Origin of the sequence: Pseudomonas psychrophila, from assembly GCF_001043005.1 — a bacterium.
Taxonomy (GTDB): Bacteria; Pseudomonadota; Gammaproteobacteria; order Pseudomonadales; family Pseudomonadaceae; genus Aquipseudomonas; species Aquipseudomonas psychrophila.
This window is the reverse complement of record NZ_JYKZ01000013.1, coordinates 1-57,671: the sequence shown is the minus strand read 5'-3', so window position 1 is coordinate 57,671 and position 57,671 is coordinate 1. Positions and strand designations below refer to the sequence as shown.

Annotated in this window: 52 protein-coding genes and 1 pseudogene (1 of these 53 running past the window's edge); 30 read left to right on the top strand and 23 right to left on the bottom strand. The window is 57.3% G+C overall.

The features are described from left to right. The 4 genes in view from dnaA to gyrB are tightly spaced (at most 38 nt apart) and all read left to right on the top strand, a layout consistent with a single transcriptional unit that may run on beyond the window. Positions 1-311, top strand: the final stretch of a protein-coding gene (dnaA, locus tag TU76_RS21000) for a chromosomal replication initiator protein DnaA (RefSeq protein ID WP_046809504.1). Its footprint begins 1,195 nt before the window's first position; the window shows 311 of its 1,506 coding nt (coding positions 1,196-1,506); its start codon lies beyond the left edge, outside the window; its stop codon occupies positions 309-311. Between the two features lie 38 nt (positions 312-349). Beyond that, on the top strand, positions 350-1,453 hold the full coding sequence (gene dnaN / locus TU76_RS20995; protein WP_019828643.1) for a DNA polymerase III subunit beta: 1,104 nt from the start codon (positions 350-352) through the stop codon (positions 1,451-1,453). Between the two features lie 20 nt (positions 1,454-1,473). Continuing rightward, a complete protein-coding gene (gene recF, locus TU76_RS20990) occupies positions 1,474-2,577 on the top strand; it encodes a DNA replication/repair protein RecF (protein WP_046809505.1) in 1,104 nt (367 codons plus the stop codon). A 5-nt stretch (positions 2,578-2,582) separates the two neighbouring features. Next, complete coding sequence (gyrB, locus tag TU76_RS20985; RefSeq protein WP_019828641.1) at positions 2,583-5,000, top strand: DNA topoisomerase (ATP-hydrolyzing) subunit B; 2,418 nt, start codon at positions 2,583-2,585, stop codon at positions 4,998-5,000. Positions 5,001-5,066: 66 nt separating this feature from the next. Here gyrB and TU76_RS20980 read toward each other — a convergent pair whose 3' ends face one another. Beyond that, positions 5,067-5,954, bottom strand: coding sequence for a LysR family transcriptional regulator (locus TU76_RS20980; RefSeq protein WP_019828640.1), 888 nt, complete (start codon positions 5,952-5,954; stop codon positions 5,067-5,069). A 130-nt stretch (positions 5,955-6,084) separates the two neighbouring features. On the opposite strand from TU76_RS20980, the gene TU76_RS20975 reads away from it, so the two are divergent. Both TU76_RS20975 and TU76_RS20970 read left to right on the top strand, forming a co-directional pair. Continuing rightward, positions 6,085-7,746, top strand: coding sequence for a GMC family oxidoreductase (locus tag TU76_RS20975; protein WP_019828639.1), 1,662 nt, complete (start codon positions 6,085-6,087; stop codon positions 7,744-7,746). A 91-nt stretch (positions 7,747-7,837) separates the two neighbouring features. Further along, on the top strand, positions 7,838-9,460 hold the full coding sequence (locus tag TU76_RS20970) for an MFS transporter (protein ID WP_019828638.1): 1,623 nt from the start codon (positions 7,838-7,840) through the stop codon (positions 9,458-9,460). A gap of 252 nt (positions 9,461-9,712) precedes the next feature. Here TU76_RS20970 and TU76_RS20965 read toward each other — a convergent pair whose 3' ends face one another. From TU76_RS20965 to glyQ, 4 genes are all read right to left on the bottom strand, one after another. Beyond that, entirely contained in the window at positions 9,713-10,486 is a 774-nt protein-coding gene (locus TU76_RS20965; protein WP_019828637.1) for a lysophospholipid acyltransferase family protein, read from the bottom strand. Between the two features lie 77 nt (positions 10,487-10,563). Then, on the bottom strand, positions 10,564-11,097 hold the full coding sequence (gmhB, locus tag TU76_RS20960) for a D-glycero-beta-D-manno-heptose 1,7-bisphosphate 7-phosphatase (RefSeq protein WP_046809506.1): 534 nt from the start codon (positions 11,095-11,097) through the stop codon (positions 10,564-10,566). A gap of 10 nt (positions 11,098-11,107) precedes the next feature. Beyond that, positions 11,108-13,162 carry a glycine--tRNA ligase subunit beta gene (gene glyS / locus TU76_RS20955; RefSeq protein WP_046809507.1) on the bottom strand — a complete coding sequence of 685 codons (2,055 nt, stop codon included), beginning with the start codon at positions 13,160-13,162 and terminating at the stop codon, positions 11,108-11,110. After that, complete coding sequence (glyQ, locus tag TU76_RS20950; protein ID WP_019828634.1) at positions 13,159-14,112, bottom strand: glycine--tRNA ligase subunit alpha; 954 nt, start codon at positions 14,110-14,112, stop codon at positions 13,159-13,161. Before glyQ ends, glyS begins: the two co-directional genes overlap by 4 nt. Before the next feature lie 81 nt (positions 14,113-14,193). Here glyQ and TU76_RS20945 point away from each other — a divergent pair, with 81 nt between their 5' ends. Together TU76_RS20945 and TU76_RS20940 are read left to right on the top strand one after the other, a co-directional pair. Next, positions 14,194-14,751: a DNA-3-methyladenine glycosylase I gene (locus TU76_RS20945; protein WP_019828633.1), complete on the top strand. Its 558-nt coding sequence runs from the start codon at positions 14,194-14,196 to the stop codon at positions 14,749-14,751. A gap of 153 nt (positions 14,752-14,904) precedes the next feature. Next, entirely contained in the window at positions 14,905-15,792 is an 888-nt protein-coding gene (locus tag TU76_RS20940) for a lysophospholipid acyltransferase (protein ID WP_016782851.1), read from the top strand. A 110-nt stretch (positions 15,793-15,902) separates the two neighbouring features. Here the strand turns inward: TU76_RS20940 and TU76_RS20935 are convergent, their stop codons facing one another. The 5 genes from TU76_RS20935 to def form a co-directional block, all read right to left on the bottom strand. Then, positions 15,903-16,214 carry a tetratricopeptide repeat protein gene (locus TU76_RS20935; protein WP_019828632.1) on the bottom strand — a complete coding sequence of 104 codons (312 nt, stop codon included), beginning with the start codon at positions 16,212-16,214 and terminating at the stop codon, positions 15,903-15,905. Positions 16,215-16,224: 10 nt separating this feature from the next. Continuing rightward, the gene (trkA, locus tag TU76_RS20930) at positions 16,225-17,601 is read right to left on the bottom strand and encodes a Trk system potassium transporter TrkA (RefSeq protein ID WP_019828631.1); all 1,377 of its coding nucleotides are present in this window, start codon (positions 17,599-17,601) and stop codon (positions 16,225-16,227) included. A gap of 19 nt (positions 17,602-17,620) precedes the next feature. Continuing rightward, entirely contained in the window at positions 17,621-18,931 is a 1,311-nt protein-coding gene (gene rsmB / locus TU76_RS20925) for a 16S rRNA (cytosine(967)-C(5))-methyltransferase RsmB (RefSeq protein ID WP_048352448.1), read from the bottom strand. Then, entirely contained in the window at positions 18,928-19,887 is a 960-nt protein-coding gene (fmt, locus tag TU76_RS20920; protein WP_046809510.1) for a methionyl-tRNA formyltransferase, read from the bottom strand. The genes rsmB and fmt overlap by 4 nt, the downstream gene beginning before the upstream one ends. Positions 19,888-20,103: 216 nt before the next feature. Next, the gene (gene def, locus TU76_RS20915) at positions 20,104-20,610 is read right to left on the bottom strand and encodes a peptide deformylase (protein ID WP_019828628.1); all 507 of its coding nucleotides are present in this window, start codon (positions 20,608-20,610) and stop codon (positions 20,104-20,106) included. A 392-nt stretch (positions 20,611-21,002) separates the two neighbouring features. On the opposite strand from def, the gene dprA reads away from it, so the two are divergent. Together dprA and tsaC are read left to right on the top strand one after the other, a co-directional pair. Further along, positions 21,003-22,100, top strand: a complete 1,098-nt coding sequence (dprA, locus tag TU76_RS20910) for a DNA-processing protein DprA (RefSeq protein ID WP_019828627.1) — start codon at positions 21,003-21,005, stop codon at positions 22,098-22,100. A 35-nt stretch (positions 22,101-22,135) separates the two neighbouring features. Next, entirely contained in the window at positions 22,136-22,693 is a 558-nt protein-coding gene (tsaC, locus tag TU76_RS20905) for an L-threonylcarbamoyladenylate synthase type 1 TsaC (protein WP_048352447.1), read from the top strand. Positions 22,694-22,834: 141 nt separating this feature from the next. Here the strand turns inward: tsaC and TU76_RS20900 are convergent, their stop codons facing one another. After that, positions 22,835-23,812, bottom strand: coding sequence for an NADPH:quinone reductase (locus TU76_RS20900; RefSeq protein WP_019828624.1), 978 nt, complete (start codon positions 23,810-23,812; stop codon positions 22,835-22,837). Positions 23,813-23,974: 162 nt separating this feature from the next. Here TU76_RS20900 and hemF point away from each other — a divergent pair, with 162 nt between their 5' ends. Further along, entirely contained in the window at positions 23,975-24,889 is a 915-nt protein-coding gene (hemF, locus tag TU76_RS20895) for an oxygen-dependent coproporphyrinogen oxidase (protein WP_019828623.1), read from the top strand. 22 nt (positions 24,890-24,911) lie between these two features. Continuing rightward, positions 24,912-25,733 carry a shikimate dehydrogenase gene (gene aroE / locus TU76_RS20890; protein ID WP_019828620.1) on the top strand — a complete coding sequence of 274 codons (822 nt, stop codon included), beginning with the start codon at positions 24,912-24,914 and terminating at the stop codon, positions 25,731-25,733. A gap of 51 nt (positions 25,734-25,784) precedes the next feature. On the opposite strand, the gene TU76_RS20885 is transcribed toward aroE, so the two are convergent. Then, positions 25,785-27,353: a SulP family inorganic anion transporter gene (locus tag TU76_RS20885; RefSeq protein ID WP_048352446.1), complete on the bottom strand. Its 1,569-nt coding sequence runs from the start codon at positions 27,351-27,353 to the stop codon at positions 25,785-25,787. Between the two features lie 10 nt (positions 27,354-27,363). Next, positions 27,364-28,917: a choline-sulfatase gene (gene betC / locus TU76_RS20880; RefSeq protein ID WP_048352445.1), complete on the bottom strand. Its 1,554-nt coding sequence runs from the start codon at positions 28,915-28,917 to the stop codon at positions 27,364-27,366. 109 nt (positions 28,918-29,026) lie between these two features. On the opposite strand from betC, the gene TU76_RS20875 reads away from it, so the two are divergent. The 7 genes from TU76_RS20875 (at position 29,027) to TU76_RS20850 (ending at position 36,000) form a co-directional block, all read left to right on the top strand. Further along, a complete protein-coding gene (locus TU76_RS20875) occupies positions 29,027-29,944 on the top strand; it encodes a choline sulfate utilization transcriptional regulator (RefSeq protein WP_046809513.1) in 918 nt (305 codons plus the stop codon). A 35-nt stretch (positions 29,945-29,979) separates the two neighbouring features. Continuing rightward, on the top strand, positions 29,980-30,306 hold the full coding sequence (locus TU76_RS20870) for a DOPA 4,5-dioxygenase family protein (RefSeq protein WP_019828610.1): 327 nt from the start codon (positions 29,980-29,982) through the stop codon (positions 30,304-30,306). 286 nt (positions 30,307-30,592) lie between these two features. After that, complete coding sequence (locus TU76_RS20865; protein ID WP_048352444.1) at positions 30,593-31,129, top strand: hypothetical protein; 537 nt, start codon at positions 30,593-30,595, stop codon at positions 31,127-31,129. A 12-nt stretch (positions 31,130-31,141) separates the two neighbouring features. After that, on the top strand, positions 31,142-32,203 hold the full coding sequence (locus TU76_RS20860; RefSeq protein ID WP_231984136.1) for a hypothetical protein: 1,062 nt from the start codon (positions 31,142-31,144) through the stop codon (positions 32,201-32,203). After that, positions 32,187-32,639: a hypothetical protein gene (locus tag TU76_RS25680; RefSeq protein WP_231984138.1), complete on the top strand. Its 453-nt coding sequence runs from the start codon at positions 32,187-32,189 to the stop codon at positions 32,637-32,639. Before TU76_RS20860 ends, TU76_RS25680 begins: the two co-directional genes overlap by 17 nt. Before the next feature lie 674 nt (positions 32,640-33,313). Beyond that, a complete protein-coding gene (betT, locus tag TU76_RS20855; RefSeq protein WP_162207969.1) occupies positions 33,314-35,272 on the top strand; it encodes a choline transporter BetT in 1,959 nt (652 codons plus the stop codon). 518 nt (positions 35,273-35,790) lie between these two features. Continuing rightward, complete coding sequence (locus tag TU76_RS20850) at positions 35,791-36,000, top strand: hypothetical protein (RefSeq protein WP_231984139.1); 210 nt, start codon at positions 35,791-35,793, stop codon at positions 35,998-36,000. Between the two features lie 71 nt (positions 36,001-36,071). Here TU76_RS20850 and TU76_RS20845 read toward each other — a convergent pair whose 3' ends face one another. The 8 genes from TU76_RS20845 to TU76_RS20810 form a co-directional block, all read right to left on the bottom strand. Next, positions 36,072-36,287: a TOBE domain-containing protein gene (locus TU76_RS20845; RefSeq protein ID WP_003444581.1), complete on the bottom strand. Its 216-nt coding sequence runs from the start codon at positions 36,285-36,287 to the stop codon at positions 36,072-36,074. 34 nt (positions 36,288-36,321) lie between these two features. Continuing rightward, a complete protein-coding gene (gene ssuB, locus TU76_RS20840) occupies positions 36,322-37,128 on the bottom strand; it encodes an aliphatic sulfonates ABC transporter ATP-binding protein (protein WP_048352442.1) in 807 nt (268 codons plus the stop codon). After that, the gene (gene ssuC, locus TU76_RS20835) at positions 37,125-37,931 is read right to left on the bottom strand and encodes an aliphatic sulfonate ABC transporter permease SsuC (protein ID WP_019828603.1); all 807 of its coding nucleotides are present in this window, start codon (positions 37,929-37,931) and stop codon (positions 37,125-37,127) included. The genes ssuB and ssuC overlap by 4 nt, the downstream gene beginning before the upstream one ends. A 7-nt stretch (positions 37,932-37,938) precedes the next feature. Next, a complete protein-coding gene (gene ssuD, locus TU76_RS20830) occupies positions 37,939-39,087 on the bottom strand; it encodes an FMNH2-dependent alkanesulfonate monooxygenase (protein WP_019828602.1) in 1,149 nt (382 codons plus the stop codon). 31 nt (positions 39,088-39,118) lie between these two features. Next, entirely contained in the window at positions 39,119-40,084 is a 966-nt protein-coding gene (locus tag TU76_RS20825) for a sulfonate ABC transporter substrate-binding protein (RefSeq protein ID WP_048352441.1), read from the bottom strand. Between the two features lie 188 nt (positions 40,085-40,272). Beyond that, positions 40,273-40,866 carry an NADPH-dependent FMN reductase gene (ssuE, locus tag TU76_RS20820; protein WP_019828600.1) on the bottom strand — a complete coding sequence of 198 codons (594 nt, stop codon included), beginning with the start codon at positions 40,864-40,866 and terminating at the stop codon, positions 40,273-40,275. A 304-nt stretch (positions 40,867-41,170) separates the two neighbouring features. Then, positions 41,171-41,809, bottom strand: coding sequence for a peroxiredoxin (locus tag TU76_RS20815; RefSeq protein ID WP_019828599.1), 639 nt, complete (start codon positions 41,807-41,809; stop codon positions 41,171-41,173). A gap of 295 nt (positions 41,810-42,104) precedes the next feature. Further along, complete coding sequence (locus TU76_RS20810; protein WP_048352440.1) at positions 42,105-43,463, bottom strand: OprD family porin; 1,359 nt, start codon at positions 43,461-43,463, stop codon at positions 42,105-42,107. 499 nt (positions 43,464-43,962) lie between these two features. On the opposite strand from TU76_RS20810, the gene tauA reads away from it, so the two are divergent. From tauA to tauD, 4 genes are read left to right on the top strand one after another with little or no spacing between them, the layout of a single operon-like run. Further along, positions 43,963-44,946 carry a taurine ABC transporter substrate-binding protein gene (gene tauA / locus TU76_RS20805; protein ID WP_019828597.1) on the top strand — a complete coding sequence of 328 codons (984 nt, stop codon included), beginning with the start codon at positions 43,963-43,965 and terminating at the stop codon, positions 44,944-44,946. A gap of 26 nt (positions 44,947-44,972) precedes the next feature. Further along, positions 44,973-45,767, top strand: a complete 795-nt coding sequence (tauB, locus tag TU76_RS20800) for a taurine ABC transporter ATP-binding subunit (protein ID WP_019828596.1) — start codon at positions 44,973-44,975, stop codon at positions 45,765-45,767. Further along, positions 45,764-46,600, top strand: a complete 837-nt coding sequence (gene tauC, locus TU76_RS20795; RefSeq protein ID WP_046808796.1) for a taurine ABC transporter permease TauC — start codon at positions 45,764-45,766, stop codon at positions 46,598-46,600. Before tauB ends, tauC begins: the two co-directional genes overlap by 4 nt. A gap of 50 nt (positions 46,601-46,650) precedes the next feature. Further along, entirely contained in the window at positions 46,651-47,484 is an 834-nt protein-coding gene (tauD, locus tag TU76_RS20790; protein ID WP_019828594.1) for a taurine dioxygenase, read from the top strand. Positions 47,485-47,621: 137 nt separating this feature from the next. Here the strand turns inward: tauD and TU76_RS20785 are convergent, their stop codons facing one another. Then, a complete protein-coding gene (locus TU76_RS20785; protein ID WP_019828593.1) occupies positions 47,622-48,266 on the bottom strand; it encodes a TetR/AcrR family transcriptional regulator in 645 nt (214 codons plus the stop codon). A 100-nt stretch (positions 48,267-48,366) separates the two neighbouring features. Further along, positions 48,367-49,743 carry a glutamine synthetase family protein gene (locus tag TU76_RS20780; RefSeq protein ID WP_019828592.1) on the bottom strand — a complete coding sequence of 459 codons (1,377 nt, stop codon included), beginning with the start codon at positions 49,741-49,743 and terminating at the stop codon, positions 48,367-48,369. A 278-nt stretch (positions 49,744-50,021) separates the two neighbouring features. Here TU76_RS20780 and TU76_RS20775 point away from each other — a divergent pair, with 278 nt between their 5' ends. The 7 genes and pseudogenes from TU76_RS20775 to TU76_RS20745 all read left to right on the top strand — a co-directional run. Beyond that, positions 50,022-50,798, top strand: a complete 777-nt coding sequence (locus TU76_RS20775) for a gamma-glutamyl-gamma-aminobutyrate hydrolase family protein (RefSeq protein WP_046808799.1) — start codon at positions 50,022-50,024, stop codon at positions 50,796-50,798. A gap of 36 nt (positions 50,799-50,834) precedes the next feature. Continuing rightward, the gene (locus TU76_RS20770; RefSeq protein WP_019828590.1) at positions 50,835-52,193 is read left to right on the top strand and encodes a glutamine synthetase family protein; all 1,359 of its coding nucleotides are present in this window, start codon (positions 50,835-50,837) and stop codon (positions 52,191-52,193) included. Positions 52,194-52,254: 61 nt separating this feature from the next. Beyond that, complete coding sequence (locus TU76_RS20765) at positions 52,255-53,619, top strand: aspartate aminotransferase family protein (protein WP_048352439.1); 1,365 nt, start codon at positions 52,255-52,257, stop codon at positions 53,617-53,619. Between the two features lie 184 nt (positions 53,620-53,803). Continuing rightward, positions 53,804-54,916: a polyamine ABC transporter substrate-binding protein gene (locus TU76_RS20760; RefSeq protein WP_019828588.1), complete on the top strand. Its 1,113-nt coding sequence runs from the start codon at positions 53,804-53,806 to the stop codon at positions 54,914-54,916. Positions 54,917-55,183: 267 nt separating this feature from the next. After that, positions 55,184-56,278, top strand: coding sequence for a polyamine ABC transporter substrate-binding protein (locus TU76_RS20755; protein WP_048352438.1), 1,095 nt, complete (start codon positions 55,184-55,186; stop codon positions 56,276-56,278). A 69-nt stretch (positions 56,279-56,347) separates the two neighbouring features. Further along, positions 56,348-57,490 (top strand): polyamine ABC transporter ATP-binding protein, encoded by a 1,143-nt coding sequence (gene potA / locus TU76_RS20750; protein ID WP_046808802.1) that lies wholly within the window; start codon positions 56,348-56,350, stop codon positions 57,488-57,490. Then, positions 57,487-57,671, top strand: a pseudogene (locus TU76_RS20745) (putrescine ABC transporter permease PotH); the annotation flags it as partial. The gene potA and the pseudogene TU76_RS20745, both read left to right, overlap by 4 nt.

The following is a 57,671-nucleotide window of genomic DNA, read 5'->3' as shown; positions in this document are numbered from 1 at the left end:
ACTTGCTGGCGCTACAAGACAAGCTCGTCTCTGTGGATAACATCCAGCGCACAGTGGCTGAGTACTACAAGATCAAGATCTCGGACCTGCTGTCCAAGCGTCGCTCGCGCTCGGTTGCGCGACCACGCCAGGTGGCGATGGCATTGTCCAAAGAACTGACCAATCACAGCCTGCCGGAAATCGGCGATGTGTTTGGCGGTCGCGATCACACCACGGTCTTGCACGCATGCCGCAAGATCAACGAACTTAAGGAATCCGACGCGGACATCCGCGAGGACTACAAGAACCTGCTGCGTACACTGACAACCTGATGACACCAGCGCAGCTTAATAAGGCAAGGGACTAGACCATGCATTTCACCATTCAACGCGAAGCCCTGTTGAAACCCCTGCAACTGGTCGCAGGCGTCGTTGAACGCCGCCAGACCTTGCCGGTATTGTCCAACGTGCTGTTGGTTGTCGAAGGCCAGCAACTGTCGCTGACCGGTACCGACCTTGAAGTCGAACTGGTTGGTCGAGTGCAACTTGAAGAGCCGGCCGAACCAGGCGAAATCACCGTGCCTGCGCGCAAGCTGATGGATATCTGCAAAAGCCTGCCCAACGATGCATTGATCGACATCAAACTCGATGACAACAAGCTGGTGGTCAAGGCAGGCCGTAGCCGTTTTACCCTGTCCACCTTGCCAGCCAACGATTTCCCGTCGGTTGAAGAAGGCCCGGGCTCGCTGACGTGCAGCTTGCAGCAGAGCAAACTGCGGCGCCTGATCGAACGTACCAGCTTTGCCATGGCGCAGCAGGATGTTCGTTACTACCTCAACGGCATGCTGCTGGAAGTGTCGGCCGGCATCATCCGCGCGGTGGCAACCGACGGTCACCGTCTGGCCATGTGCTCGATGAAAGCTGATATCGGCCAGCCAGACCGTCATCAAGTGATTGTGCCGCGCAAGGGTATTCTTGAACTGGCGCGCTTGCTGACCGAGCCGGACGGCGAAGTGAGCATCGTTCTGGGGGCACACCACATCCGTGCCACTACCGGCGAGTTCACCTTCACCTCCAAGCTGGTTGACGGCAAGTTCCCCGACTACGAGCGTGTGCTGCCTAAAGGTGGTGACAAGGTTGTTATCGGTGACCGTCAGGCACTGCGTGAAGCGTTCAGCCGGACCGCGATTCTGTCCAACGAAAAGTACCGTGGTATCCGTCTGCAATTGGCCAATGGTCAACTGAAAATCCAGGCCAACAACCCGGAACAGGAAGAAGCAGAAGAGGAAGTAGGCGTCGAGTACAACGGCGGCTCGCTGGAAATTGGCTTCAACGTGAGCTACCTGCTGGATGTGCTGGGTGTGATGACCACTGAGCAAGTGCGTCTGATCCTGTCGGACTCCAACAGCAGCGCCCTGGTGCAGGAGTCGGACAACGACGATTCGGCCTACGTTGTTATGCCGATGCGCCTGTAACCATGCACAGCCCACGCTAGATGTCCCTCAGTCGTGTCACAGTCACCGCGGTGCGTAACCTGCACCCGGTGACCTTCTCCCCCTCTCCCCGCATCAATATCCTGTACGGCGCCAACGGCAGCGGAAAAACCAGCGTGCTGGAAGCCATCCACTTGCTGGGGCTGGCACGTTCGTTTCGCAGTGTGCGGCTCAATCCCGTGATCCAGCACGAGCAGCAAAGCTGTACGGTTTTTGGTCAGGTTGAATTGGCCGAAGGCGGGCACAGCGCGCTCGGTATCTCACGGGACCGGCAGGGGGAGTTCCAGATTCGTATCGACGGTCAAAATGCGCGCAGTGCAGCGCAGTTGGCTGAGATCCTGCCGTTGCAATTGATTAACCCTGATAGCTTCCGCCTGCTGGAAGGTGCCCCAAAGATCCGTAGGCAGTTTCTCGATTGGGGCGTGTTCCATGTCGAACCTCGCTTCATGTCGACCTGGCAGCGGCTACAGAAGGCCCTGCGGCAGCGGAACTCATGGCTGCGGCATGGTACACTCGACGCCGTTTCACAAGCGGCCTGGGACCGGGAACTGTGCCTGGCCAGTGCTGAAATTGATGAATACCGCCGCGCCTACATCAAAGCCTTGAAACCAGTCTTTGAGCAGACCTTGAGTGAGCTACTTGATCTCGAAGGGTTAACGCTGAGCTATTACCGTGGTTGGGACAAAGACCGGGAGTTGAGTGCAGTACTCGCTGCGTCTGTCCACCGGGACCAGCAAATGGGGCATACCCAGGCCGGACCACAACGTGCTGATTTGCGCCTTAAGCTGGGCGTGAATAACGCGGCAGATATCTTGTCGCGGGGGCAGCAGAAGTTGGTGGTTTGCGCGCTGCGTATCGCTCAAGGGCACTTGGTCAGCCAAGCCCGGCGTGGCCAATGTATTTATCTGGTAGATGACTTGCCCTCCGAACTGGATGAGCAGCATCGCAACGCACTGTGTCGCTTGTTGGAAGACTTACGCTGCCAGGTATTCATTACCTGTGTAGACCACGAATTATTGAGGGAAGGCTGGCAGACGGAAACGCCAGTTGCCCTGTTCCACGTGGAACAGGGCTGTATCACCCAGACCCACGACCATCGGGAGTGAAGGCATTGAGCGAAGAAAACACGTACGACTCAACGAGCATTAAAGTGCTGAAAGGCCTTGATGCCGTACGCAAACGTCCCGGTATGTACATTGGTGATACTGACGATGGCAGCGGTCTGCACCACATGGTGTTCGAAGTAGTCGACAACTCTATCGACGAAGCGCTGGCTGGCCATTGCGACGACATCACCATCACGATCCACCCGGACGAATCCATCACGGTGCGCGACAACGGCCGCGGTATTCCGGTGGATGTGCATAAAGAAGAAGGCGTCTCTGCAGCCGAGGTCATCATGACCGTACTGCACGCCGGCGGTAAGTTCGATGACAACTCCTACAAAGTATCCGGCGGATTGCACGGTGTAGGTGTTTCGGTGGTAAACGCCCTGTCCGAACTGCTGGTCCTGACGGTACGTCGCAGCGGCAAGATCTGGGAACAGACCTACGTCCACGGTGTTCCTCAGGCGCCGATGGCCATCGTTGGCGAGAGCGAAACCACCGGCACTCAGATCCATTTCAAACCGTCTGACCAGACGTTCAAGAATATCCACTTCAGCTGGGACATCCTGGCCAAGCGTATTCGTGAGCTGTCCTTCCTGAACTCCGGTGTGGGTATCGTCCTCAAGGACGAGCGCAGCGGCAAGGAAGAGTTGTTCAAGTACGAAGGTGGTCTGCGTGCATTCGTTGACTACCTGAACACCAACAAGACGCCGGTCAACCAGGTGTTCCACTTCAGTGTTCAGCGTGAAGACGGGATTGGCGTAGAAATCGCCTTGCAGTGGAACGACAGCTTCAACGAGAACCTGTTGTGCTTTACCAACAACATTCCGCAGCGTGATGGCGGTACGCACTTGGTGGGCTTCCGCTCTGCCCTGACGCGTAACCTCAATACCTACATTGAAGCTGAAGGCCTGGCCAAAAAACACAAAGTCGCCACCACCGGTGATGACGCTCGTGAAGGTTTGACCGCAATCATCTCGGTGAAAGTGCCGGATCCGAAGTTCAGCTCCCAGACCAAAGACAAGCTGGTTTCTTCCGAAGTGAAGACCGCTGTTGAACAGGAAATGGGCCGGTTCTTCTCCGACTTCCTGCTGGAAAACCCGAACGAAGCCAAGCTGATTGTCGGCAAGATGATCGACGCCGCCCGTGCCCGTGAGGCCGCGCGCAAAGCCCGTGAGATGACCCGTCGTAAAGGCGCGCTGGACATCGCAGGCTTGCCCGGCAAACTGGCCGACTGCCAGGAAAAAGACCCGGCGCTGTCCGAACTGTATCTCGTCGAAGGTGACTCTGCTGGCGGTTCCGCCAAGCAGGGTCGTAACCGTCGTACCCAGGCCATCCTGCCGTTGAAGGGTAAAATCCTCAACGTTGAGAAAGCCCGCTTCGACAAGATGATCTCTTCGCAAGAAGTAGGCACCTTGATCACCGCTCTGGGCTGTGGCATTGGCCGCGATGAGTACAACATCGACAAACTGCGCTATCACAACATCATCATCATGACCGATGCTGACGTCGACGGTTCGCACATCCGTACCCTGCTGTTGACCTTCTTCTTCCGTCAGTTGCCGGAGTTGATCGAGCGTGGCTATATCTATATCGCTCAGCCGCCGTTGTACAAAGTGAAAAAAGGCAAGCAAGAGCAATACATCAAAGACGACGAGGCCATGGAAGAGTACATGACCCAGTCGGCTCTTGAAGATGCCAGCCTGCACTTGAACGATGAAGCCCCTGGCATCTCGGGTGAGGCGCTGGAGCGCCTGGTGTACGACTTCCGCATGGTAATGAAGACCCTCAAGCGTTTGTCGCGCCTGTACCCTCAGGAGTTGACCGAGCACTTCATCTACCTGCCGGCCGTTACCCTTGAGCAGTTGGGCGACCACACTGCCATGCAAGAGTGGATGGCCAAGTATGAAGAGCGTTTGCGCCTGGTTGAAAAATCGGGTCTGGTCTACAAAGCCAGCTTGCGCGAAGACCGTGAGCGTAATGTCTGGTTGCCAGAGGTCGAATTGATCTCCCACGGCCACTCGACCTTTATCACGTTCAACCGCGACTTCTTCGGCAGCAACGACTACAAAACCGTAGTCACCCTGGGCGCTCAATTGAGCACTCTGCTGGACGAAGGCGCGTACATCCAGCGTGGTGAGCGCAAAAAAGCTGTCACGGAGTTCAAAGAAGCACTGGACTGGTTGATGGCCGAAAGCACCAAGCGTCACACCATCCAGCGCTACAAAGGTCTGGGTGAAATGAACCCGGATCAGCTCTGGGAAACCACGATGGACCCAAGCGTGCGCCGCATGCTGAAAGTCACCATCGAAGACGCGATCGGCGCCGATCAGATCTTCAACACCTTGATGGGCGACGCCGTAGAACCGCGCCGTGAGTTCATTGAGAACAACGCACTGGCAGTGTCCAATTTGGACTTCTGATGGTGGTGTAGTGCAGTCAAAAAAGGCCAACGCTTAGCGTTGGCCTTTTTTTGGTTTAAAAATTCTCTATGGCGCCAGCAAAACCCCCTGCTCTTCTTGGCACAACTCCAGCAAGAAATCCCAAACAACCCTCAACCTTACCGACTTGTGCAGCTCACGGCGGGTGCTGATCCAGTAGCTGCGTTGCACTGATTCCTCGGGCAATACACGCACCAGCTCCGGGTCGTTACTGGCCATGTAGTTGGGCAGTACGGCGATACCGAGCCCTGCTCGGGCCGCTTGTTGCTGGGCAATGACGCTTGTGCTGCGAAAGGTCACGGTCGGGGTGCGGCAAAAGTTGTTGAGAAACAGCAGCTCCTGGCTGAACAGCAGATCGTCGACGTAGCCGATCCAGTAGTGATTGGCCAGGTCATCACGGTTGTTCAAGGGCGGCGCCTTGTCGAGGTAAACGCGGCTGGCATAGAGCGCCAGGCGGTAGTCGGTGAGTTTGCGGGTTATCAACAGGTCAGCGTTGGGTCGATCCAGGTGGATGCTGATTTCTGCCTCGCGGTTGAGGATGCTGACAAAGCGTGGCACCGCCACCAGTTCCACTTCCAGCCCTGGGTAGCGTTCAAACAACCCGCGTAACCGCGACGTGATGAACATGATCCCTATTCCTTCAGTGACCCCCAGGCGGATCTTTCCCATGGGGGCGATGGCCTGGGTAATTTCCTCTTGCGCCAGCAATGCGACGTTTTCCATGGCTTCTGCGTGTTTGAGCAGCGCTTGGCCTGCGGGCGTCAGTTCGTAACCTTGTGCATGTTGCACAAACAGCGCCGCGCCCAGGTGCTGCTCGATGCTCTCGATATGCCGTGCGACAGTGCTGTGGGTCGTGTTCAGGCGTTTGGCGGCGGTGAGCAAGCGACCACTGCGTTGCAGCTCAAGAAAATATCGCATGTCATTCCAGTCGAACATGTCAGCCCCCAAGCACTATTGATATTGAGCTGTGCAAAAACGCACAAGCCATGGGTGAAATCACGCGTTTCAAACTCGAAATTAATCAATAGGATGGTGTAGGACAAGAACAATAAAGGCGAGGTGATCAATGCCATCAGCCAGTAAGGTGTACGACTACATCATTGTGGGCGCCGGACCTGCGGGTTCAGTGCTGGCCAATCGGCTGTCTGCCGATCCACGTCACAACGTGTTGCTACTCGAAGCGGGTGGGCAAGATAACTACCCGTGGATCCATATCCCCGTGGGTTACCTGTATTGCATCGGTAACCCACGCACCGACTGGTGTTTCAAAACCGAGGCGCAGATCGGCTTGCAAGGCCGTAGCCTGAGCTATCCGCGTGGCAAGGTGTTGGGCGGCAGTTCGTCGATCAACGGCATGATCTATATGCGTGGCCAAGCAGGTGATTACGACCGCTGGGCCGAGCAAGGCAATGCGGGCTGGTCCTGGAAAGACGTCCTGCCTCTGTTCAAGCGCAGTGAAAAACACTTTTCCGGCAACTCCGATCTGCATGGCAGCGATGGCGAATGGCGAGTGGAGCAACAGCGTTATACTTGGCCGATTCTCGATGCCTTTCGAAGCGCAGCCGCCGAAAGCGGAGTTGCCAGCGTCAGCGACTTCAACGGTGGTGATAACCAGGGCTGTGGATACTTTCAGGTTAATCAGAAGTCCGGTGTGCGCTGGAATGCCTCCAAGGCTTTTTTACGGCCGGTGCTTAAACGTCCGAACCTGACTGTTCTGACCGATGTTCAGGTCGATAAAGTGCTGCTTGAGAATGGCCGTGCGACGCAGGTCAGCGCACGCTGGCAAGGCACTGAACATGCCTTTGCGGCGAGTCGCGAGATTATCTTGTGTGCGGGCTCCATTGGCTCTCCGGGTATCTTGCAGCGCTCGGGTATTGGCCCACGGCCCCTGCTTGAAAGCCTGGGGATAACGGTGCTGCACGAATTACCCGGTGTTGGCGGCAATCTGCAGGACCACCTGCAATTGCGCCTGATATTCAAACTGACCAAGGCGCGCACCCTTAATCAGGTGGCCAACAGCCTATGGGGCAAGGTCGGCATGGGCCTGCGATATGCCTACGACCGCAGCGGCCCATTGGCCATGGCACCCAGTCAGTTAGGCGCGTTCGTAAAGTCCGATCCCGATCAACCCTCGGCCAACTTGCAGTATCACGTTCAACCGTTGTCCCTTGAGCGCTTTGGCGAGCCGCTGCACACCTTCCCCGCTTTCACGGCTTCAGTGTGCAACGTGCGGCCAAAGAGTCGTGGCCGGGTCGATATCCGCTCTGCCAATCCCGATGATGCGCCGCTGATTGATCCCAATTACCTGAGTCATCCTGACGATTTAAAGGTCGCAGCGGATGCGATTCGCCTGACCCGGCGCATCGTGGCCAGTGCTGCCTTGCAGGCGTTTACGCCAGAGGAGTACCTGCCTGGTAAGGACCTGCAAACCGAGCAAGAGCTGTACGAAGCTGCCGCCCGCATCGGTACGACTATTTTTCACCCTGTAGGCACTTGTCGCATGGGCCAGGACGCCGAAGCAGTGGTCGATGCTCAGTTGTGCGTCCATGGCGTATCGGGGTTGAGGGTGGCCGACGCTTCAATCATGCCTAACATCGTGTCGGGTAATACGTGTTCTCCGACCTTGATGATTGGCGAAAAAGCCGCGCAGTTAATCCTGCAGGCGTCGCTTGACTCACTGGAGCACGCAACAGACGTTAATCGCGCGGTAGCAACACCGGTCGCCTGAGTGCGATCGTGGTTTCGGGCGCAGTCATCCGGAACCGGCAGTGGACAAAAACAATAATCACTGTGGCCCAACAGGGCTGAGGACACTGAACATGTCAGACGCAATTGCAGAACAAGCGGCTCCCGCCAAGGGAACAACCGGTCGTGAAGAACGAAAGATCATATTTGCGTCATCCCTCGGGACGGTTTTCGAGTGGTATGACTTTTTCTTGTATGGCGCTTTGGCAACCGTGCTCAGCAAGCAGTTCTTTGCGGGTGTAAACGACACCACGGCGTTCATTTTTGCCTTGATGGCCTTCGCCGCCGGCTTTTTGGTCAGACCCTTCGGAGCACTGGTTTTTGGCCGATTAGGCGACATGATCGGGCGTAAATACACCTTCCTCATGACCATCATTCTGATGGGCTTATCGACCTTTGCCGTCGGCCTGTTACCGACCTACACCAGTATCGGCATTGCGGCCCCGATCATGCTCGTGTTGTTGCGCATGCTCCAAGGGCTGGCGCTGGGGGGTGAGTATGGCGGTGCGGCCACCTACGTGGCAGAGCACGCAGCTCCCGGCAAACGCGGCTTTAACACCAGCTGGATTCAATCCACCGCAACATTGGGCTTATTGCTGTCGCTGGTGGTTGTACTGAGCTGCCGTTACCTGACCGGTGATCAGTTTGAAGTGTGGGGCTGGCGCCTGCCGTTCCTGCTGTCCATCGTGCTGCTGGGCATCTCGACCTGGATTCGCATGAGCATGCACGAGTCGCCCGCTTTCGTGAAAATGAAAGCTGAAGGCAAAACCAGTAAATCGCCGATCCGCGAGTCGTTCGGTAAATGGGAAAACCTTAAAATTGTTCTGATTGCGCTGTTCGGCATCAACGCGGGCCAAGCGGTGACCTTCTATACCGCGCAGTTCTATGTGCTGTTCTTCCTCACGCAAATGCTCAGGATTGACCCGGCCCAGGCCAACATGTTGCTGATTATCAGCGTGATCATCGGTGCACCGTTCTTTATCTTCTTCGGATGGCTATCGGACAAGGTGGGGCGCAAGCCGATCCTGATGCTCGGCCTGTTGCTGGCCACAGTGCTGTACTTCCCACTGTTCAAAGCATTGAGCCACTACGCCAACCCGCAGATTGATACGGCCAGCCGTCAGTCACCGATTGTGGTGATGGCCGACCCGGCCACCTGCACCTTCCAGTTTGACCCGGTGGGCAAGGCTCGTTTTGACAGCCCGTGCGACAAGGTCAAAACCTTCCTTGTGAAACAAGGTTTGCCGTACACCTCGCAGTCGGTTGCAGCAGGCACCGAGGTACAGGTTTCGGTGGGCGAGAAGACAATCAGCGGTTTTGACGAAGCTGCCATGCGCGCGGCGGTCACTGAAGCGGGCTACCCGGCCAAGGCGGACCCGAGTTCGGTTAACCAGCCGATGGTCGTGCTGATCATGGTATTGCTGACCCTCATCGCCACCATGACCTATGGCCCGCTGGCTGCAGTGATGGTCGAACTGTTCCCGACCCGTATCCGCTACACCTCCATGTCTCTGCCCTACCACATTGGTAATGGCTGGTTTGGCGGATTTCTGCCAACGGTATCGTTTGCGCTGGTGGTCTTTACCGGGGATATCTTCTATGGGCTGTGGTATCCGGTGGTGATTACCGGGGTCAGCCTGGTGGTGGGTATGATCTTCCTCAAGGAAACCAGGAACGTGAACATCGACAAGGTTTAGCCCATCGCGAGCTAGCCCGCCCCCATAGAATTGATCGGTGGGAGCGGGACTTGTCCGCGATTTCACCACGGCGGTCAGTCAGATGTCAGACACAAAAAAACCGGCTGGAATAAGCCGGTTTTTTTATGCTCCGAGAAAAACTTATGCACGTTTTTCGACAAAAAGTCATAAATAGAAATAACGATTTAAATCATTAACTTACGACTGTTTTTTGGAAATTATCAAAATCTTGTGCACACCTTATCCACAATTTTACTGACCCACAGCGGCGGCGATTGGCGCAGCCACTGGAGGCAGTGAACCCATGTCTCGTTGAGCCTGTTCGTTCCAGGCTTGAACACGGTCGTTCAGCTCGGCGATCGCCCGTGGCCCAGTGCCGTTGGCGTACATCGGTTCGCCAATGACCAGCTCAATCGTACCGGGCTTTTTAGCCCAGCCGGTTTTAGGCCAGTACTTGCCAGCATTGTGGGCAATCGGCAGTACCGGTAACTCGGCGTTGACCGCCAGAGCCGTGCCGCCACGGGAAAACTTGCCCACCTGGCCAAACGGTACGCGGGTCCCTTCCGGAAAGATCAGCACCCAAATATTGTCCTTGAGCAGCTCATCACCTTTTTTGGCGATGTGCTTGAGCGCTGCTTTCGGGTTGTCACGGTCGATGGCAATCGGACGCAGCATCGCCATCGCCCAGCCAAAGAACGGTACATACAGAAGCTCGCGCTTGAGGACCTGGCTCAACGGCTGAAAGTAGGCCGAGAGGAAGAAGGTCTCCCAGGTACTTTGGTGGTTAGCCAGAATCACGCAAGGTCGTTGCGGGATGTTTTCAGCACCCGTCACGTTGACGTGAATGTTCAAAAACACTCGCGTCAGCCACAGAGCGCAGCGGCACCAGTACACATTAATAAACCGATAACGCGCACGGAACGGTAAAAAGGGGGCGACAAAAAAGCTCAGCGAGCACCACAGCAGAGAGCTGGTGCCCAGCAGCAGGTAAAAGAAGAAGGTTCTGATGGCCTGCAGGATCGACATAGCGACTTTTACCGATGCGGATAAAGCACGACTGAACAACCCAACACGTAAAGTGATGGGGCGTGTTCAAACCTGCTCTATTTGTGGATAAGTTCTGCGGCAACTGCCGCCAGATCGTCAAATATTAGGGTATTAACCGGTAGTTCTTTGGCCAAAGTTAGTAGGCCTTTTCCGGTTTTTACCAAAACGGGCTGAGAATCGACGGTTTGCGCAGCCTGCAAGTCACCCAAACTGTCACCGACAAACCAACATTGGGTCAAATCAGCGCCGTAATGCGCGGCAATCGTCTGCAGCATGCCCGGCTTGGGCTTGCGGCAAGCACAGCCTTCGTCGGGACCATGCGGGCAATAAACGATTAACCCGACCTCACCACCCTGCTGCGCCACCAACTCCCGTAAACGGGCGTGCATGGCGTCCAGCGTGGCGACATCGTAATAGCCGCGTGCAATGCCGGACTGGTTGGTCGCGATGGCGACTGTCCAGCCGGCCTTGCTCAACTGCGCAATGGCCTCGATCGAGCCGGGCAGTGGAATCCACTCCTCGACTGACTTGATGTAAGCGTCGGAGTCGACATTGATCACTCCATCCCGATCGAGAATCAGCAGTTTCAACGGTAACCCCTTAGCCCAGCAGTGAAATATCGGCGACGCCCAGGAACAGGCCGCGCAGACGCGCCAGCAATGCGTAGCGGTTAGCCCGCACGCTCGCGTCTTCAGCGTTGATCATCACCGCTTCGAAGAACGCATCCACCGGCTCGCGCAGGGAGGCCAGACGGGTCAGAGCTTCGTTGTACTGACGGGCAGCAGCCATTGGCTGTACCGCTTCGTCGGCCTTCTGGATGGCCGAGAACAACGAGAATTCACTGGCATTGTCGAAATAGCGGGCTTCAACATGAGTCGAAACCGTGCCTTCAACCTTGCTCAGCAGGTTCGATACACGCTTGTTCACGGCGGCCAGTGCAGCGGCTTCCGGCAATTGACGGAACGCCTGCACGGCTTGCACACGTTGATCGAAGTCCAGCGCCGATTTTGGATTCAGTGCACGCACCGACAGGTAAGTGGCTACATCCACGCCTTCGTCTTCATATCGCGCACGCAGGCGGTCGAAGATGAATTCCAGTACCTGCTCAGCCAAACCGGCCGATTTGATCTTGGCACCGAATGCGCTGACAGCGAAGTTCACCGCTTCAGTCAGATCGAGGTCGAGTTTCTTGTCGATCAGAATCCGCAAGATACCCAGGGCAGCACGACGCAGCGCGTACGGGTCTTTGCTGCCGGTCGGCAACATGCCGATGCCGAAAATCCCCACCAGGGTGTCGAGCTTGTCAGCGATGGCCACTGCAGCGCCGGTCAGGGTGCTTGGCAACTCAGCGCCAGCGCCACGGGGCATGTACTGCTCGTTCAACGCCAATGCAACGTCTTCTGGTTCGCCGTCGTTCAGCGCGTAGTAGTAACCGGCAATGCCTTGCATTTCCGGGAACTCACCGACCATTTCAGTGGCCAGGTCGCACTTGGACAGCAAGCCGGCACGGGCTGCGCGCGAAGCATCGCCGCCAATGCGCGGGGCAATGAATGCCGCCAGCTTGGAAACCCGTACAGCCTTGTCGTAAACGCTGCCCAGTTGAGCCTGGAACACCACGTTTTGAAGACGCAGGTTGAAGCTCTCGAGTGTCTGCTTCTTGTCTTGCTTGAAGAAGAACTCGGCGTCAGTCAGACGTGGACGAACCACTTTCTCGTTACCCGAGACGATCTGCTGCGGGTCTTTGCTCTCGATGTTGGCCACGGTAATAAAACGCGGCAGCAACTTGCCATCAACGTCCAGCAGGCAGAAATACTTCTGGTTGTCCTGCATGGTGGTGATCAGGGCTTCTTGCGGCACATCCAGGAAGCGCTCTTCAAACGAGCACACCAGTGGCACCGGCCATTCAACCAGCGCGGTCACTTCGTCGAGCAGGCTTGGCGGCACGATTGCAGTACCTTCCTGCATGGTCGCCAGCTCGGCTACACGCTTGGAAATCAGCTCACGACGCTCATTGAAGTCTGCCAGCACATAGGCTTTGCGCAGATCTTCGAGATAGTTGGCTGGCGCGGTGATGGTGACGTTTTCCGGATGGTGGAAACGATGTCCGCGGGAATCGCGACCCGATTTTTGCGCAAGGATCGTGCAGTCGATCACTTCATCGCCCAGCAGCATGACCAGCCATTGGGTTGGACGCACGAACTCGACCTTGCGTGCTCCCCAGCGCATGCGCTTGGGGATAGGCAGGTCGTTGAGCGAGTCTTCGACGATGGTTGGCAGCAGGCTGGCGGTCGGCTTGCCGACGATGACCTGGCTGAAGCGCAGTTTAGGACCGCTCTGATCAATTTCGCTCAGCTCAACGCCGCACTTCTTGGCGAAGCCGAGGGCTGCCTGAGTCGGGTTGCCTTCAGCATCGAAGGCTGCCTGACGGGGTGGGCCGTCGATGTTGATGCTGCGGTCCGGTTGCTGGGTTTCGAGCTGGGTCAACAGCACGGCCAGGCGACGCGGCGCGGCGTATACCTTTTTCGCGCTGAAGTTCAGACCTGCACCTTGCAAACCTTTTTCAATCCCGGCGAGAAACGCATCAGCCAGGGTATTGAGGGCTTTTGGCGGCAGTTCTTCAGTGCCCAGTTCAACCAGAAAATCTTGAGCACTCATTGTGCAGCCTCCAACTTAGCCAACACTTCATCACGCAAATCAGGTGGAGCCATCGGGAAGCCCAGCTTGGCGCGAGCTTCGAGATAGGCCTGAGCCACGGCACGGGCCAGGGTACGCACACGCAATATGTACTGCTGACGCGCGGTCACGGAAATGGCCCGGCGAGCATCCAGCAAGTTGAAGGTGTGGGACGCCTTGAGCACCATTTCGTAGCTTGGCAACGGCAGCGGCTGGTCCAGCTCGATCAGGCGCTTGGCTTCGCTTTCATAGAAATCGAACAGCTCAAACAGCTTGTCGACGTTGGCGTGTTCGAAGTTGTAGGTCGATTGCTCGACTTCGTTTTGATGGAACACGTCGCCGTAGGTCACTTTACCGAACGGGCCGTCAGTCCAAACCAGGTCATAGACGGAATCCACGCCCTGCAGGTACATCGCCAGGCGCTCAAGGCCGTAGGTGATTTCGCCAGTTACCGGGTAGCACTCAATACCGCCTACTTGCTGGAAGTAGGTGAACTGGGTGACTTCCATACCGTTCAGCCAGATTTCCCAGCCCAGACCCCAGGCGCCCAGTGTTGGCGATTCCCAGTTGTCTTCGACGAAACGAATGTCGTGTACCAGAGGGTCCAGGCCGATATGTTTCAGCGAGCCCAGGTACAGCTCCTGGAAATTTGGCGGATTAGGCTTGAGTACCACCTGAAACTGGTAGTAGTGCTGCAAACGGTTCGGGTTTTCGCCGTAGCGGCCGTCAGTCGGGCGACGACTGGGCTGCACATAAGCGGCGTTCCAGGTTTCCGGGCCCAGAGAGCGCAGAAACGTGGCGGTATGGAATGTGCCGGCGCCCACTTCCATATCGTAGGGCTGAAGCACCACACAACCTTGCTCGGCCCAGTATTGCTGGAGGGCGAGGATCAAGTCTTGGAAGGTACGCACTGCTGGCGTAGGCTGGCTCACAAATTCACCTGTTTCTTGGGCTGCGATTTAAAGAGCGGGAGTATACCCGATTCGGTCGCGCCTCCACCCTTTGGAGCCTATATGGCACGTTGTTTCTGGTGTTCAGAAGACCCGCTGTATGTGGCGTATCACGATCAAGAGTGGGGCGTGCCGTTGCGCGACGCGCATGGGCTGTTCGAGTTGTTATTGCTCGAAGGGTTCCAGGCGGGTTTGTCCTGGATCACGGTTTTAAAGAAGCGCGAGCATTATCGCAAGGTCATGTTCGGCTTCGATGTGCAACGTTTGGCGATCATGAGCGACGCAGAAATAGAAACATTGCTGCAAGATCCGGGGATCATCCGCAACCGTCTCAAGGTGGCTGGCGCACGGCGCAATGCCCAGGCCTGGCTGGCGCTGGAGGACCCGGTGGCGTTCTTGTGGTCGTTCGTGGGGGGCAAGCCGAAGATCAACCACTTCACTGAACGCCATGAATTCCCGGCGGTTACGCCGCAGGCTGAGGCCATGAGCAAAGCCCTGAAAAAAGCCGGGTTTACGTTCGTCGGCCCGACCATCTGCTACGCCTTTATGCAGGCCAGCGGCATGGTCATGGACCACGCCACCTATTGCGACCGTTACGCCGAACTGGCAAACGGCGGTTAGAATGCTGGCCTATTGCATTAAATCCTGTAGTCGCTGCCGAAGGCTGCGATAAGGTCCGAAGGACCTTCAACAATGGGGCTGCTGCGCAACCCATCGCAGCCTCGTACCTCGTCAGCGACTACAAAGCCGTTTTGTTTTGAATGGGAAAACCCTGTGGAAAAGTTTAAAGGCGCCTTGCTGGTCGGGGCTTTGCGATTGTTTGCCATGCTCCCGTGGGGCGCGGTGCAGCGCGTGGGATCGGCCATCGGCTGGTTGATGTGGAAACTGCCCAATCGATCGCGCGATGTCGTGCGTATCAACCTGGCCAAGTGCTTCCCCGAGATGGACCCGGTCGCCCGCGAGCAACTGGTGGGCCAAAGCCTCAAGGACATTGGCAAAAGCCTGACCGAGAGCGCGTGTGCCTGGATCTGGCCAGCCCAGCGCTCCATTGATCTGGTGCGGGAAGTCGAAGGCCTGGACGTCCTTAAGGATGCTTTGGCCTCGGGCAAGGGCGTAGTCGGCATCACCAGCCACCTGGGCAACTGGGAAGTGCTCAACCACTTCTATTGCAGCCAGTGCAAACCGATCATTTTTTATCGCCCGCCCAAGCTCAAGGCCGTCGACGAGTTGTTGCAAAAACAACGGGTGCAGTTGGGCAACCGCGTGGCCGCATCGACCAAAGAAGGCATATTGAGTGTCATCAAGGAAGTGCGCAAAGGCGGTCAGGTCGGTATTCCGGCCGACCCGGAGCCCGCAGAATCCGCCGGTATCTTTGTGCCATTTCTGGGCACCATGGCACTGACCAGCAAGTTTGTCCCCAACATGCTGGCGGGCGGCAAGGCAGTTGGCGTGTTTCTGCACGCACTGCGCCTGCCGGATGGCTCGGGTTTCAAAGTGATTCTGGAAGCGGCGCCCGAAGAGATGTACAGCACCGACACAGCAACCTCGTGCGCGGCCATGAGCAAGGTGGTCGAGAAATATGTGCGGGCGTACCCGAGCCAGTACATGTGGAGCATGAAACGCTTTAAAAAACGTCCGCCGGGTGAGGCGCGCTGGTACTGAAACGGATGAAAAACCTTGTGGGAGCGAGCCTGCTCGCGAAGGTCTTATGAGCGCCGCGAGTATTTAACGATATTCGCGAGCAAGCCCGCTCCCACATTAGATCTGCAGTGTCATGAGGCTTTATCCAGCTTCTTCAAAAACACAGTCATTTCTTTCTCGGCCTGTTTGTCGCCATGGGCCTGGGCTGCTGCAATCCCCTGCTCCCACGCCGTACGCGCGGCAACACGATCACCGGCTGCCAACTGCGCCTTGCCCAGCAGCTTCCAGGCGGCCGAATACGTGGGGTCAAACGCCACACAACGTTGCAGGTGCTCCGCCGCCTTGAGGTTATCCCCAAGGTCGAGATAACCCTTGCCCAGGCCAAAGCGCAGCAATGAGTTATCCACACCCTTGCCCAGCATTTTTTCCAGTGATTCCAGCATCCCTGACTCCTTAGAAAAAACTCAAGCCCACGTGGAACAGCTTCTCTACGTCGCGAATATGCTTTTTATCCACAAGGAACAAGATCACGTGGTCGCCGGCATTGATCACAGTAGAGTCGTGGGCAATCAGTACTTCTTCGTCGCGAATAATCGCGCCAATTGTCGTGCCCGGTGGCAGATTGATTTCGCCGATGCTGCGCCCAATCACCTTGCTCGACCTGGAGTCACCGTGGGCAATCGCCTCGATCGCCTCGGCCGCTCCCCGGCGCAATGAGTGCACGCTGACGATATCGCCACGGCGCACGTGGGCCAGCAAGGTACCGATGGTGGCCAACTGCGGGCTGATAGCGATATCGATTTCGCCACCCTGGATCAGATCCACGTAGGCCGGGTTGTTAATGATGGTCATCACCTTCTTTGCACCCAGACGCTTGGCCAGCAACGAGGACATGATATTGGCCTCGTCATCGTTGGTCAGGGCCAAAAATACGTCGGCGTCCGCAATGTTCTCTTCGAGCATCAAGTCGCGGTCTGAAGCGCTGCCCTGCAGCACCACAGTGCTGTCGAGGGTGTCGGACAAATAGCGGCAACGTGCCGGATTCATCTCGATGATCTTGACCTGATAACGGCTTTCAATCGCCTCGGCCAAACGCTCACCGATTTGTCCGCCTCCGGCGATCACAATGCGTTTGTAGCTTTCGTCGAGACGGCGCATTTCGCTCATTACTGCGCGAATGTTGGCCTTGGCGGCGATGAAGAAGACCTCATCGTCAGCCTCAATGACCGTATCGCCACGGGGAGTGATCGGTCGATCACGTCGGAAAATCGCCGCTACTCGCGTATCCACATTCGGCATGTGCTCGCGTAGCTGGCGTAATTGCTGACCAATCAATGGGCCGCCGTAGTACGCCTTGACCGCCACCAGTTGCGCCTTGCCTTCAGCAAAGTCGATAACCTGCAAGGCACCGGGGTGCTCGATCAGGCGCTTGATGTAATTGGTTACTACCTGCTCAGGGCTGATCAATACGTCGACCGGGATGGCGTCGTTATCGAACAACTCCTGGCCGCGTGTCAGATAAGCCGCCTCGCGTACCCGGGCGATTTTGGTCGGGGTATGAAACAGCGTGTAGGCCACCTGGCACGCGACCATATTGGTCTCGTCGCTGTTGGTGACCGCCACCAGCATGTCGGCGTCATCCGCCCCTGCCTGACGCAGCACGTTGGGCAACGAGGCTCGGCCTTGCACGGTCCGAATATCGAGCCGATCACCGAGGTCGCGCAGGCGCTCACCATCGGTGTCGACCACGGTGATGTCATTGGCTTCGCTGGCCAAATGTTCTGCCAGCGTACCGCCGACCTGGCCTGCGCCGAGGATGATGATTTTCATGCCTGCAATCCCTAATCAGTTAGCCGCGAGCGGCAGCGATTTTGATCAATTTGGCGTAGTAGAAGCCGTCATGCCCGCCCTCTTGCGCCAGCAACTGGCGGCCGTGGGGTTGCTTGATGCCGAACTGCCCGGCGATATCCAGCTCTCGGGCACCCGGGGTACGGGCGAGAAAGGCTTCGATCACGTCGGTGTTTTCAGTCGGCAATGTCGAGCACGTGGCATAGAGCAAGATGCCACCGACTTCCAGCGTTGGCCACATCGCGTCCAGCAGTTCGCCTTGCAAGGTCGCGAGTGCGGCAATGTCGTCCGGTTGGCGGGTCAGCTTGATGTCCGGGTGACGGCGGATAACGCCGGTCGCCGAGCACGGCGCATCGAGCAGGATGCGCTGGAACGGCTTGCCGTCCCACCAAGTGGCGGTGTCGCGGCCATCGGCAGCAATCAGCTCGGCGCTCAGCCCCAGACGCTCAAGGTTCTCGCGCACACGCACCAGACGCTTGGCTTCGAGATCGACCGCCACCACGCCCGCCAGTGCAGGTTCGACTTCCAGGATGTGACAGGTTTTGCCGCCCGGCGCGCAGCAGGCGTCAAGTACGCGCTGGCCCGGCGCCAGGTCCAGCAGGTCAGCGGCCAGTTGCGCAGCTTCGTCCTGCACGCTGATCCAGCCCTCGGCAAAGCCTGGCAGGTTGCGCACATCGCACGCTTGGGCCAGTACGATCCCGTCCTGGCTGTAGACGCACGGTTGGGCTTCGATACCGGCTTCGACCAGCAGTTGCAGATACGCATCGCGGCTGTGATGACGGCGGTTAACCCGAAGAATCATCGGCGGATGGGCGTTGTTGGCCGCGCAAATGGCTTCCCATTGCTCAGGCCAAAAGGCCTTCAGGGATTTTTGCAGCCAGCGTGGGTGGGCGGTACGCACCACCGGATCATGCTCAAGTTCGGCCAACAAGGCTCCGCTCTCGCGCTGGGCGTTGCGCAGTACGGCGTTAAGCAGGGCTTTGGCCCATGGTTTTTTCAGCTTGTCGGCGCAGCCTACGGTTTCGCCGATGGCAGCGTGGGCTGGAATACGGGTGTAGAGCAGTTGATATAAACCCACCAACAGCAGCGCTTCAACATCGGCGTCGGCGGCCTTGAACGGCTTTTGCAGCAATTTGTTGGCCAGCGCCGACAAGCGCGGCTGCCAGCGCGCGGTTCCGAATGCCAGGTCCTGAGTCAGGCCGCGATCGCGAACCTCTACCTTGTCCAGTTGCAGCGGCAAGGAGCTGTTGAGCGATGCTTTGCCGTTCAACACTGCTGTCAGTGCCTTGGCAGCGGCCAGACGAGGGTTCATTGCGCGTTTTCCGTTTGACCGAGGGTGATGCCGACAGCGAATTTCTCACGGCGACTGTTGAAAAAATCACTGAAGTTCAGCGCTTTGCCGCCAGGTAATTGCAGGCGTGTCAGGCACAGCGCGCCTTCACCGCAGCCGACGATCAGGCCGTCTTTGCTCGCCGCAATAATTTGCCCTGGCGCGCCTGTGGCGTCAGCAACCGTCGCGGCCAGCACTTTAAGGGCTTCGCCACTGAGCGTGCTGTGGCAAATTGGCCAAGGGTTGAAGGCGCGAATCAGACGCTCCAGCTCAACAGCCGGGCGGTTCCAGTCGATGCGTGCTTCGTCTTTATTGAGCTTGTGAGCGTAGGTCGCCAGGGTATCGTCCTGCACTTCGCCTTGCAGCGTGCCCGCGGCCAGGCCTGCAATGGCCTGGATGACGGCCGGTGGGCCCAGCTCTGCAAGACGGTCGTGCAGGCTCCCGCCGGTGTCGTCGGCAGTGATCGGGGTGACAGACTTGAGCAGCATGGGGCCGGTGTCCAGACCCGCCTCCATGCGCATCACGGTCACACCGCTTTCACTGTCGCCCGCTTCGATGGCGCGCTGAATCGGCGCCGCCCCACGCCAGCGTGGCAACAGGGACGCGTGGCTGTTAATGCAGCCCAGACGCGGAATATCCAGCACCACTTGAGGCAGGATCAGCCCGTATGCCACCACCACCAGCAAGTCCGGCTTGAGCGCGGCCATTTCGGCTTGAGCTTCTGGGGCGCGCAGGGTTGGCGGCTGCATGACCGGGATGTTGTGCTCCAGGGCAAGCTGCTTGACCGGGCTTGGCATCAGCTTTTGCCCACGCCCGGCCGGGCGATCCGGTTGGGTGTAAACCGCGACGATCTCGTAAGGGGTGCTCAGCAACGCCTTGAGGTGTTCAGCAGCGAATTCTGGGGTGCCAGCAAAGACGATGCGCAGTGGCTCAGTCATGGATTACTCACTTGGAATAGGGGGCGCGGGAACAAGCGGCATTGAGCCCGCGAAGGTCAGGCTGACTCATTTCTAATGTGGGAGCGGGCTTGCTCGCGATGACAGCAACTCGATCTCTGTGAAAATCGCGTCGCCTTAATCGCGAGCAAGCCCGCTCCCACATCGGATCTCTGCATATACGAGAGTGTTGTCCGGGATAGGTCCGCTCGGGGTCGATCAAGCGTTCTGGCGGTGCAGTTTTTCCAGCTTCTTCTTGATCCGGTCACGCTTGAGCGTAGACAGGTAATCGACGAACAGCTTGCCGTTGAGGTGGTCGCACTCGTGCTGAATGCACACGGCCAGCAGGCCTTCGGCAATCATTTCGAAAGGCTTGCCGTCACGGTCCAGCGCTTTGATCTTGACGCGCTGCGGGCGATCAACGTTTTCGTAGTAACCCGGTACCGAGAGGCAGCCTTCCTGATACTGGCCCATCTCGTCGGACAGGATTTCGAACTCAGGGTTGATAAACACCATGGGTTCGCTGCGGTCTTCGCTCAGATCCATGACCACGATGCGTTTGTGCACGTTGATCTGGGTAGCCGCCAGACCGATACCCGGCGCCTCGTACATGGTTTCAAACATGTCATCGATCAACTGACGGACTTCGTCGTCCACAACCGCCACGGGTTTGGCGATGGTACGCAGACGCGAGTCTGGGAATTCGAGGATGTTCAAAATAGCCATAAGTTTGATTGGTGCACTGTGTGAAAGATTCAAAAACGGTTGTCAGGTGGGTCCTGTGGACTCGAGCAACCTGTGCAAAACGTCTCCTTCAGAGAGAACCCGCTCGGGCTCTGGCGTTTCACGCGAGCGCACATAATAAAGGGATTCACCCGCGGATGAAACGACTAGCTGCCGGGCTGCACGCACAGCTGGGCGGTGCATGTCTCAATTTGAAACCTGTGTGATCAGCCTCTTGGCGGCGTTCAACTAATGTTGGGTTTCCACGCACGATTTCAATCCTGAACCGGGTGCTCAATCCTGCCGTTTCCATAGTTTGCTAAACAACTTGTCAACAGACTTATCCACAGCTTGTGCCTTATGTCCAGATGGAATAACCGATCAAGGATGATCCCATGTCGCTGTCAGAAATATCCCCAGCAGAGCTCGAAGCCCGTTTGCGTTTGCACCGCCTGCCCGAGGTTGGGCCACGGCGTTACTACACCCTTTTTAGCGCCTTCGGTTCGGCCAGTTCGGCGCTCAGTGCGCCTGCCAGTGCCTGGCAGGCATTGGGACTGCCCACAGCCTGTGCCCAAGCGCGGCGCAGCCCGCAAGTTCGTGACGGTGCCAGCGCTGCATTGCGCTGGCTTGAGCGCTCCAGCCACCATGTGCTGCTTCATGATCAGGCCGATTACCCTGCGTTATTGAGTGAACTGAGTGATGCGCCACCCCTGTTATTCGTGGCCGGAGATCCTACTATTCTGGAAAAACCGCAGCTGGCGATGGTCGGTAGCCGGCGTGCTTCACGGCCGGGTCTGGACACCACCGCAGCCTTTTCTCGCAGCCTTGCCGCAGCTGGTTTTGTGATTACCAGCGGGCTGGCGCTGGGGGTAGACGGCGCCGCACATCAAGCGGCGCTGGAGGTTGGCGGACAGACGGTGGGTGTATTGGGCACGGGGTTGCAAAAACTTTATCCACAGCGCCATCGCGCCTTGGCAGACGCAATGATTGCCAGCGGCAGCGCGGTGGTTTCGGAGTTCCCTCTGGACGCCGGACCACTACCGGCCAATTTCCCGCGGCGCAACCGCATCATCAGTGGTTTATCCCTTGGCGTGCTGGTGGTCGAGGCCAGTGTGGCCAGCGGCTCGCTGATCACTGCTCGTCTGGCGGCCGAACAAGGTCGCGAGGTGTACGCCATGCCCGGTTCAATCCACCACCCGGGGGCACGGGGTTGTCATCAGTTGATCCGCGATGGCGCCACCTTGGTCGAAACCGTCGAACATATTCTGGAAGGCCTGCGGGGCTGGCGCTCAATGTCGCTATCTACTACAGATTTGTTTACACCAAGCTGTCATCCACTGGTGCAATTGTTGCAGGCAGCGCCTCAAACCAGCGAAGCGCTGGTTAATGCCAGTGGCTGGGATTTACCCCGGTTGCTGGCTGCTATGACCGAACTTGAACTGGCAGGGCATGTGGTGCTGGAGGGCGGGCGTTGGTTTGCGCGCCCCAGCTAAGTACACTGCGCGCAGCACATATCTGGAGACATTCGATGATCAGCACCTGGCGCGTCCAACAAGCTGCAAGAGCCATTCGCGCAGGCGCGGTAATTGCCTATCCGACCGAGGCGGTGTGGGGGTTGGGCTGCGACCCGTGGGATGAGGAAGCGGTCGAGCGGTTGCTGGCGATTAAGTCGCGGCCTGTGGATAAAGGCCTGATTGTGGTGGCAGACAACATTCACCAGTTCGACTTTCTGTTTGAAGACTTCCCCCAGAAATGGATCGACCGCATGGCCAGCACCTGGCCGGGGCCGAACACCTGGCTGGTGCCCCATCAGGGCTTGTTGCCCAAGTGGATCACCGGTGTTCATGACACCGTGGCGCTTCGCGTGAGTGATCACCCACTGGTGCGTGAGCTCTGTGCGTTGGTGGGGCCGATCGTATCGACCTCGGCCAACCCCGCGGGCTTGCCGGCTGCGCGTACTCGGTTAAAAGTTGAGCAGTATTTCCGTGGGCAAATTGATCATGTACTGGGCGGTAACCTGGGCGGGCGTAAAAACCCGAGCCTGATCCGCGACCTGGCCACCGGCAAGGTGGTTCGCCCGTCTTAAAAAGCACTCCCATCCTTGTGGGAGCGAGCCTGCTCGCGAAGGTCCTTAACGATAGCGCGTTCACTGGATAAACGCGGCGCTCTTGAGGCTTTCGCGAGCAGGCTCGCTCCCACGAGGGAGTGATCAATCGAGGTGTTTTTATTAAGGCAACAAAATCGTTGAGCCCGTTGTACGGCGTGCCGATAACTCGGTCTGTGCCCTGGCCGCATCACTCAGCGCAAAACGCTGGCTGATATCAACCTTGATGCTGCCACTGCGAATCATCTCAAACAGCTCATCGGCCATTGTTTGCAGGTTTTCGGCGTTATTGGCGTAAGTGGCCAGTGTCGGCCGGGTGACGTACAGCGAACCTTTCTGCGACAAAATCCCCAGGTTCACCCCCGTCACTGCGCCAGAGGCATTACCAAAGCTGACCATCAGTCCGCGAGGTGCCACGCAGTCCAGCGAGGTTAGCCAGGTGTCTTTGCCTACGCCGTCATACACAACAGGGCACTTCTTGCCGTCGGTCAATTCCAGTACACGCTGGGCCACATCTTCATGGCTGTAGTCGATGGTTTCCCATGCGCCCAGCGCTTTGGCATGTGCAGCTTTTTCGGCTGAACTGACGGTGCCGATCAGCTTCACGCCCAGCGCTTTTGCCCACTGGCAGGCAATCGAACCGACGCCACCGGCGGCGGCATGAAACAAGATAGTTTCGCCACCTTTGAGCTCGTAGGTCTGACGCAGCAAGTACTGCGTAGTCAGGCCTTTCAGCATCACGGCGGCGGCCTGTTCAAACGAAATGTCGTCGGGCAGCTTCACCACGTTCGCGGCGGGCAATACATGCAGCTCGCTGTACGCCCCCAGCGGGCCGGTTCCGTAAGCCACGCGGTCGCCGACCTTAACGGTGTGCACGTCACTGCCCACCGCATCAACGATCCCCGCGCCTTCATTGCCCAGCCCGGATGGCAGTTCAGCCAGTGGGTACAAGCCGCCCCGGTAATAGGTATCGATGAAATTCAGACCGATGGCCTGATTGCGTACCCGCACTTGCTGCGGGCCCGGCTCGGCGGGCTGGTAGTCGACATACTCAAGCACTTCAGGGCCACCGTGGGCCCGAAACTGGATACGTTTAGCCATCTGCATTGTCCTCGCTCATTTCACGAAGCCACCATCCAACGCTTAAGCGTGACCTTCGTCAACAGCGGTGATGCGGGGTGCGGTGTTATGCTAGCGGCCCTTTGCCGCCGGCCCCGCTCAGAACGAAGTGCCGCGTCGCTTTGCCCGATTTAAGGTGATGTCATGACTACTCGCACCGAGGCTGTAAAAGCCTACCTGCTCGACCTTCAAGACCGCATTTGCAACGCACTGCAAACTGAAGACGGCGGCACGCAATTCATTGAAGACGCCTGGCAGCGCCCGGCGGGCGGCGGCGGTCGCACCCGTGTGATCGAAAACGGCCATGTGATTGAAAAAGGCGGGGTTAACTTTTCCCACGTATTTGGCAGCGGCTTGCCGCCATCCGCCAGCGCCCATCGCCCTGAACTCGCGGGCCGTGGGTTTGAAGCCTTGGGTGTGTCGCTGGTGATCCACCCGCACAACCCGCATGTACCCACGTCCCACGCCAACGTGCGTTTTTTCATCGCTGAAAAAGAGGGCGAAGAGCCGGTCTGGTGGTTCGGTGGCGGCTTTGACCTCACGCCTTACTACGGCGTTGAAGAAGACTGCGTGCATTGGCACCGTGTGGCCGAGCAGGCGTGTGCGCCGTTTGGCCCCGACGTGTACCCGCGCTACAAGGCCTGGTGCGACACCTACTTCCACATCAAGCATCGCAATGAGCCGCGCGGCATCGGCGGCCTGTTTTTTGATGACCTGAACGAGTGGGATTTCGACACCTGTTTCGCCTTTATTCGTGCCATTGGCGACGCCTACATCGACGCCTACCTGCCAATCGTCCAGCGTCGCAAAAACGACGAATACACCGCCCAACAGCGTGAATTCCAGGAGTTCCGCCGTGGCCGCTACGTTGAATTCAACCTGGTCTATGACCGTGGCACCCTGTTTGGCCTGCAATCGGGCGGTCGCACCGAGTCGATCCTGATGTCGCTGCCGCCGCAAGTTCGCTGGGGCTACGACTGGAAAGCCGAGCCGGGCAGCCCGGAGGCGCGTCTTACCGACTACTTCTTGCAGGACCGCGACTGGTTAGCCAACGCCTGACATTGCCCGAGGAGTTTGCCTGATGGACCGTTACGTCGTTTTTGGTAACCCGATTGCTCACAGCAAATCCCCGGTACTGCATCGCCTGTTTGCCGAACAAACCGGTCAGGTCATGCAATACGACACCTTGCTCGCGCCACTGGATGATTTTGCTGGCTGCGCGACGGAGTTCTTCCTTCAGGGGCGTGGCGCCAATGTGACGGTGCCCTTCAAAGAAGACGCCTACCGGCTGGCCGATAAACTGACGGCCCGCGCTCACCGTGCAGGTGCCGTCAACACGCTGAGCAAGCAGGCAGATGGCAGCTTGCTGGGGGACAACACCGACGGTGCAGGTCTGGTACGCGACCTCACGGTCAATGCCGGTTTCAGCCTCAAGGGCAAACGCATCCTGGTACTGGGCGCAGGCGGTGCGGTGCGGGGGGCGTTGGAACCCTTGCTGGCCGAGGGGCCGGCTTCTGTGACCATCGCCAATCGCACGGTTGAGAAGGCCGAGTTGCTGGCCGAACTGTTCAGCGACCTGGGCCCGGTAGCGGCCAGCGGTTTTGACTGGTTGCACGAGCCGGTCGACCTGATCATCAACGCCACCTCGGCCAGCTTGAGCGGTGAATTGCCACCCATTGCCAGCAGCCTGATCGAGCCGGGTAAAACCCTGTGCTACGACATGATGTACGGCAAGGAACCCACGCCGTTTTGCGTCTGGGCCGCCGGGCATGGCGCAGGTCAGGTCATGGACGGTCTGGGGATGCTGGCCGAACAGGCGGGCGAAGCGTTCTACCTGTGGCGCGGTGTGCGCCCTGATACGGCTCCGGCGTTGGCCGAGTTGCGCAGGTTGCTGGCGCTGTAAAGCAAGCGCTCAGCCCATCCCTTCGTGAGAGGGTTGGGCTGAGGGCCGACCTTAGGCCTCAAACAGAATCGGGCATTTATCCGCACCTTCCAGTTTTTTCAATTCCTCCACCACCTGCGCCCGCGCCCGGCGCAAGGTCAAACTGCGCCCCAGGCCCTGTAACCTGCGAGCCTCCTGATGCAACATTTCAACCCCTGAATAATCGATAAAGTTGATGTGCTGCGCCTCGATCACCACCCGCCGGCCCTGGGTGCGCTGCAAACGCACTTGCAGGTAATGGGCGGCGCCGAAAAAGATCGAACCGCCAACCCGCAACACCTCTTCGTCGCCCTCGCGCCATTGTTGAATGCGCGGGCGCGAGGTGCGCTTGAGATAGAAAAACAGCGAGGCCAGCACCCCGGCGTAAATTGCTGTTTGCAACTCCAGCAACAGGGTTGCGACGCAGGTCAGCGCCATCACTGCGAACTCGGCGCGGCTTACCCGCCACAGCGCCCGAATACCTCGCGTGTCTACCAGCCCCCAGCAAATCAGCAAAATACTCCCTGCCATCGCCGGGATCGGAATGTGCGCAATCAGCTTGGACCCGGTCACGGCGAACAACGCCACCCACAGCGCTGAAAACACCCCGGCCAGCGGTGAACGGGCTCCTCCTTCGTAGCTCAACCCCGAGCGTGTAAAGGAACCCGACGACAAATACCCCGAGAACAGCGAGCCCACCACGTTGGAAAGGCCTTGTGCGCGCACTTCCTGATTGGCATCGAGCATCTGCTGCGAACGTGTTGCTAACGAGCGGGCAATCGACAAGCTGGTCACCAACCCCAGCATGCCCACCGCCACGGCGCCCGGCAGCAAGCGCAAGAAGGTGTCCACATCCAGGGGGAGCGGGCTGAAGGGCGGCAAGCGGCCCACAAACGATTGCACCCGCTCGACATGCCCGAACACCTGCGGCAACAGCCACACTGCAAGGCTGGCGAGCACCAGGGTGATCAGCAATGTGGGCCAGCGTGGTAGCCAGTGTTTGAGCGCGATACCCAGTGCCAAGGTGCCCGCCCCCAGCCCCAGTGAGGCGGGATCGAATTGGCGAACATGGGCAAGCAGCGTCAACAGGCTGTCCAGAGCGGTAGCCCTGCTCGGTAAGTCCAGGCCCATTAGGTTCGGTAACTGGCCCAGCCCAATCACCACGGCCGCGCCCAGGGTGAAACCGAGCACCACCGAATGCGAGACAAAATTGGCGAGCGCGCCAAACTTCAGCACCCCCAATAGCCACTGAAACACCCCGGCCAGAAACGTCAGCAGCAGGACCAGGCCGATGTAATCCTGAGTGCCGGGCACCGCCAGCGGGCTGACGCTGGCAAACAGCACGATGGAAATTGCCGCCGTAGGGCCGCAAATCAAATGCCACGACGAACCCCACAAGCAAGCGATGATCACCGGCACGATGGCCGCATACAGCCCGTACTCGGGCGGTAAGCCGGCGATCAGGGCGTAGGCGATGGACTGCGGCAACGCCAGAATTGCACCACTGAGCCCCACCACTGCATCGCGGCTGACGCTGGCGCGGGTTTGCTTGGGCAGCCAGCTTAAGAAGGGCAATAAGTGTGTGAGTTTGGGCCAGGCCATGTAGGACTCTTCAGATATCGGTCTTGGGCAGAGTGTCGTTTAACCCTGCCGGGTTCAAGCTGCCGGGTTGTGGATAACGTGCCGTGCGCTCCAGGTCGTCGAGGTCGATGTGGTTGCGCATATATTGCTGGCTGGCGTCGACCCACGGTTGATGATCCCAACTGGTGAGCTTGCCTGTGGCCAGCGCTTGTGTGACCAGTCGTCTGCGACGCTGGCTGGCAAGCACTTGCTGGTGAATCAGGGGGATGTCCCATTTGGCCCGTGCCTGGGCCAAAAATGCGCTGAACAGCGCCTGATGCCCGGGTGACTGACTGAGTTCTTGCTGTTCACGCGGGTCGTTGTGCAGGTCATACAGCAGGCAAGGATCGTCTTCACTGTAGATAAATTTGTAGGCCCCACGGCGGATCATCATCAACGGGCTGATGGTCCCTTCGGCCATGTACTCGCCAAACACTTCGTCATGCCCGCCTTCGCCGCGCAGATGAGGCACCAGCGAACGACCGTCCAGCGCCAGATTGTCCTCCAGCGTGCCACCCGCCAGTTCGACAAAGGTGGGCAGCAGGTCGGCGGTCGATACGGCGGCGCCAATGCGCGCCGCATCAAATTGCCCCGGTGCGTACACCACCAGCGGCACCCGTGCGGCCATCTCGAACCAGTGCATTTTGTACCAAAGCCCGCGCTCGCCCAGCATGTCGCCGTGATCGCCGGAAAACACGATCACCGTGTCATCTGCCAGCCCGGTGTCTTCAAGGGTTTGCAGCAGTCGACCGATGTTGTGGTCGATGTAGCTGCACGCGCCGAAATACGCGCGGCGGGCGTCGCGAATCTTATCCACAGGCAGCGGCTTGTCCCAGAGATCGTAGGCTTTGAGCAGGCGTTGCGAGTGCGGGTCGAGGCTGGCTTGTGGCGGGGTTTCGGGTAGCGGAATCTCTTCGTCGCAGTACATATCCCAGAACGGTTTGGGGATGGTGTACGGGTCGTGTGGATGGGTCATGGACACGGTCAGGCAAAATGGTTGATCGCCGTCCTGACGTATGTGATCGAACAGGTATTGCTGCGCCTTGAACACCACTTCTTCATCGAAATCCAGCTGATTGGTGCGCACACACGGCCCGGCTTGCAGCACCGAGGCCATGTTGTGGTACCAGCTGGGCCGCGCATCCGGCTCATCCCAATTGACCGACCAGCCATAGTCGGCGGGGTAAATATCACTGGTCAGGCGCTCCTCATAGCCATGCAATTGATCGGGCCCGCAAAAGTGCATCTTGCCCGCCAGTGCCGTGCGATAACCCAAACGGCGCAGGTAGTGTGCATAGGTCGGCACATCCGCGGGCAAGTCCGCCGCGTTGTCGTAGGCGCCGATTTTGCTCGGGAGCTGGCCGCTGACTAGGGTGAAGCGCGACGGCGCGCACAGCGGGCTGTTGCAGTACGCCGCGTCGAACACCACGCCTTGAGCCGCCAAACGGCTCAGGTGCGGGAGTTTGATCGGGGACGGGCCGTAAATCGGCAACAACGGGGCGGCCATTTGGTCTGCCATGATGAACAGGATATTTTTGCGCGACATAAGGGGGCGGCCTTTCAATAATTTATGCGAAAGTGCTGACAAGCAGCATGAAGGCCACGTTTGTCGTGGTAAAACCCATGCACCGCAATAACTCGGATAAGCACAGCTAATGTATGAAGCGCTGGGTAATGTGTCCCTCGACCTGCTGCGCACTTTTGAGGCGGCAGCCCGACATCGCAGTTTTACCGCCGCGGCACAGGAACTGGGTACTACCCAGCCAGCCATCAGCCAGCAACTCAAACGGCTGGAACAGCGCTTGGGTGTTCGCTTGTTTGATCGAATCTATCGCGGCATTGCCCTGACCGAGACGGGCCTTGGCCTGTTCTTGCATGTTCAGGCGGGTTTGCAACAAATCGACGCAGGTTTGCAGGCGTTACGTGAACAACCTGCCCGTGAAGTGCTGCAAGTCGCCACCGACTTTGCCTTTGCGGCGTATTGGTTGATGCCGCGTCTGCCGCGTTTTCACGGGCTTTACCCACACATTGATGTAAGTCTGATTACCCGCGAGCGTAGTCATGACGCCCTGCATGGCGATATCGACGTGGCAGTAGTGTTTGGCCAGGGGCGATTTGCTCAGGGTGAGTCCCAGTGGTTGTTCAACGAAGAAGTATTCCCGGTGTGCAGCCCGCACTTGCTGTCCGGCCAGGCGCTGCCGCTAGCGGCTCAGGCCCTGGGCGATTTCCCCTTGCTGCAATTGCGCGGTGAACATGCTCGCCAGTGGTTCGACTGGTATCGGCTATTTGACGCCCTCCAGCTTGGGCAGGCGCCTGCGCCGGGCCAGCTACGGTTCGACAACTACACGCTGCTGATTCAGGCCGCCATCGCCGGGCAAGGCATGGCCATTGGGTGGAAGCACCTTGTGGATAACTTGCTGGAGCAGGGTGTGCTGTGCCGCCCGTTTGCCGAGTCGGCTCAATCGGAATTTGGCTATTACGCGGTGATGCCTGCCCGAAAACGGCGTGGCAGGCTGGTCCAGGTCTTTGTCGACTGGATGCTGGCGGAGCAGAATGCGGGTGCAAGCCAGTGACCCAATTAAATGCATCCTTTAACACGAGGCCCCCTATGCAACGAATTAAGGGCTACCACGCCCACGTCTACTTCGACGCCTCGACCATCGATCAGGCGCGAGCTTTATGCGAAGAGGCCAGGCAACTGTTTGGCGTCACCATGGGCCGCGTCCACCAACGCCCGGTCGGCCCGCATCCGGACTGGAGCTGCCAGCTGGCGTTCGGCCCGGAGCTCATCGGCATCGTCCTGCCGTGGCTGGCGCTCAACCGCAACGGACTGGTGGTGTTCTTGCACCCTGATACCGGCAATGACCTGCGCGACCACACCGACCATGCGATCTGGATGGGCGCGATTCGGCCGCTGGATTTGTCTGTGTTTTAAACGGGGGCGCGCAGTTCAGCGCCCGGTTTAACCCTCTCCTACATACTATTTTTAGTTACGGAAATATCCGACATTAAGTACGGCGGCTTCGCTGTGGTCATATTTTGGTACAAGGCCTAAAGTTTTCAGGGCGATAAGATTTTTAATATTGAATCTTGGATGGTGTATGGAAATAACACGTCCAAAACCATGTTTCGCGCTGTGCTCTGGAGATTAAATGTTTCTGGTGGCTGTATTTAATCCTCCTGTGGATAAGGCGATACATCAGTAATATTGGAGGCTGGTAGTGCGTAGATATCTTCTAGGTGGGCTTATATCACTGGTGTTTGCTTGGGGCTCAATGCCCACCCATGCAGCTTGCACGTTTGTTAATAAAAAAACGAATATCAGTGTTTTTTCCTTTGATGTTTCGGATGAGGATTGTGAGCTTATTGATTTTAACCGTGAAACCGTGGTTACTCTTCGAGTTGAGTATCCGTCCATGAAGTTGGTTGACTATAAAAATAAATCTAACAATGTAATGGTATTAGTTCTATTTCCTATATCCGTTCCTCCGTTTGATATAAATCGAGTCACCCGAACATTAAAAACCATTGCGTCTTTTGATGGGGTTGAACTGTTAGAGGGTAGTGAGAAGATGTATAGAGTCGCGGGCCGTGATGGAAGCAATGCTTACATACATGAGTGGGACCTTATTTATGTGGGAAAAAGAGCGTACAAAAATATTTTTGGGGTTGACTATTTGTTTAATCGTGAGATTTCCGACCTTAAAGATGTCGATAATTTTGTGTTGAGTTTTCTGGATCGTTTTTTAATTAATTAAGGAGGCGCCAATATGGTGCAAATACCTCTGACACCCGCGGATATCAAATACCTGGAACGTAGACTCGCCGTGAAAGACTACCCGGGAGGATACCAGTACTTATATAATGTTGCTCAAAAAGCCATTGCCAACCACGCCGATGGCGAAGTGAGAGACCAGATGTTGATGACGGCTAACTGGCTTATGGCTGCAAAATCTATCAATAATATTGATGGGAGCTTTGTAAGCGAACTGGTTTCCAATTCCATGCGATATGCAGTTGAGCGCTCCGGAAGGAAATTCACTTCGCGTATGTATAAAAATGCTTCTGACAGATTAGCTCACCAAGTTATTGCGGATTTTATTTATGCTAAAGGTATTTTGCCAATTAAAGAGGTGATCAAAAGAGACGTACAAGCCGCAGTTGAAGGCTTGGGCTTGGAACCATGGCAATGGGCCGGGACGCTCGGTGATGAGTTTCCTGTGTGGGGCGGTGGACTAGGGCATAATTACGTTGAGATTCCGGGCCGTAACTTTTTAGAGCAAATGGAAAATTATGCCACGGTATTTATACAAAATGCCGCTGCTATTGGGATGATTTTCGAAAAGTATTTTGGCAATGCCTCAATGATTATACCTATTGTAATAAAGATAGTATTTGAAGATTTATTAGTAAAAGGTGTAGACGTTGATATTTCACTGCCTGTAGTTCCTGGTGGCGGTATAAGTAACGGTACGGCTGGTAGTCTTGACAGTGGCGGAAGTGGGTGGGCAGGTGGCGCTACTTCTGCATCGAACGGCTACAGCACAGGCGGAGGGGTACCTGTGACAAATATCGAAAGGCCAGTTGCTAATGTTGATATTTCCTTGGAAAGTGTTGGAGGTCTCAACTATATAACGCCAGAACAAATTGCAAGAATGAAATGCGCCTTAGAAAACAAAGTAGACCCTTTGATTTTGGATCTGGGTGGGGCCGGAGTAAAACTCACCAACCCTCATACCTCTCCTGTTCATTTCGACATGAACAACGATGGCGAGAAGCTGCAAACGGGGTGGAGCAGTACTGACGAGGGTATGGTTGTTTTGGGACCTTGATGGCAACGGAAAAATTGATAATGTCTCGGAGTTGATGTCAGAGTATTTTGGTGCCGAACAAGGAAGCCGTGATTCTCCGAGTAAAAAAACCTTTGATAATGCATTTGATGCACTGCGCAGCCTGGATAGCAACAAAGACCTTAAGTTTGATAACCAGGATGAACGCTGGGGGGATGTGAGGGTTTGGGTTGATGCCAATCATGATGGCCAAAGCAGCATTGAGTCGACTAGTACAAGCGAGTTACATTCGCTGGACGAGTTAAGTATTTCACAGATTGATCTGAACTATACAAGGCCATTAGCAGATGCTCGAAATGGTAATGATATTGTAGGTGTCAGTGGTTTTACTCAAAAGGGTGAAATTAAAGAAGCAGTGGCCGTTAATTTTTCGACGATAACTCCCGATGAGCCATCGGCAGAGACATTGAAAAGTTAAGTTGATATAAATATCCGTTGAAAGAAAGAATTATTTTTCTATCGATTGATTTTTATCTAGGTTCTAATGTTAATTTCGATGTATGAAATAGAGTGTTTGTAGTCTTAAATTTTCGATAACTGTCATCGGGTAACATTATCAGGTGTTCTTTGTGAATCTCTGTTTGTTCGTATTGGTGCTTGTAGATTGCGGGCGCGAATACGAGATAAGTCTCTGGGACCACTTCAATCAATGGGGTTCCCCCCCTGCTGCAAATTCGTCGGTACTTTCTTCCTGAGGCGCTACTGATCGACGTCTAAATCAGTCTATTTTTTGATCACTGCGCTTCTGCGAGCTTTTTTTGGATTTTTTTTTCAGCGCTCGAAAACCCCGTTTTCTTTTGCCGTCGCCCCCCCCTGACAGCCCCACCCCACAACGGCTGAACGTTGATCATGGCCATGTGTCATACCCAGTCATGAGCTAACGTATGAGACGTGTAGCCGTGGGCAGCGATTAGTGCTGAAAGGCCATCCATGTTTAACTTGAATGCTCGTTCAACTTAAACCGGTGGTCCGCTGCCCGCTCACAACAGGAGGCTAACCCTTGCCGAATCCGCTCTTTTTGATCCCGTTTTATCTCTATAAGGTGCACATCCAATGAGTGTACCGATCACGCCTGAAACGTCTTCGATCCGCATGAACCCACCGGTATTTTACTTTGCCGCCGTGTTTATCCTGATCTTTGGCCTGGTGGTTATCTCCATGCCGCAAGCCGCCGGGGAATGGCTGCTGGCAGCACAAAACTGGGCGGCCAATACGGTCGGCTGGTACTACATGTTAGCGATGACCCTGTATCTGATCTTCGTGGTCGTCACCGCCTTGTCCGGCTACGGCAAGATTAAGCTCGGTGCCGACCACGACGAACCCGAGTTCAGTTACCTGTCCTGGGCGGGCATGCTGTTCGCCGCCGGGATCAGCATCACGCTATTTTTCTTTTGTGTGTCCGAACCCCTGACCCATATGCTCGCCCCGCCTCAAGGCCCGGCCGGCACGTCAGAGGCTGCGCGCCAAGGCATGCAGTTGCTGTTCCTGCACTGGGGCCTGCATGGCTGGGGCGTGTTCGCCTTTGTAGGCATGGCGCTGGCCTACTTCGCCTACCGCCACAACTTACCGCTGGCGCTGCGCTCGGCGCTGTACCCGCTGATCGGCAAGCGCATCAACGGGCCTATCGGCTATGCGGTGGATGGCTTTGGCATCATCGCCACCGTATTTGGTCTGGGCGCCGACATGGGCTTTGGGGTGCTTCACCTCAATTCCGGGCTCGATTACCTGTTCGGCCTGCCTCACACCCAATGGGTACAAGTAGGGCTGATCACGCTGATGATGGGCGCAGCCATTTTGGTGGCCATTGCGGGCGTGGACAAAGGCGTGCGGGTGATGTCCGACATCAACATGCTGCTGGCGTGCGCGCTGCTGCTGTTTGTGCTGTTCGCAGGCCCCACCCAGCATTTGCTCAACACCCTGGTGCAAAACATCGGTGACTATCTGGGCGCGTTGCCGACCAAGAGTTTCGACGTGTACGCCTATGACAAACCAAGCGACTGGCTGGGCGGCTGGACCGTGTTCTATTGGGCCTGGTGGATCGCATGGTCGCCGTTTGTGGGCCTGTTTATTGCGCGTATTTCCCGTGGTCGCACCATCCGCGAATTCGTGTTTGGCGTACTGCTGATTCCACTGGGCTTCACCCTGGCGTGGATGTCGATTTTCGGCAACAGCGCCATTGATCAGGTGCTCAACCACGGCATGGTTGCCCTCGGCCAGTCGGCTATCGACGACCCGTCGCGCACGCTGTACCTGCTGCTGGAGACCTACCCGTGGAGCCGGACCGTGATTGCGGTGACGGTGTTTATCAGCTTTGTGTTCTTCGTGACCTCGGCCGACTCCGGCACCGTGGTGCTGTCCACCCTCTCGGCGCGCGGCAATAACGCTGACGAAGATGGTCCTAAATGGTTGCGGGTGTTCTGGGGTGCGATGACCGCGCTGGTCACCAGTGCGCTGTTGTTCTCGGGCAGTATCGATGCGCTCAAGTCAGCGGTGGTGCTCACGTCGCTGCCGTTCTCGCTGATTTTGCTGCTGATGATGTGGGGCCTGCACAAGGCGTTCTACCTTGAGTCGCAGAAGCAAATCGCGCAGATGCACTCCCTGGCGCCGGTTTCGCACTCGCGTCGCGGTGGTTGGCGTCAGCGCCTGAGTCAGGCCGTGCACTTCCCGTCCCGTGACGAGGTGTATCGCTTTATGGATACCACCGTGCGCCCGGCGATTGAAGAAGTGAGCGCGGTGTTCCTGGAAAAAGGCCTGAATGTCGTCACCCAGCCCGACCCGGCCAACGACAACGTAAGCCTGGAAATCGGCCATGGCGATGAACATCCGTTCATCTACCAGGTGCAGATGCGCGGCTACTTCACGCCGTCCTTTGCCCGTGGTGGTTTTGGCAAAAAAGAGCAACTGCGCAATCGTCGTTACTACCGCGCTGAAGTGCATTTGGCCGAAGGCAGTCAGGATTACGACCTGACGGGCTACACCAAAGAGCAAATCATCAACGACATCCTCGATCAGTACGAACGCCATATGCAGTTTTTGCATTTGGTGCGCTGACAGCCAGGGCCCGCCTGCAATGGGCGGGCCCTGCCCTTGGGTCCACGAAAAAGTGCAGTTTGCACTCGAAAAAACCGAAGGTGTGTGTGGGAGCGATCCTGCTCGCGAATGGCCTTCGCGAGCAGGCTCGCTCCCACAGCTAAGGTCGGTATTTACAGACCCTTCGCGCACTTGTGTGGGATCGGGCTTTCACGCTCTGCACCCCATTGTGATGCCCCAGGCGGGCTGCCTATAGTCCGCCCCGTCGCTGAAAAATCAGCGATCAGGCGTGCAAGCCTGATTATTGGATTTCAACTTTTCATATCGCTTGGTAGGCTCTGCGCCTGCAATCGGCGTTATGGCGGTTGTGCGCGGGAGATCTTCGGGTCTGCCGGGTCCCAATAACCGGTCTTGCACACCCGCGCACAACTGCCACCTTCTTTCTGCGTGCAAGCTGATCGGAGTGGCTCCTCAAATTATTGGAGTTCAACCATGACGCATTACATCCCCAAACCGACAACCCCGTCGGTTCAACCGTTTTGTTAATCGACTCCCTCGCCTCTGTACCTGCCCTGCTGGCCTGTGCCGAGCAGCGCATTCAGGCGGCCAAGAATTTGTTGCGCTGTTTATCGCTGATGAGCGGCCACAGCCATGACCCCCATGATTTAAGCGCGGTGTGCGAGGCGTCGTCTTTGTTGTTGCAGCAAGGCTGTGATGTGTTGGGGGTGCTGGCGCTGCGCGATGCCTGATTGCACGTACCAACTGCCCACAAAAAACCCCGAAGGGCTCACACCTTTCGGGGTTGTGGATAAACCACGGTTTACAGCTTGGCGATGGACACTTCGGTGGATTTTACGAAGGCAATCACTTCGCTGCCGACCACCAGTTCCAGCTCTTTGACCGAGCGGGTGGTGATGACGGAGGTCACGATGCCTGACGCGGTCTGTACGTCGATTTCAGACAGTACGTCGCCCAGTACGATTTCCTTGATGTGGCCTTTGAACTGGTTGCGAACGTTGATGGCTTTAATGGTCATGGTGTCGATTCCTGTCTTGGGATTAAAAGTGGTTTTATTGCGCCCAGCGCAGTTGCGTAGGCAGCGGTGCAACGGGTTCTGGCTCAGGTGGCGAGCCAGGCAGTGCGAGAACACGGTTCAGTACTTCGGTTTCCAGTGCAGCCAGACGGTGCGAGCCGCGTACCCGAGGGCGTTGCAGATCGACGGTGAGGTCCAGCCCCACCTGCCCGTCTTCAATCAAAATCACACGGTCAGCAATCGCGACGGCTTCGCTGACGTCGTGGGTCACCAGCAGCACGGTAAAACCATGCTGGCGCCACAGGCGTTCGATCAGGTCCTGCATTTCAATGCGGGTCAGGGCATCCAGTGCGCCCAGCGGTTCGTCGAGCAGCAGCAAGCGCGGCTGGTGGATCAGGGCGCGGGCCAGGGCCACACGCTGTTTTTGCCCGCCCGACAGTGCTGCTGGCCATTCATTGGCACGTTCGGCCAGGCCCACTTCTTCCAGTGCCTTGAGCGCTTTGGGGCGCCAGTCACCTTTAAGGCCAAGGCCTACGTTATCGATGACTTTTTTCCAGGGCAGCAGGCGCGCCTCCTGAAACATCAGTCGCGTGTCTTCACGGGCCGCTTGCAGCGGGGCGCTACCGGCCAGCAATTGGCCTGCGGTGGGTTGATCGAGCCCGGCCAGCAGGCGCATCAGGGTGCTTTTGCCGCAACCGCTGCGCCCGACGATGGCGACAAATTGCCCCGCCGGGATGTGCAGATTGATATCTCGCAGCACCAGCCGCTCGCCGAAGGCTTTTTGCAGGCCGTTGATGGCCAGCGGGATGCCCTGGCGCAAACGTGGAGGTTGTTGAGCTGTCATGCTGCACCGCCTTTAACGACTTGATACGCCGGGTGCCAGCGCAACCAGATGCGCTCCAGACCACGGGCTGCGGTATCGGCCAGCTTGCCGAGCACGGCGTACAAAACAATTGCCAGCACCACCACGTCGGTTTGCAAGAACTCCCGGGCGTTCATCGCCAGGTAGCCGATGCCGGAGCTGGCGGAGATGGTTTCGGCCACGATCAACGTCAGCCACATAAAGCCCAGGGCAAAGCGCACGCCCACCAGGATCGAAGGCAGCGCCCCCGGCAAGATCACCTGCCAGAACAGGCTGAAACCGGACAACCCGTAGTTGCGCGCCATCTCGACCAGCGCCGGGTCGACGTTGCGGATGCCGTGATAGGTGTTGAGGTAGATCGGGAATAAAGTCCCCAGTGCTACCAGAAATATCTTCGCCGACTCATCGATACCGAACCACAGGATGACCAGCGGAATCAGCGCCAGGTGCGGCACGTTGCGGATCATTTGCACCGAGCTGTCGAGCAGGCGTTCGCCCCACTTCGACAGGCCGGTGATAAAGCCCAGCGCCAGGCCGATGCTGCCGCCGATGGCAAAGCCCAACCCGGCACGCCAGCCGCTGATGGCCAGGTGTTTCCAGATTTCGCCACTGCGAACCAGCTCGATCCCGGCCGCGATCACGGCGCTGGGAGCGGGCAGGATGCGTGTCGACAACCAGCCCGCCGACACGGACAGCTGCCACACCGCCAGCAGCAACACAGGCAAGGCCCAGGGCGCAAGGGTGTGACCGATTTTATTGAGGCCCAAGGCCTTGCCTGAACTCATGGCGACTTCAGCTCTGCGACGCAGCTTTAGGGAGAATGTCATTGGCGACCATTTCGCCAAACGGGCTTACGTAACTTGCGCCTTTTGGCAGTTCCGGACGTTCGATATCCAGGTGCGGAAACAGCAGTTCAGCCACGCGGTACGACTCTTCCAGGTGCGGGTAGCCGGAGAAGATGAACGTGTCGATGCCCAGATCGGCGTATTCCTGAACCCGTGCAGCCACGGTTGGGCCGTCACCGACCAGTGCCGTGCCGGCACCGCCACGCACCAGGCCCACGCCGGCCCACAGGTTGGGGCTGACTTCAAGGTTGTCGCGGCTACCGCCATGCAGGGCGGCCATGCGTTGCTGGCCGACCGAGTCGAAGCGCGACAGCGAGGCTTGAGCGCGGGCGATGGTATCGTCGTCCAGGTGCGAAATTAGCTTGTCGGCGGCTTTCCAAGCCTCTTCGTTGGTTTCACGCACAATCACGTGCAGACGAATGCCGAAGCGTACGGTGCGCCCCAGCTTGGCGGCCTTGGCACGTACCTGTTCGATTTTTTCGGCGACGGCGGCCGGTGGCTCGCCCCAGGTCAGCACCATTTCAACTTGTTCGGCAGCCAGGTCTTGCGCAGCTTCCGACGATCCACCGAAGTACAGCGGCGGGCGCGGTTGCTGGATTGGCGGGTAGAGCAATTTCGCGCCTTTGACGGTGATGTGTTCGCCGTCGTAGTCCACGGTTTCGCCTTCGAGCACACGACGCCAGATGCGGGTGAATTCCACCGAAGCCTGATAGCGCTCTTCGTGGCTGAGGAACAAACCATCACCGGCCAGCTCTTCGGGGTCGCCGCCGGTTACCAGGTTAAACAGCGCGCGGCCACCAGACAGACGGTCCAGGGTCGCGGCCTGACGTGCCGCCACGGTGGGCGAAACAATGCCCGGGCGCAGTGCCACCAAAAATTTCAGACGCTGGGTCACGGGGATCAGCGCTGCCGCTACCAGCCATGAGTCTTCGCACGAACGCCCTGTCGGAATCAGCACCCCGCCAAAGCCCAGGCGGTCTGCGGCCTGTGCGACTTGTTGCAGGTAACCGTAGTCAACGGCACGAGCGCCTTCGGAGGTGCCAAGGTAATGGCCGTCACCGTGGGTAGGCAGGAACCAGAAAATATTGAGGCTCATGGAGTGGTCTCCTAAATGGGGGCAGCAAGCGTTAGTTGGCTTTGGCCAGATTGGCCGGGGGCGTCCAGATCACGTCTTTCACAACGAGCGGCTTGGGAATCAGCTTGAGCTGGTAAAAACTGTCGGCAATTTTTTGCTGGGCGTTGACCACTTCGGGGGTCAAGAACTGCGCGCCGTAGCCTTGGCGTTTGACCGCCGTGAGGGTGATTTCTGGTGACAAGCCCAGCAGCGGCGCGACTTGTTCGGTCACGTCTTCAGGGTGGGCTTTGGCCCATTCGCCAATGTTGCGCACTTCATCGACCAGGGTTTCGATCACCTTGGGATGCTGTTCGGCGTACGGCTTGGTGGCCAGATAGAACTGGTGGTTGTCGGCGATGCCGCTGGCGTCACGCAGGGTGCGCGCTTGCAGCTGTTGTTCGGCCGCGGCCTGGTACGGGTCCCAAATCACCCAGGCATCGACACTGCCACGCTCAAACGCCGCGCGGGCATCGGCAGGTGGCAGGAACACGGTCTGGATATCGGTGTATTTCAGGCCCGCATCCTCAAGGGCTCGCACTAACAGGTAGTGAACGTTGGAGCCTTTGTTGAGTACGACCTTTTTGCCTTTCAGGTCTTTGACCGAGGTGATCGGTGAGTCCTTGGGCACCAGAATCGCTTCACTGGTCGGGGCTGGCGGCTCGTAGGCCACGTAGAGCAGGTCGGCGCCTGCTGCCTGGGCGAAAACAGGCGGGGTTTCACCGGTTACGCCGAAGTCGATGGAGCCTACGTTCAGGCCCTCAAGCAGCTGCGGGCCACCGGGGAATTCAGTCCATTGCACGTCAACGCCCTGCTCGGCCAAACGCTTGTCCAGCGTGCCTTTAGCCTTGAGCAGCATCAGCGTGCCGTATTTTTGGTAACCGATGCGCAAGGTATCGGCTTGAGCCTGGGTAACAGCGCTGAAGGACACAGCCGCAGCTAACAGTGCGACCAGACCACGACGCAAAATGACAGGGCGCATGGCGCTCTCCTTTTGAGGTTCGAGATTCGGGTAGCACCTGCCGAGCCGTTAGCGGATCAGTAAGGTGAAGGGTGATGCTTTATCTGTGGGAGCGAGCCTGCTCGCGATTCAGGCGATGTATTTTTCTAATACACCGCAGCGATCTTTTCGCGAGCAGGCTCGCTCCCACAGTTGAGTAATGTGTTGGCTCAGATACTCCAGCGAGCCGTGACCAGGCGCTCGTTGAGGATGCTGGGGTCCAGTGGCTTGGGGCGGCGTGCCAGAGCGCTGTAAAACTGCTCAAGCGATTCGTTCATACGCTGTTCCAGCACCGGCACCAGTTGCGCGGGTGCGCCGCCTTCGCCGTAAGCAATCTGGCTGTCTTCGGCAAAAATGCCGTGCAGCATTTCCTGGGCCTTGAGCGCCGACAGTACGGGCTTGAGTGCGTAGTCCACGGCCAGCATGTGGGCGATGCTGCCACCGGTGGCGATGGGCAACACCACTTTGTGGCTCAGGGCACGTTCGGGCAGCAGGTCGAGCACGGTTTTCAGTGCGCCGCTGAACGAGGCTTTGTAAACCGGAGTCGCAATCACCAGGCCGTCGGCGTTTTCAATTTGCTGCAGCAGGTCGATAATTTTTGGGCTGTCGAAACGTGCGTGCAACAAGTCCTCGGCCGGAAAATCCCGTACCTGATAACTCACCACTTCGACGCCTTGCTGGTTGAGCCAGCGTTTGGCGTGATCCAGCAACACTCCCGAACGGGATCGTTGGCTTGGGCTTCCTCCGAGTGTCACGACCAGCATCTAGGCGTTTCCTTGAATGAATTTGTGCAATTCGCTGTCAGCGTTTTCGCTTGAGTGAATAGACCTTAACAGGTGATTTATATATCTATAAATCATATTTATTCATTTGTTTATTCTTAAAATGCATATGCGATTGTGTTAAACGAAACGCAAAAAAAAGGCCGTCGAAACGGCCAGAAACCCTGCTGAAGACACTGGTTGTGTGGGAGCGGGCTTGCTCGCGATGGGATCGCTGCGGTGCATCTGAAAAACCGCAGCGCCTTGATCGCGAGCAAGCCCGCTCCCACAAGGGATGACATTCACATTACTTATTGGGCTGCGGCGTGAGGCGCAAGTAGGGCTTCACGGCGCGGTAGCCCTTGGGGAAGCGTTTCTTGATCTCGTCTTCGTCCTTGAGCGAGGGCACGATCACCACGTCGTCGCCGTCCTGCCAGTTGGCCGGGGTCGCTACCTTGTAGTTGTCGGTCAGTTGCAGCGAATCGATCACCCGCAGGATTTCGTTGAAGTTGCGCCCGGTGCTGGCCGGATAGGTGATGGTCAGGCGGATTTTTTTGTTCGGATCAATCACGAACAACGAGCGCACAGTCAGGGTGTCGCTGGCATTGGGGTGGATCAAGTCGTAGAGGTCGGACACTTTACGGTCGGCATCGGCCAGGATCGGGAAGTTGACTACGGTGTTTTGGGTTTCGTTGATGTCTTCGATCCACTTGTGGTGCGAGTCCACCGGGTCTACCGACAGCGCGATGGCTTTGACGCCACGCTTGGCAAACTCATCCTTGAGCTTGGCGGTAAAGCCCAGTTCGGTGGTGCACACCGGTGTGAAGTCGGCCGGGTGCGAGAACAACACCCCCCAGCTGTCGCCCAGCCATTCATGGAAGTGAATCTTGCCAGCGCTGGAATCCTGTTCGAAATCGGGGGCGATATCGCCGAGTCTGAGGCTCATGGTGCAGCTCCTTTTTATAGGGAATGGCAGGGCGTGATGGCTTTACTCTGCCTGCGTCACGAGCTAATTAAAAAGAATAAATATCGATTTAGTTAGGTCATAAAGGAATATTAAAAACTGTTTCATTGGACGCAACAAAGCCCCGGGTCCACTCTGGACTCAGGTTTAGGCAAGGGGAGCGGCAGGGAGCTGCGACATTTGAATGTGTTGCGAATTGACCGTTCAGGTCTTCGGTAAACACCCTGCCCGGCATTGCGCCGGGCAGGATTTTTCTAACCTTTGATCTACAACCGGCTTACAGCAACGGGATCGAGTAGCTGACGATCAGACGGTTTTCGTCCTGGTCGCGCTGGCTGGCAATGTCGTTGCGCCACATGGCGTTTTTCCACATGAAGCCCAGGTTTTTCAGCGTGCCTTCCTGGATAACGTAAGCCACGGTGATATCGCGTTCCCATTCGGAAGCGCCATTGCTGGTCTGCACACGGTTGGCGTTGTAGGTGTCGATGTTATCGCCACGCAGGTAAACCGCGCCCGCCGTCAGGCCAGGAACGCCCACTTTAGCGAAGTCATACGAGTAGCGTGCCTGCCAGGTACGTTCGCCAGCACGGGCAAATTTCGAGATCTGCATGTCGGTCGGGATGTAAGCCGACGCGCCGTCGCCCTGGTTCAGGAACGGGAAGTCGCTGCTGCCGTTGCTGACCTGGTAACCGCCACCGAAGGTATGACCTTCAACGGTGTACAGGAACAGGCCGCTGATCAGGTTGTTATCAACCTTGCCCTTGCCGCTGGCTTGGCTCTGATAACTGCCGGTGGTGTAGTAATCAGGATCGTTACCGTTCTTGCCGTCGTCGGAGCTGTTGAAGTAACGCAGGTCAGATTTCAACACACCCGGGCCGATGGACCAGTTGTGAACCAGACCCAGGAAGTGTTGCTTGTAGAAATCTTCCAGGTTGCCGTAGTAGTACTGCAGCAACAGGTCTTTGCTGAGTTTGTAGTCCACGCCGCCGTAGTAGAACTTGTTAACGAACTTGCCGGTGTTGTAGTTCGAGCCACCGTTGGCGCCTGCAATCGACAGGCCTTCGTTGTTGCTGGAGTTACGACCCTTGGCGTGTTCGATCTGGCCGCCGGTGAAGGTCAGGTCCTTGAACTCGCTGGAGGTGATCTGGCCACCCTGGAAGGTTTGCGGCAGCAAACGACCGTCGTTGCTGACGATAACCGGCAGTTTTGGCTGCAGGGTACCGATGCGCAGTTCGGTCTGGGAAATCTTGGCTTTGGCGGTCAGGCCCAGGCTGGAGAAATCGTCTACAGCATGGTTGCCGTCGCTTGGGAATACCGAGCCGCCAGCATTCAGACCGGTTGGGTTGCCGTGTTTGGCAGTGCTGGAGTCAAGCTTGACGCCCAGCAGGCCAATGGCGTCCACACCAAACCCGACTGTGCCCTGGGTGAAACCCGAGGTGAAGTCCAGCTGGAAGCCTTGGCCCCACTCAGCGGTGTAGTTGGAGTTTTTCGGCGCACCCGAATCACGGTTGTCGTTGTTGATGTAGAAGTTACGCAGTTTCAGCGTGGCCTTGCTGTCTTCAATGAAGCCAGCAGCGCTTGCTTGTTGTGCCAACAACCCTACGGCCACAGCGATGGCCAAGGTGGACTTGTTCATTGTGTTGCTCCTTTGCGTTTCTAATTTTTGTATTTCTTTAGCCCCGGATCTGATGTCTGGGTGCTTCAGATGCGCGATTAGCGCCAGACGGTGACTGGCAAGTCAATCGTAACCAATCGTGTCTACGACCTTTGTCTAGTCTTCCGTCGTTTGTGCGCAGATTAATGGCTATTTTATAAACCTAAAAAGAATTATTTCTAACCTTTTCAGATCAAACAGGCATAAAGAAGGATATTTCCTACGCGCACGAATAGGAATGCTATCGGTCTTTCGTCTAATTCCTAAACATAATTTCATGAATCTTTTAATAGCGTTTGGTTCTTAAACCCTTGACCCGATCACATCCGGGTCAAAAGGCCGTATCAGTTGGTGAACGATTACGGCTGGAGAGGTGGCGGAACTACATAAGCTAATGCTTAAAAGTTATTTATTTAGTGTTTCTTAGATCATTTAACCTCGCATTCTGCCGATATCCGGCCGCCTGCCGAGGAGCTTCCTGATGAAACTGCATTCTCCCCTACGCCTATTGGCTGCTCTGTCTCTGGCGGGTGCCAGCTTCTTTGCGCAGGCTGCCAGCACGGATGTCACCGTGGCTTACCAAACCACGGTGGACCCGGCGAAGGTCGCCCAGGCCGATGGTGCTTACGAGAAAGCCACGGGCGCCAAGATCAACTGGCGCAAGTTTGATAACGGCGCCGACATCATTGCCGCCATCGCCTCGGGGGATGTGCAGATTGCTTACCTGGGCTCTAGCCCGCTGACGGCCGCGGTGACTCGCAACGTACCGGTTGAAACCTTTTTGATCGCCACCCAGCTGGGCGGCTCTGAAGCCTTGGTCGCCCGCGATGGTTCGGGGATCAACGGCCCGCAGGATCTGGTCGGCAAAAAAGTGGCCGTACCCTTTGTGTCCACCGGCCATTACAGCCTGCTGGCCGCGTTGAAACACTGGAACATCGACCCTTCGAAAGTACAGATTCTGAACCTCGCACCACCGGCCATCGTGGCTGCCTGGAAGCGTGGCGATATCGATGCCACCTACGTGTGGGACCCGGCATTGGGCACGGCCAAGGAAAACGGCAAGGTGCTGATCACCTCGGGTGAGCTGGGCAAGCTCGGCGCACCGACTTTTGATGCCTGGATCGTGCGCAAGGACTACGCCGCCAAGCACCCTGAAGTGGTCAAGCAGTTCGCCAAGGTGACGCTGGACGCCTACGCCGACTACCACAAGGATCCAAAAGCCTGGCTGGCCAATCAGAGCAACATCGACAAAGTGGTGAAGCTTTCGGGCGCCAAGGCAACGGATATCCCTCTGCTGCTGCAAGGCAACGTGTACCCGCTGGCCGCAGATCAGGTCGTGTTGTTGGGCGCACCCACTACCAAAGCCCTGGCCGACACCGCTGCTTTCTTGAAAGAGCAGAAAAAGGTCGACGCTGTACTGCCGGACTACGCGCCGTCGGTCAACGCCACTTTTGTTACTCAATAATCAACGCCGCTGAGGAGTCGACCGTCATGGCCTTGTTATCGCTGGAGCGCATCAGCGCACAGTACCCAGGCGCCGCTGAGCCGGTGCTGTCGGACATTTCCGTCAGCCTGGGCCCTCAACAACTGCTGGTCGCACTCGGCCCGTCGGGCAGCGGTAAAACCTCGTTGCTGAATTTGATTGCAGGCTTTGTGGAGCCCAGCGGGGGTCGAATTACTCTGGATGGCGCTCCGGTTCAAGGCCCCAGTGCCGAGCGCGGGGTGGTGTTTCAGGACGACGTGCTGCTGCCGTGGCAAGACGTGTTGGCGAACGTAGCCTTTGGCCTTGAGCTGGCCGGTGTGCCGCGCAACAAACGTGAAGACCGGGCGCGTGAAATGCTGGCGCTGGTGGATTTGTCCGGCTTTGAGAGTCGCCGGGTGTGGGAGCTATCGGGCGGGCAAAAACAGCGCGTGGGCCTTGCCCGTGCTTTGGCTGCCGACCCGCGCGTGCTGCTGATGGATGAACCGTTCGGTGCGCTTGACGCTTTTACCCGTGAGCAGATGCAAGAGCTGCTGCTGCAAGTGTGCCGCCGCACTGACAAACCCGTTTTCCTGATTACCCACGACATTGAAGAAGCGGTGTTTCTGGCCACGGATTTGATCTTGTTGGCGCCTAACCCGGGTCGCATTGTTGAACGGCTGACCCTGGATTTTGGCCAGCGCTACAACGCGGGCGAGTCTGCCCGCTCGATCAAGTCCGACCCTCGTTTTATCGAAACCCGTGAACATGTGCTTGAGCGCGTGTTTTCACAACGCGGTGCCGCCCAGCGGCAGGAGCGCGCATGAGCAGTTATGAAGCCGTTACTGGCGCCCCCATTGCTGTGCCCCACGCACCGCGCCCGGTTAAACGCAGCCTGAGCACGCGCTGGATCAGCGTCCTGACCCTCGTCACTCTGATCGCCGTCTGGTGGGCTGTCACTGCGGGCGGGTGGATCGAGCCGCTGTTTTTGCCACCGCCCTCTGCCGTGCTGCAAAAAGGCTGGTTGCTCGCGACCGCTGGCTATATGGACTCCACCCTGTGGCAACACCTGGGCGCGAGTTTGAGCCGTATCGGGCTGGGGCTGGGCTTTGCGATTCTGACGGCAGTGCCGGTGGGTATCGCCATTGGTCATAACCGGATTGCGCGGGGGATTTTCGACCCGCTGATCGAGTTCTACCGCCCGATTCCGCCATTGGCCTATTTGCCGCTGATCGTGATCTGGTGCGGCATTGGCGAGTTGTCGAAAGTATTGCTGATTTACCTGGCGATTTTTGCCCCGATTGCCATTGCTACCGCGACGGGCGTACGCACGGTCGACCCGGCCAAAGTGCGTGCGGCGCAGTCGTTGGGCGCCACGCGCTGGCAGCTGATTCGCCATGTGATTTTGCCGAGTGCCTTGCCGGATATTTTGACCGGAGTACGCATTGGTCTGGGCGTGGGGTGGTCGACCCTGGTGGCCGCCGAGTTGATCGCCGCCACCAGTGGCCTGGGCTTCATGGTGCAGTCCGCCGCGCAATTTCTGGTCACCGATGTGGTGGTGCTGGGGATTCTGGTGATCGCCATCATCGCCTTTGCCATGGAAATGGGCCTGCGCGCCCTGCAACGCAAGCTGGTGCCGTGGCACGGCCAGGCTCACTAATTAACAGAACTCGACGCTGATTAATCGGCGCGCTGATAAAGAGACAGATCATGAGCCTGACCATTACCCCGATTAGCTCTGCCCTGGGCGCCCAGATTGACGGCGTCGACCTGACTCAACCCCTGAGCCTTGAGTACCGTGATGCCATCGAGCAAGCGTTGTTGGCGCATCATGTGGTGTTCTTCAGGAATCAGTCGATTACGCCCCAGCAGCAGGCACGTTTTGCCGCCAACTTCGGCGATCTGCATATTCATCCGATTTATCCCAACGTGCCGGAGCAGCCAGAAGTGCTGGTGCTGGACACGGCCGTGACCGACGTGCGCGATAACGCGGTGTGGCACACCGACGTAACCTTTTTGCCGACGCCGGCCATGGGCGCGGTATTGAGTGCCAAGCAACTGCCAGCCTTTGGTGGCGATACGTTGTGGGCGGCCGGAATCGCCGCGTTTGAAGGGTTGTCCAGGCCGCTGCAGGTGCTGCTGGAGGGGTTGACGGCCACTCACGACTTCACCAAGTCGTTCCCGCTGGAGCGCTTTGGATCGACCCCGGAAGATTTGGCACGTTGGGAACTCACCCGTAAAAACAATCCGCCCCTGTCGCACCCGGTGATTCGCACGCACCCGGTAAGCGGGCGTAAATCGCTGTTCGTCAACGAAGGTTTCACCACGAAGATCAACGAACTTTCAGAGGCTGAAAGTGAAGCGATCCTCAAGCTGCTGTTCGCCCATGCCACCCGCCCGGAATACACCATTCGCTGGCGCTGGCAGGAAAATGACGTGGCTTTCTGGGACAACCGCGTGACCCAGCATTACGCCGTGGACGACTACCGCCCCAATCGCCGTGTGATGCATCGTGCGACCATTTTGGGTGATGCGCCGTTCTGAGCCGCTCATCCACTTCTGTGGGAGCGGGCTTGCTCGCGATTCAGGCGGTGCGGTCTCTCGATGAACCGAGTCGATGCAATCGCGAGCAAGCCCGCTCCCACAAAGGCAATCTCACAAGAGTGGATGCAGGCTTACGGTCAGGTGTTTGACGGGCTTACACGTTTCGGCAAAAAAGTCGGCAAGTACAGTCCCAGATAAGCATCCACCACGCGCATCCCTTCTTCGGCCATGCGCGGGGTGATGCAGTCGTGCAATTGAATCGAACGCGCATACACGCGGTCACCCAACTCCATTGCCAGGGCAAATACGTCGACGTCCTGTGGCAGTGCTGGCAGCTCAAAATGACGCATGAATACGTCATGCAGCAGTTGGCCCAGTTCAAGGTCGTGCTGGCGGTCGGCCTGAGTGACTTCGGTGAGACCATGCTGGGCCAGGATGAGTTGTCGGGCCGCTGCATCTTCGCTGTAGATCGTCAGCATGCGCTGCTCAACGATGCGCGACAGATCCCCCCAACCATTGAGCGCGTCATGCTCAATCGGCGCCTGCAGGCAGGCGCGGAACGCGGCGTGTACATCACCAGTCAGCGCTTCGAGGAGCGCGGGCACTCCCGCAAAAAAGTGATAGACCGATGACGGCGGGATTTCAGCGCGTTCGGCCACGCTGTAAATCGACAGGCTGGACACCCCTTCTTCTGCCAGCAGTGTGCGGGCAGCAGTGAGTATTGAATCGATCCGCAGCTGACTGCGAGCGCGTGACTTTCGAGGTGTGGCAAGGCGCGTCATGGGTGTCTCCTGCGGGGCAGTGCGCATTGTACGACCCTGGCGGCCATAAAAAAACGCCGCAGGCGGTGAGGCCTGCGGCGTTCTTTTGGACTGCAATCGCTTACACGGTATGCAAGTACCAGTTGTATTCGAGGTCGGAGATGGAGTGTTCAAACTCTTCCAGCTCGCTCTCTTTACAGGCGACAAAAATATCGATGTATTTCGGGTCGATATATTTGGCCATGACTTCGCTGTCATCCAGCTCACGCAACGCATCGCGCAGGTTGTTTGGCAGGCTTTGCTCGTTCTGCTCGTAGCTGTTGCCTTCGACAGGTGCGCCCGGCTCGATCTTGTTGGTCAGACCGTGGTGAACGCCGGCCAGTACAGAGGCCATCAACAGGTACGGGTTGGCATCGGCACCGGCAACCCGGTGTTCGATACGGACCGAGTCGGACGAGCCAGTGGGGACGCGAATCGCCACAGTACGGTTGTCCAGGCCCCAGCACGGCGAGTTCGGCACGTAAAACTGTGCGCCGAAACGACGGTAGGAGTTGACGTTCGGGCAAAGGAAGGCCATCTGCGCTGGCAGGGTCTCCAGCACACCGCCGATCGCATGACGCAATGCGGCGTTCTGCTCGGGATCCTCGCTGGCAAAAATATTTTTGCCCTCTTTGTCCAGAATCGATATGTGAACGTGTAGTCCGTTGCCCGCCTGGCCCGGGTAAGGCTTGGCCATGAACGTGGTGTCCATCTCATGGTCGTAGGCGATGTTTTTGATCAGACGCTTGAGCAGTACCGCGTAGTCGCAGGCCTTGATCGGGTCGGCAACGTGGTGCAGGTTCACTTCGAACTGCGCCGGGGCACTTTCTTTGACGATGGCGTCAGCCGGGATGCCTTGCTCTTTGGCACCTTCCAGAATGTCCTGGAGGCAGTCGACGTATTCATCGAGGTCGTCGATCAGGTAAACCTGAGTCGAGTGCGGACGTTTGCCGGAGATCGGCGAACGTGGAGGCTGTGGGCGACCGTTAACGTTCTCCTGGTCAATCAGGTAGAACTCCAGCTCGAAAGCCGCGCAGATGGTCAGGCCCATTTCGTCAAACTTGGTAACAACTTGGCGAAGTACTTCACGTGGATCGGCGAAGAATGGTTCACCTTCAAGTTCGTGCATGGTCATCAGCAGTTGCGCGGTTGGGCGCTTTTGCCACGGCTCGTTGCACAGGGTGTCGGGGATGGGATAACAGATTCTGTCTGCGTCACCGATATCCAGACCCAGACCGGTGCTTTCCACCGTTGAGCCGTTGATATCAAGGGCAAATAGAGAGGCCGGCAGGTTGATGCCTTTCTCGTAGACCTTGTGCAGGCTGGTGCGTTCGATGCGCTTACCGCGCACCACACCATTCATATCCGCAATGAGAAGGTCTACGTACAGAACCTCAGGATGATCCTTAAGGAACGCGTTCGCTTCGTTAAGCTGAACGGCACGCGGGGGTACCGACATGATGCAACACCTTTGTTGTTAAAAATATCAATCATTGAGCGCTACGGGATTCAGTCAACCCGAACGGCATACCGAAGTCAAGCAGCCTCTTTTTTGCCCTGAAAAAGCGCCTAAAGGCCATTTTTGACGCTTTTTGGGGCGTGTTTGCCCTGTTTCAATTGTTGCCGACCGCAGGCTTGAGCGGGCCGTGTTGTATTTTTTACGGGGGTGTTGTGTAAAAAAATGAACAAGGCTAAGCTCGATTCAAACCCATAACAGCAATAATACCGGGGTGTTACATGTCACGCCTGCCGTTAATCGGCGTTACCGCCTGCACCAAGCAGATCGGTTTGCATCCTTATCACATCACTGGCGATAAGTACGTGCGAGCAGTTGCAGTGGCTGCCAAAGGCTTGCCTCTGATCATTCCGTCCCTGGCGGAACTGATTGATCCGACCGATATTCTTGACGGTCTGGACGGCATCCTCTTTACCGGGTCGCCCTCCAATATTGAACCCCATCTTTATAGCGGTTCGGCCAGCGTGCCAGGCACGCTGCATGATCCTGACCGTGATCGCACTACCCTCCCCTTGATTCGTGCTGCACTGGCGGCTGGCGTTCCGGTGCTCGGCATTTGCCGCGGCTTTCAGGAGTTGAATGTAGCTCTGGGTGGCTCACTTCACCAGAAATTGCACGAAGTCGAAGGCTTTATTGAGCATCGCGAAGATCCCAGCGCCCCGGTTGAAGTGCAATACGCGCCGAGCCACGCCATGCACGTTCAACCCGGCGGCATCCTGGCAGGCCTGGGCTTGCCGGCGGAGTTCGAGGTCAATTCGATTCACACCCAGGGCATCGACCGTGTAGCGCCGGGCCTGCGGGTTGAAGCGATTGCCCCGGACGGTCTGGTTGAGGCGGTGTCGGTGGAGGGCGGCAAGGCTTTTGCTTTAGCGGTTCAGTGGCACCCCGAATGGCAGGTAAGCTCTAACCCGAATTATCTCGCCCTCTTCCAGGCATTTGGAGATGCCTGCAGAAGGCGCGCAACACAACGCGACGCGGATGCGTCAGTAAACGCCTGACTTATTCAAGTCAGGACACTCAGCCCAGAGGCATTTATGAGTAACAACCTCGACCAGCTCACCGATTGGTTGAAAGACCACAAGATCACAGAAGTCGAATGCATGATCGCCGACCTCACCGGGATTACTCGCGGGAAGATTTCGCCGACCAACAAGTTCATTGCTGAAAAAGGCATGCGCCTGCCCGAAAGCGTCCTGCTGCAAACCGTAACGGGCGACTATGTCGAAGACGACATCTATTACGAGCTTCTGGACCCGGCCGATATCGACATGATCTGCCGTCCTGACCAGAACGCAGTGTTTATGGTGCCGTGGGCGATTGAGCCCACCGCTCAGGTGATTCACGACACCTACGACAAGCAGGGCAACCCGATTGAGTTGTCGCCGCGCAACGTGCTTAAAAAGGTCCTCAAACTCTACGCCGACCACGGCTGGCAGCCGATTGTGGCGCCAGAAATGGAGTTTTACCTGACCAAGCGCAGCGACGACCCGGACTATCCGTTGCAGCCGCCGATTGGTCGCTCCGGTCGCCCTGAAACCGGTCGTCAGTCTTTCTCTATTGAAGCGGCCAACGAATTCGATCCGCTGTTCGAAGACGTTTATGACTGGTGCGAGCTGCAAGAGCTGGATCTGGACACGCTGATCCACGAAGACGGCACGGCGCAGATGGAAATCAACTTCCGTCACGGTGATGCACTGTCGCTGGCCGATCAGATTCTGGTGTTCAAGCGCACCATGCGCGAAGCCGCGCTCAAGCACGACGTAGCCGCCACCTTCATGGCCAAGCCCATGACCGGTGAGCCTGGCAGCGCCATGCATTTGCACCAGAGCATTATCGACATCAACACGGGCAAAAACATCTTCTCCAATGAAGACGGGACCATGAGCCAGTTGTTCCTCAATCACATCGGCGGGTTGCAGAAGTTCATTCCAGAGCTGCTGCCACTGTTCGCGCCGAACGTGAACTCCTTCCGCCGCTTCCTGCCGGACACCTCGGCACCGGTTAACGTGGAATGGGGCGAAGAGAACCGTACCGTGGGGCTGCGTGTGCCGGATGCAGGCCCGCAAAACCGCCGGGTTGAAAACCGTTTGCCGGGCGCCGACGCCAACCCGTACCTGGCCATTGCGGCCAGCTTGCTGTGTGGCTACATCGGTATGGTCGAGGGCATCAACCCGAGCGCACCAGTAGTGGGCCGTGGTTATGAGCGTCGTAATTTGCGTCTGCCTTTGACCCTCGAAGAGGCATTGGCCCGCATGGAAAGCAGCAAGACTGTCGAGAAGTACCTGGGCACCAAGTTCATTGCAGGCTACGTGGCCGTCAAACGTGCCGAGCATGAAAACTTCAAGCGCGTCATCAGTTCGTGGGAGCGGGAATTCCTGCTGTTCGCCGTCTGACACGCCGAGGGGCTGCGCCTTGGAGGCGCGCCCCTCCTCTACTGAATAAAAGGAGAGCTGTATGACTAACAAGAACCCGCAAACCCTTCAATGGCAACAACTGAGTAACGATCACCACCTGGCACCATTCAGCGACTTCAAACAGTTGAAGGAAGTTGGCCCACGCATCATCACGCACGCCAAGGGCGTGTATCTGTGGGACAGCGAAGGTCACAAGATTCTCGACGGCATGGCCGGCCTGTGGTGTGTTGCCATCGGTTATGGCCGTGACGAGCTGGCTGAAGCCGCCAGCAAGCAAATGCGCGAACTGCCGTACTACAACCTGTTTTTCATGACCGCGCACCCGCCGGTGCTCGAGCTGTCCAAAGCCATCGCCGAGATCGCGCCTGAAGGCATGAATCACGTGTTCTTCACCGGCTCAGGCTCTGAAGGCAACGACACCATGTTGCGTATGGTTCGCCACTACTGGGCGATCAAGGGCCAGCCCAACAAGAAAACCATCATCAGCCGCAAAAACGGCTACCACGGTTCCACCGTGGCCGGTGCCAGCCTGGGCGGCATGACCTACATGCACGAACAGGGCGACTTGCCGATCCCGGGCATCACCCACATCGCTCAACCGTACTGGTTCGGTGAAGGTGGCGACATGTCCCCGGAAGAGTTCGGCATCTGGGCAGCCAATCAGCTTGAAGAAAAAATCCTCGAGCTGGGCGTCGACACTGTCGGTGCCTTTATTGCCGAGCCGATCCAGGGCGCGGGCGGCGTAATTGTGCCGCCAGCCACCTACTGGCCGCGCATCAAGGAAATCCTGGCCAAGTACGACATTCTCTTTGTTGCCGATGAAGTGATTTGTGGTTTTGGTCGCACTGGCGAGTGGTTCGGTAGCGATTTCTACGACCTTAAGCCGGACATGATGACCATCGCCAAGGGCCTGACCTCGGGCTACATCCCGATGGGTGGCCTGATCGTGCGCGACGAAGTGGTTGCCGTGCTCAACGAAGGTGGCGATTTCAACCACGGCTTCACCTACTCGGGTCATCCGGTAGCGGCAGCAGTGGCACTGGAAAACATCCGCATCCTGCGCGAAGAAAAAATTATCGAGAAGGTTCACGCCGAAACGGCACCGTATTTGCAAAAGCGTTTACGTGAACTGAACGATCACCCGTTGGTGGGCGAAGTGCGTGGTGTAGGCCTGTTGGGCGCCATTGAACTGGTGCAGGACAAAGCCACCCGCAAACGTTACGAAGGCCGTGGTGTTGGCATGATCTGCCGCCAATTCTGCTTCGCTAACGGTCTGATCATGCGTGCCGTCGGCGACACCATGATCATCTCGCCGCCACTGGTGATCAGCAAAGACGAGATCGACGAACTGGTGACCAAGGCGCGTAAGTGCCTGGATCTGACCTTGGAAACATTGCAAGGTTAACTGCTAGGCTTTGGGCGCAAGACAACTTCGGTTTTAAAGTAGGCAATTGCGCTCAGGGCCTTAAGAATCAAGGCTCTTTCCTTGAAAGCCTGCCCCAGATCTTGCCAGACTAGCCTCCGGCTTTAGTCACCTTGAGATCAGGTCGCTGAATCGGTGGTTTAAAAGAACAATTGGAGCATTACAGATGACGGCATCCGGATTTAAAAAAGCTGGCAAGACACTTCTCGCTCTCTCCTTGATGGGTGTGATGGCTGGGGCAGCTCAAGCTGCGGACAAGGTTCTGCACATTTACAACTGGTCCGATTACATCGCGCCTGACACCGTTAAAAAATTCGAAGACCAAACCGGAATCAAGGTGGTCTACGACGTGTTCGACAGCAACGAGACCCTTGAGGCCAAACTGCTGGCGGGCAAGTCCGGCTACGACATCGTCGTGCCATCCAACAATTTCCTGGCCAAGCAGATCAAGGCCGGGGTTTACCAGGAGCTGGACCGTTCCAAGCTCCCTGACTGGAAAAACCTCGATCCTGCGTTGCTCAAGGCCGTTGGCGATGCCAGCGACAAAGACAACAAACATGCGTTCCCCTACATGTGGGGCACCATCGGTATTGGCTACAACCCTGAGAAGGTCAAGGCTGCTTTGGGCGTCGACACCATCGATTCCTGGGACGTGCTGTTCAAGCCCGAGAACGCTGCCAAGCTCAAGAGCTGCGGCATAAGCTTCCTCGATTCGCCGACCGAAATGATCCCGGCCGCCCTGCACTACCTGGGCTACCCGACTGATTCCCAAGACAAGAAGCAACTGGCTGAAGCCGAAGCGCTGTTCTTGAAAATTCGTCCTTCGGTTGGCTACTTCCACTCCTCCAAGTACATCTCCGACCTTGCCAACGGCAACATCTGTGTCGCGGTGGGTTACTCGGGTGACCTTGAGCAGTCCATCTCCCGTGCCAAAGAGGCCGGCGACAAGGTCAAGCTCAAGTACGTGATACCTAAAGAAGGTGCTGGCAGTTTCTATGACATGGTCGCCATTCCCAAGGATGCCGAGAACGTTGACGCCGCTTACGCCTGGATGAATTTCCTGATGCAGCCAGAAATCATGGCCGAGATCACCAACAGCGTGCGTTTCCCGAACGGTAACAAGGCTGCAACGCCACTGGTGAATAAAGACATCTCTGGCGACCCGAGCATTTACCCGTCCGATGAAGTGAAGGCCAAGCTGTACGCAATCAGCGATTTGCCGCCTACAACGTTGCGTTTGCTGACGCGCAGCTGGACCAAGATCAAGTCCGGTAAATAACCAAGCGCTGTGTAGTCGCTGCCGAAGGCTGCGAAGGGTTGCGTAGCAACCCGTTGTCCCAAAGGCCCCGCGATCCCCTCGCAGCCTGAAGCAGCGGCTACAAAATTTGGTTTAAACGGATACAAATCAGGGCTTTACGGTAATTAATCGCGGAAAACTTTGCTGTGTCGGTTTATCGAGGGTAAGTTGCGCGCCGGTTTTGTCTTTGGCGGTTCGACTGCCGTGTGACGCGGGCAACTCAGGCCCACCTATTTAGAGGACCATCACGTGTCTATATCTTTGTTTCGCAAGACCTTGTTGGTCGGGGCCGGTTTGACGCTCGCCGTCAGCGTGCAAGCGGCACCTACGGTGCATATTTACAACTGGTCGGACTACATCGCGCCGAACACGCTGGCTGATTTTGAGGCCGCTACCGGCATCAAGCCCGTGTATGACGTCTTCGATTCCAACGAAACCCTGGAAGGCAAACTGCTGGCCGGGCGTACCGGTTATGACGTGGTCGTGCCGTCTAACCATTTCCTGGGCAAGCAGATCAAGGCGGGCGCGTTTCAGAAGCTCGACTTGTCGCAGCTGCCGAACTATTCCAACCTCGACCCGGCCTTGCTCAGGCGCCTTCAGGCCAATGACCCGGGTAACCAATATGCAGTGCCGTATCTGTGGGGCACCAATGGCATTGGGTACAACGTCGATAAAGTCAAAGAAGCACTGGGCGTCGATAGCATCGACTCCTGGGATGTGGTGTTTAAACCCGAGAACATGAAGAAGCTGTCCAAGTGCGGCGTAGCCTTCCTGGATTCGGCTGATGAAATGCTGCCAACCGTACTCAATTACCTGGGCCTGGATGCCAACAGCACCAACCCCAAGGACTACAAAAAGGCAGAAGCAACCCTGATGTCGGTGCGTCCATACGTCACCTACTTCCACTCTTCCAAATACATCTCCGACCTGGCCAACGGCAACATCTGTGTTGCGATTGGCTTTTCCGGTGATGTGTTCCAGGCCAAGGCGCGTGCCGAGGATGCAAAAAAGGGCGTGAACATCGCCTACATCGTGCCCAAGGAAGGCGGCGCCCTGTGGTTTGACATGCTGGCCATCCCCAAGGACTCCGGCAACGTCAAGGAGGCCCACACGTTCATCAACTACTTGCTCAAGCCTGAAGTGATTGCACAGGTCAGCGACTATGTCGGTTACGCCAACCCCAATCCTGCGTCCGACAAGGTGATGGATGAGTCCATTCGCAGCGATGAAGCGGTTTACCCCACTCAGGCGGTGCTGGACAAGACATACGTCTCAACCGAGTTGCCTGCGAAAATACAGCGTCTGATGACGCGTACGTGGACCAAGGTCAAGACGGGCAAGTAATCTCGCAAGACCACCTATCCAAGGCCCGACTATCTGGGTTGGGCTGCTAAATTTGTTGGGAGTTTCGTAATGGCTGTTGCCTCCGGCGCCTATAAGAAAGCCCTCGAGGGCGACCAGACACCTAAAAAGGTGCTGGTCAAAATCGACCGGGTCACGAAAAAATTCGACGAGACGATTGCCGTGGACGATGTGTCCCTGGAAATCAACAAGGGTGAAATTTTCGCCCTGCTCGGTGGATCGGGATCGGGCAAATCTACTTTGCTGCGCATGCTCGCCGGTTTCGAGCGCCCAACTGAGGGTCGTATTTTCCTCGATGGTGTAGACATCACTGACATGCCGCCCTACGAGCGGCCGATCAACATGATGTTCCAGTCATACGCGCTGTTCCCGCACATGACCGTGGCCCAGAACATCGCTTTCGGCCTCAAGCAGGACAAAATGTCCAATGCCGAGATCGATGCCCGCGTGGGCGAAATGCTCAAGCTGGTGCACATGAGCCAGTATGCCAAGCGCAAGCCCCATCAGTTGTCCGGTGGTCAGCGTCAGCGTGTGGCCCTGGCCCGCTCACTGGCCAAGCGCCCGAAACTGCTGCTGCTCGATGAGCCGATGGGCGCACTGGACAAAAAACTGCGCTCGCAGATGCAGCTTGAGCTGGTGGAAATCATCGAGCGCGTCGGCGTGACCTGCGTCATGGTGACCCACGATCAGGAAGAGGCCATGACCATGGCCCAGCGCATTGCCATCATGCACCTGGGCTGGATTGCCCAGATCGGTAGCCCGATCGACATCTACGAGACACCGGTCAGCCGTCTGGTGTGCGAGTTCATTGGCAACGTCAACCTGTTCGACGGTGAAGTGGTCGACGACGCTGAAGGCTATGCGCGCATCAAGTGCCCGGAACTGGAGAACGACATTTACGTCGGTCACGGTGTAAGCACTTCGGTGGAAGACAAACACACCACCTACGCCATCCGCCCGGAAAAAATGCTCGTCACCACCGAGAAACCGGCGTGTGAGTACAACTGGTCGCGCGGCAAGGTGCATGACATCGCCTACCTGGGCGGTCACTCGGTGTTTTACGTTGAACTGCCGAGCGGCAAGCTGGTGCAGTCCTTTGTGGCCAACGCCGAGCGCCGTGGCGCGCGTCCTACCTGGGATGACGAAGTCTACGTGTGGTGGGAAGACGACAGCGGCGTGGTACTTCGCTCATGAACATGCGAAAGCTTAAACGCCGACTGCAACGAATAACCCCCGGTGGCCGTCATGTGGTCATCGGGATTCCATTCCTGTGGCTGTTTTTGTTTTTCATGCTGCCGTTCTTCATTGTGTTGAAGATCAGCTTTGCTGAAGCCGACGTCGCAATCCCGCCGTATACCGAGATCTACAGCTACGT

Coding starts and splice junctions, on each gene's coding strand:
- tauC (WP_046808796.1), top strand. CDS start 45,764: ATGAGCAGTTATGAAGCCGTTACTGGCGCCCCCATTGCTGTGCCCCAC.
- ssuE (WP_019828600.1), bottom strand. CDS start 40,866: ATGCTGGTCGTGACACTCGGAGGAAGCCCAAGCCAACGATCCCGTTCG.
- TU76_RS20980 (WP_019828640.1), bottom strand. CDS start 5,954: ATGTTCGACTGGAATGACATGCGATATTTTCTTGAGCTGCAACGCAGT.
- tsaC (WP_048352447.1), top strand. CDS start 22,136: ATGATCAGCACCTGGCGCGTCCAACAAGCTGCAAGAGCCATTCGCGCA.
- TU76_RS20870 (WP_019828610.1), top strand. CDS start 29,980: ATGCAACGAATTAAGGGCTACCACGCCCACGTCTACTTCGACGCCTCG.
- TU76_RS20785 (WP_019828593.1), bottom strand. CDS start 48,266: ATGACGCGCCTTGCCACACCTCGAAAGTCACGCGCTCGCAGTCAGCTG.
- TU76_RS20885 (WP_048352446.1), bottom strand. CDS start 27,353: ATGGCCTGGCCCAAACTCACACACTTATTGCCCTTCTTAAGCTGGCTG.
- ssuC (WP_019828603.1), bottom strand. CDS start 37,931: ATGAGTTCAGGCAAGGCCTTGGGCCTCAATAAAATCGGTCACACCCTT.
- TU76_RS20935 (WP_019828632.1), bottom strand. CDS start 16,214: ATGCTGGAATCACTGGAAAAAATGCTGGGCAAGGGTGTGGATAACTCA.
- ssuD (WP_019828602.1), bottom strand. CDS start 39,087: ATGAGCCTCAATATTTTCTGGTTCCTGCCTACCCACGGTGACGGCCAT.
- tauB (WP_019828596.1), top strand. CDS start 44,973: ATGGCCTTGTTATCGCTGGAGCGCATCAGCGCACAGTACCCAGGCGCC.
- dprA (WP_019828627.1), top strand. CDS start 21,003: ATGTCGCTGTCAGAAATATCCCCAGCAGAGCTCGAAGCCCGTTTGCGT.
- hemF (WP_019828623.1), top strand. CDS start 23,975: ATGACTACTCGCACCGAGGCTGTAAAAGCCTACCTGCTCGACCTTCAA.
- aroE (WP_019828620.1), top strand. CDS start 24,912: ATGGACCGTTACGTCGTTTTTGGTAACCCGATTGCTCACAGCAAATCC.
- glyS (WP_046809507.1), bottom strand. CDS start 13,162: ATGAGTGCTCAAGATTTTCTGGTTGAACTGGGCACTGAAGAACTGCCG.
- TU76_RS20900 (WP_019828624.1), bottom strand. CDS start 23,812: ATGGCTAAACGTATCCAGTTTCGGGCCCACGGTGGCCCTGAAGTGCTT.
- def (WP_019828628.1), bottom strand. CDS start 20,610: ATGGCTATTTTGAACATCCTCGAATTCCCAGACTCGCGTCTGCGTACC.
- trkA (WP_019828631.1), bottom strand. CDS start 17,601: ATGAAAATCATCATCCTCGGCGCAGGCCAGGTCGGCGGTACGCTGGCA.
- TU76_RS20875 (WP_046809513.1), top strand. CDS start 29,027: ATGTATGAAGCGCTGGGTAATGTGTCCCTCGACCTGCTGCGCACTTTT.
- TU76_RS20815 (WP_019828599.1), bottom strand. CDS start 41,809: ATGAGCCTCAGACTCGGCGATATCGCCCCCGATTTCGAACAGGATTCC.
- betC (WP_048352445.1), bottom strand. CDS start 28,917: ATGTCGCGCAAAAATATCCTGTTCATCATGGCAGACCAAATGGCCGCC.
- recF (WP_046809505.1), top strand. CDS start 1,474: ATGTCCCTCAGTCGTGTCACAGTCACCGCGGTGCGTAACCTGCACCCG.
- TU76_RS20965 (WP_019828637.1), bottom strand. CDS start 10,486: ATGTCGATCCTGCAGGCCATCAGAACCTTCTTCTTTTACCTGCTGCTG.
- TU76_RS20945 (WP_019828633.1), top strand. CDS start 14,194: ATGGCACGTTGTTTCTGGTGTTCAGAAGACCCGCTGTATGTGGCGTAT.
- TU76_RS20845 (WP_003444581.1), bottom strand. CDS start 36,287: ATGACCATTAAAGCCATCAACGTTCGCAACCAGTTCAAAGGCCACATC.
- TU76_RS20780 (WP_019828592.1), bottom strand. CDS start 49,743: ATGTCGGTACCCCCGCGTGCCGTTCAGCTTAACGAAGCGAACGCGTTC.
- betT (WP_162207969.1), top strand. CDS start 33,314: ATGAACCCACCGGTATTTTACTTTGCCGCCGTGTTTATCCTGATCTTT.
- rsmB (WP_048352448.1), bottom strand. CDS start 18,931: ATGAACCCTCGTCTGGCCGCTGCCAAGGCACTGACAGCAGTGTTGAAC.
- tauD (WP_019828594.1), top strand. CDS start 46,651: ATGAGCCTGACCATTACCCCGATTAGCTCTGCCCTGGGCGCCCAGATT.
- dnaN (WP_019828643.1), top strand. CDS start 350: ATGCATTTCACCATTCAACGCGAAGCCCTGTTGAAACCCCTGCAACTG.
- fmt (WP_046809510.1), bottom strand. CDS start 19,887: ATGACTGAGCCACTGCGCATCGTCTTTGCTGGCACCCCAGAATTCGCT.
- TU76_RS20970 (WP_019828638.1), top strand. CDS start 7,838: ATGTCAGACGCAATTGCAGAACAAGCGGCTCCCGCCAAGGGAACAACC.
- TU76_RS20760 (WP_019828588.1), top strand. CDS start 53,804: ATGACGGCATCCGGATTTAAAAAAGCTGGCAAGACACTTCTCGCTCTC.
- potA (WP_046808802.1), top strand. CDS start 56,348: ATGGCTGTTGCCTCCGGCGCCTATAAGAAAGCCCTCGAGGGCGACCAG.
- TU76_RS20860 (WP_231984136.1), top strand. CDS start 31,142: ATGGTGCAAATACCTCTGACACCCGCGGATATCAAATACCTGGAACGT.
- TU76_RS20765 (WP_048352439.1), top strand. CDS start 52,255: ATGACTAACAAGAACCCGCAAACCCTTCAATGGCAACAACTGAGTAAC.
- TU76_RS20825 (WP_048352441.1), bottom strand. CDS start 40,084: ATGCGCCCTGTCATTTTGCGTCGTGGTCTGGTCGCACTGTTAGCTGCG.
- tauA (WP_019828597.1), top strand. CDS start 43,963: ATGAAACTGCATTCTCCCCTACGCCTATTGGCTGCTCTGTCTCTGGCG.
- ssuB (WP_048352442.1), bottom strand. CDS start 37,128: ATGACAGCTCAACAACCTCCACGTTTGCGCCAGGGCATCCCGCTGGCC.
- TU76_RS20975 (WP_019828639.1), top strand. CDS start 6,085: ATGCCATCAGCCAGTAAGGTGTACGACTACATCATTGTGGGCGCCGGA.
- TU76_RS20775 (WP_046808799.1), top strand. CDS start 50,022: ATGTCACGCCTGCCGTTAATCGGCGTTACCGCCTGCACCAAGCAGATC.
- TU76_RS20770 (WP_019828590.1), top strand. CDS start 50,835: ATGAGTAACAACCTCGACCAGCTCACCGATTGGTTGAAAGACCACAAG.
- TU76_RS20810 (WP_048352440.1), bottom strand. CDS start 43,463: ATGAACAAGTCCACCTTGGCCATCGCTGTGGCCGTAGGGTTGTTGGCA.